Origin of the sequence: Sulfuritalea sp. (assembly GCF_017302275.1) — a bacterium.
Classification (GTDB): domain Bacteria; phylum Pseudomonadota; class Gammaproteobacteria; order Burkholderiales; family Rhodocyclaceae; genus Sulfuritalea.
In genome coordinates this window covers 113797-171467 of the sequence record NZ_JAFLDR010000002.1, presented here as the reverse complement: position 1 = coordinate 171467, position 57671 = coordinate 113797, and the positions used below count along the sequence as shown (strand labels likewise).

At 62.4% G+C, this 57671-nt stretch carries 50 protein-coding genes and 2 pseudogenes (2 of these 52 only partly in view); 36 read left to right on the top strand and 16 right to left on the bottom strand.

The genetic code is table 11. The features are described from left to right. Both J0M27_RS01820 and J0M27_RS01815 read right to left on the bottom strand, forming a co-directional pair. Positions 1-359, bottom strand: the start of a protein-coding gene (locus J0M27_RS01820; protein ID WP_294986852.1) for an HD domain-containing phosphohydrolase. 838 nt of this gene lie to the left of the window's left edge; only the first 359 of its 1197 coding nucleotides appear in the window; its start codon is at positions 357-359; its stop codon lies beyond the left edge, outside the window. A gap of 79 nt (positions 360-438) precedes the next feature. Next, on the bottom strand, positions 439-1158 hold the full coding sequence (locus J0M27_RS01815; protein WP_294986850.1) for an HAD-IA family hydrolase: 720 nt from the start codon (positions 1156-1158) through the stop codon (positions 439-441). 224 nt (positions 1159-1382) lie between these two features. Here J0M27_RS01815 and J0M27_RS01810 point away from each other — a divergent pair, with 224 nt between their 5' ends. From J0M27_RS01810 to J0M27_RS01800, 3 genes are read left to right on the top strand one after another with little or no spacing between them, the layout of a single operon-like run. After that, positions 1383-3167, top strand: coding sequence for an FAD-dependent oxidoreductase (locus tag J0M27_RS01810; protein WP_294986848.1), 1785 nt, complete (start codon positions 1383-1385; stop codon positions 3165-3167). Between the two features lie 5 nt (positions 3168-3172). After that, the gene (locus tag J0M27_RS01805) at positions 3173-5014 is read left to right on the top strand and encodes a 2-oxoacid:acceptor oxidoreductase subunit alpha (protein ID WP_294986846.1); all 1842 of its coding nucleotides are present in this window, start codon (positions 3173-3175) and stop codon (positions 5012-5014) included. Beyond that, positions 5011-6066 (top strand): 2-oxoacid:ferredoxin oxidoreductase subunit beta, encoded by a 1056-nt coding sequence (locus J0M27_RS01800; RefSeq protein WP_294986844.1) that lies wholly within the window; start codon positions 5011-5013, stop codon positions 6064-6066. Before J0M27_RS01805 ends, J0M27_RS01800 begins: the two co-directional genes overlap by 4 nt. Before the next feature lie 15 nt (positions 6067-6081). Here the strand turns inward: J0M27_RS01800 and J0M27_RS01795 are convergent, their stop codons facing one another. Beyond that, on the bottom strand, positions 6082-7245 hold the full coding sequence (locus J0M27_RS01795) for a Do family serine endopeptidase (RefSeq protein ID WP_294986843.1): 1164 nt from the start codon (positions 7243-7245) through the stop codon (positions 6082-6084). Positions 7246-7273: 28 nt separating this feature from the next. On the opposite strand from J0M27_RS01795, the gene J0M27_RS01790 reads away from it, so the two are divergent. After that, on the top strand, positions 7274-8035 hold the full coding sequence (locus J0M27_RS01790; RefSeq protein WP_294986841.1) for a Nif3-like dinuclear metal center hexameric protein: 762 nt from the start codon (positions 7274-7276) through the stop codon (positions 8033-8035). A 55-nt stretch (positions 8036-8090) separates the two neighbouring features. Here the strand turns inward: J0M27_RS01790 and J0M27_RS01785 are convergent, their stop codons facing one another. After that, entirely contained in the window at positions 8091-8567 is a 477-nt protein-coding gene (locus tag J0M27_RS01785; RefSeq protein ID WP_294986839.1) for an energy transducer TonB, read from the bottom strand. A 132-nt stretch (positions 8568-8699) separates the two neighbouring features. Here J0M27_RS01785 and J0M27_RS01780 point away from each other — a divergent pair, with 132 nt between their 5' ends. The 6 genes from J0M27_RS01780 (at position 8700) to J0M27_RS01755 (ending at position 14421) form a co-directional block, all read left to right on the top strand. Further along, positions 8700-9869, top strand: a complete 1170-nt coding sequence (locus J0M27_RS01780; protein ID WP_294986837.1) for an ankyrin repeat domain-containing protein — start codon at positions 8700-8702, stop codon at positions 9867-9869. Between the two features lie 104 nt (positions 9870-9973). Further along, a complete protein-coding gene (locus J0M27_RS01775; RefSeq protein WP_294986835.1) occupies positions 9974-10939 on the top strand; it encodes an MBL fold metallo-hydrolase in 966 nt (321 codons plus the stop codon). Between the two features lie 11 nt (positions 10940-10950). Next, positions 10951-12609 carry an FAD-dependent oxidoreductase gene (locus J0M27_RS01770; RefSeq protein WP_294986833.1) on the top strand — a complete coding sequence of 553 codons (1659 nt, stop codon included), beginning with the start codon at positions 10951-10953 and terminating at the stop codon, positions 12607-12609. An 11-nt stretch (positions 12610-12620) separates the two neighbouring features. Continuing rightward, positions 12621-12845: a DUF2783 domain-containing protein gene (locus J0M27_RS01765; protein ID WP_294986831.1), complete on the top strand. Its 225-nt coding sequence runs from the start codon at positions 12621-12623 to the stop codon at positions 12843-12845. Between the two features lie 2 nt (positions 12846-12847). Next, positions 12848-13405 carry a VOC family protein gene (locus J0M27_RS01760; protein ID WP_294986829.1) on the top strand — a complete coding sequence of 186 codons (558 nt, stop codon included), beginning with the start codon at positions 12848-12850 and terminating at the stop codon, positions 13403-13405. Further along, positions 13402-14421, top strand: a complete 1020-nt coding sequence (locus J0M27_RS01755) for a fumarylacetoacetate hydrolase family protein (protein WP_294986827.1) — start codon at positions 13402-13404, stop codon at positions 14419-14421. Before J0M27_RS01760 ends, J0M27_RS01755 begins: the two co-directional genes overlap by 4 nt. Here the strand turns inward: J0M27_RS01755 and J0M27_RS01750 are convergent. Next, complete coding sequence (locus tag J0M27_RS01750) at positions 14406-15707, bottom strand: hypothetical protein (protein ID WP_294986825.1); 1302 nt, start codon at positions 15705-15707, stop codon at positions 14406-14408. The genes J0M27_RS01755 and J0M27_RS01750 overlap by 16 nt on opposite strands. Positions 15708-15816: 109 nt before the next feature. Between J0M27_RS01750 and maiA the strand changes: the two genes are divergently transcribed. Continuing rightward, a complete protein-coding gene (gene maiA, locus J0M27_RS01745) occupies positions 15817-16464 on the top strand; it encodes a maleylacetoacetate isomerase (protein ID WP_294986823.1) in 648 nt (215 codons plus the stop codon). Between the two features lie 6 nt (positions 16465-16470). Here the strand turns inward: maiA and msrA are convergent, their stop codons facing one another. The 5 genes from msrA to paaG form a co-directional block, all read right to left on the bottom strand. Further along, positions 16471-17058: a peptide-methionine (S)-S-oxide reductase MsrA gene (gene msrA / locus J0M27_RS01740; RefSeq protein ID WP_294986821.1), complete on the bottom strand. Its 588-nt coding sequence runs from the start codon at positions 17056-17058 to the stop codon at positions 16471-16473. Continuing rightward, a complete protein-coding gene (locus J0M27_RS01735; protein WP_294986975.1) occupies positions 17055-17690 on the bottom strand; it encodes a class I SAM-dependent methyltransferase in 636 nt (211 codons plus the stop codon). Before J0M27_RS01735 ends, msrA begins: the two co-directional genes overlap by 4 nt. Before the next feature lie 112 nt (positions 17691-17802). Continuing rightward, positions 17803-19011, bottom strand: a complete 1209-nt coding sequence (gene pcaF, locus J0M27_RS01730; protein ID WP_294986819.1) for a 3-oxoadipyl-CoA thiolase — start codon at positions 19009-19011, stop codon at positions 17803-17805. Further along, positions 19008-19451, bottom strand: coding sequence for a hydroxyphenylacetyl-CoA thioesterase PaaI (gene paaI / locus J0M27_RS01725; RefSeq protein WP_294986817.1), 444 nt, complete (start codon positions 19449-19451; stop codon positions 19008-19010). The genes pcaF and paaI overlap by 4 nt, the downstream gene beginning before the upstream one ends. A 3-nt stretch (positions 19452-19454) precedes the next feature. Beyond that, positions 19455-20243: a 2-(1,2-epoxy-1,2-dihydrophenyl)acetyl-CoA isomerase PaaG gene (paaG, locus tag J0M27_RS01720; RefSeq protein WP_294986815.1), complete on the bottom strand. Its 789-nt coding sequence runs from the start codon at positions 20241-20243 to the stop codon at positions 19455-19457. Between the two features lie 198 nt (positions 20244-20441). On the opposite strand from paaG, the gene J0M27_RS01715 reads away from it, so the two are divergent. Next, positions 20442-21047 carry a phenylacetic acid degradation protein PaaY gene (locus J0M27_RS01715; protein ID WP_294986813.1) on the top strand — a complete coding sequence of 202 codons (606 nt, stop codon included), beginning with the start codon at positions 20442-20444 and terminating at the stop codon, positions 21045-21047. A gap of 31 nt (positions 21048-21078) precedes the next feature. On the opposite strand, the gene glpK is transcribed toward J0M27_RS01715, so the two are convergent. Beyond that, entirely contained in the window at positions 21079-22581 is a 1503-nt protein-coding gene (gene glpK, locus J0M27_RS01710) for a glycerol kinase GlpK (protein ID WP_294986811.1), read from the bottom strand. A gap of 303 nt (positions 22582-22884) precedes the next feature. Here glpK and sucC point away from each other — a divergent pair, with 303 nt between their 5' ends. From sucC to J0M27_RS01605, 21 genes and pseudogenes are all read left to right on the top strand, one after another. Then, positions 22885-24045, top strand: a complete 1161-nt coding sequence (sucC, locus tag J0M27_RS01705; protein ID WP_365961956.1) for an ADP-forming succinate--CoA ligase subunit beta — start codon at positions 22885-22887, stop codon at positions 24043-24045. A gap of 9 nt (positions 24046-24054) precedes the next feature. Then, the gene (gene sucD / locus J0M27_RS01700; RefSeq protein ID WP_294986809.1) at positions 24055-24951 is read left to right on the top strand and encodes a succinate--CoA ligase subunit alpha; all 897 of its coding nucleotides are present in this window, start codon (positions 24055-24057) and stop codon (positions 24949-24951) included. Between the two features lie 237 nt (positions 24952-25188). Next, on the top strand, positions 25189-27822 hold the full coding sequence (locus J0M27_RS01695; protein WP_294986808.1) for a serine/threonine-protein kinase: 2634 nt from the start codon (positions 25189-25191) through the stop codon (positions 27820-27822). A gap of 10 nt (positions 27823-27832) precedes the next feature. After that, on the top strand, positions 27833-28654 hold the full coding sequence (locus tag J0M27_RS01690; protein WP_294986806.1) for a Stp1/IreP family PP2C-type Ser/Thr phosphatase: 822 nt from the start codon (positions 27833-27835) through the stop codon (positions 28652-28654). 23 nt (positions 28655-28677) lie between these two features. Continuing rightward, positions 28678-29442 (top strand): FHA domain-containing protein, encoded by a 765-nt coding sequence (locus tag J0M27_RS01685; protein ID WP_294986804.1) that lies wholly within the window; start codon positions 28678-28680, stop codon positions 29440-29442. A 30-nt stretch (positions 29443-29472) separates the two neighbouring features. Then, entirely contained in the window at positions 29473-31698 is a 2226-nt protein-coding gene (locus J0M27_RS01680) for an adenylate/guanylate cyclase domain-containing protein (protein WP_294986802.1), read from the top strand. A 5-nt stretch (positions 31699-31703) separates the two neighbouring features. Beyond that, entirely contained in the window at positions 31704-32471 is a 768-nt protein-coding gene (locus tag J0M27_RS01675) for a 3',5'-cyclic-nucleotide phosphodiesterase (RefSeq protein ID WP_294986800.1), read from the top strand. 2 nt (positions 32472-32473) lie between these two features. Continuing rightward, positions 32474-33541, top strand: coding sequence for a cyclic nucleotide-binding domain-containing protein (locus J0M27_RS01670; RefSeq protein WP_294986798.1), 1068 nt, complete (start codon positions 32474-32476; stop codon positions 33539-33541). Beyond that, entirely contained in the window at positions 33538-35907 is a 2370-nt protein-coding gene (locus tag J0M27_RS01665) for an ATPase, T2SS/T4P/T4SS family (RefSeq protein ID WP_294986796.1), read from the top strand. The genes J0M27_RS01670 and J0M27_RS01665 overlap by 4 nt, the downstream gene beginning before the upstream one ends. A 9-nt stretch (positions 35908-35916) precedes the next feature. Then, the gene (locus tag J0M27_RS01660) at positions 35917-37542 is read left to right on the top strand and encodes an HD family phosphohydrolase (RefSeq protein WP_294986794.1); all 1626 of its coding nucleotides are present in this window, start codon (positions 35917-35919) and stop codon (positions 37540-37542) included. A 240-nt stretch (positions 37543-37782) separates the two neighbouring features. Next, a pseudogene (locus J0M27_RS01655) lies at positions 37783-37899 on the top strand (prepilin-type N-terminal cleavage/methylation domain-containing protein); the annotation flags it as partial. A 98-nt stretch (positions 37900-37997) separates the two neighbouring features. Further along, complete coding sequence (locus J0M27_RS01650; protein ID WP_294986792.1) at positions 37998-38354, top strand: hypothetical protein; 357 nt, start codon at positions 37998-38000, stop codon at positions 38352-38354. Positions 38355-38442: 88 nt separating this feature from the next. Beyond that, positions 38443-38535 (top strand): annotated as a pseudogene (locus J0M27_RS01645) (prepilin-type N-terminal cleavage/methylation domain-containing protein); the annotation flags it as partial. Positions 38536-38884: 349 nt separating this feature from the next. Further along, a complete protein-coding gene (locus tag J0M27_RS01640; protein ID WP_294986790.1) occupies positions 38885-39685 on the top strand; it encodes a hypothetical protein in 801 nt (266 codons plus the stop codon). A gap of 24 nt (positions 39686-39709) precedes the next feature. After that, positions 39710-40564 carry a hypothetical protein gene (locus J0M27_RS01635; protein ID WP_294986788.1) on the top strand — a complete coding sequence of 285 codons (855 nt, stop codon included), beginning with the start codon at positions 39710-39712 and terminating at the stop codon, positions 40562-40564. Further along, positions 40561-41454, top strand: a complete 894-nt coding sequence (locus J0M27_RS01630; protein WP_294986787.1) for an ABC transporter ATP-binding protein — start codon at positions 40561-40563, stop codon at positions 41452-41454. The genes J0M27_RS01635 and J0M27_RS01630 overlap by 4 nt, the downstream gene beginning before the upstream one ends. A gap of 37 nt (positions 41455-41491) precedes the next feature. Continuing rightward, on the top strand, positions 41492-43303 hold the full coding sequence (locus J0M27_RS01625; RefSeq protein ID WP_294986785.1) for a hypothetical protein: 1812 nt from the start codon (positions 41492-41494) through the stop codon (positions 43301-43303). Next, on the top strand, positions 43300-43701 hold the full coding sequence (locus tag J0M27_RS01620) for a GtrA family protein (protein ID WP_294986783.1): 402 nt from the start codon (positions 43300-43302) through the stop codon (positions 43699-43701). Before J0M27_RS01625 ends, J0M27_RS01620 begins: the two co-directional genes overlap by 4 nt. A gap of 3 nt (positions 43702-43704) precedes the next feature. Next, positions 43705-45300, top strand: coding sequence for an NAD(P)/FAD-dependent oxidoreductase (locus J0M27_RS01615; RefSeq protein WP_365961950.1), 1596 nt, complete (start codon positions 43705-43707; stop codon positions 45298-45300). A 136-nt stretch (positions 45301-45436) separates the two neighbouring features. Next, complete coding sequence (locus J0M27_RS01610) at positions 45437-47908, top strand: hypothetical protein (protein WP_294986781.1); 2472 nt, start codon at positions 45437-45439, stop codon at positions 47906-47908. After that, on the top strand, positions 47905-49599 hold the full coding sequence (locus J0M27_RS01605) for a hypothetical protein (RefSeq protein ID WP_294986780.1): 1695 nt from the start codon (positions 47905-47907) through the stop codon (positions 49597-49599). Before J0M27_RS01610 ends, J0M27_RS01605 begins: the two co-directional genes overlap by 4 nt. Positions 49600-49887: 288 nt before the next feature. Here J0M27_RS01605 and J0M27_RS01600 read toward each other — a convergent pair whose 3' ends face one another. The 5 genes from J0M27_RS01600 to J0M27_RS01580 are packed head-to-tail and all read right to left on the bottom strand — an operon-like array spanning position 49888 to position 54589. Next, entirely contained in the window at positions 49888-50721 is an 834-nt protein-coding gene (locus J0M27_RS01600; protein ID WP_294986778.1) for a glycosyltransferase family 2 protein, read from the bottom strand. A 60-nt stretch (positions 50722-50781) separates the two neighbouring features. After that, on the bottom strand, positions 50782-51615 hold the full coding sequence (locus J0M27_RS01595) for a sugar phosphate isomerase/epimerase family protein (protein ID WP_294986776.1): 834 nt from the start codon (positions 51613-51615) through the stop codon (positions 50782-50784). Continuing rightward, positions 51612-52406 carry a hypothetical protein gene (locus tag J0M27_RS01590; protein ID WP_294986774.1) on the bottom strand — a complete coding sequence of 265 codons (795 nt, stop codon included), beginning with the start codon at positions 52404-52406 and terminating at the stop codon, positions 51612-51614. The genes J0M27_RS01595 and J0M27_RS01590 overlap by 4 nt, the downstream gene beginning before the upstream one ends. Next, positions 52407-53600: an FAD-dependent oxidoreductase gene (locus J0M27_RS01585; protein ID WP_294986772.1), complete on the bottom strand. Its 1194-nt coding sequence runs from the start codon at positions 53598-53600 to the stop codon at positions 52407-52409. Next, positions 53546-54589 (bottom strand): glycosyltransferase, encoded by a 1044-nt coding sequence (locus J0M27_RS01580; protein WP_294986770.1) that lies wholly within the window; start codon positions 54587-54589, stop codon positions 53546-53548. Before J0M27_RS01580 ends, J0M27_RS01585 begins: the two co-directional genes overlap by 55 nt. Before the next feature lie 314 nt (positions 54590-54903). Here J0M27_RS01580 and sat point away from each other — a divergent pair, with 314 nt between their 5' ends. The 3 genes from sat to aprA all read left to right on the top strand — a co-directional run. After that, complete coding sequence (gene sat, locus J0M27_RS01575) at positions 54904-56118, top strand: sulfate adenylyltransferase (RefSeq protein ID WP_294986768.1); 1215 nt, start codon at positions 54904-54906, stop codon at positions 56116-56118. Between the two features lie 67 nt (positions 56119-56185). After that, on the top strand, positions 56186-56659 hold the full coding sequence (gene aprB / locus J0M27_RS01570) for an adenylyl-sulfate reductase subunit beta (RefSeq protein ID WP_294986766.1): 474 nt from the start codon (positions 56186-56188) through the stop codon (positions 56657-56659). 22 nt (positions 56660-56681) lie between these two features. Then, a protein-coding gene (aprA, locus tag J0M27_RS01565) for an adenylyl-sulfate reductase subunit alpha (RefSeq protein ID WP_294986764.1) crosses the window boundary here: on the top strand, positions 56682-57671 show its start. The gene runs 1038 nt beyond the window's last position; the window shows 990 of its 2028 coding nt (coding positions 1-990); it begins with the start codon at positions 56682-56684; its stop codon lies off the right edge, out of view.

Here is a 57671-nt window from a genome sequence, read left to right as displayed (position 1 = left end):
CTATCGATCGAACTACCGATCTCTACGGCTTTCGACAGCTCGGCGACGACGACGGTGGTCTTGGCAAAGGCGTTTTCCGCCTTGGGCATTTCCGCCTCGACGCTGGCGATCTCCTTGTAAACCGTCGTGCCGCGGACCTTTGCCAGATCCTCGGCGGTCACCCGGCCGACAACCTGTCGCTCTTCCTTTTCCGGGTCAATGAAAACATGCTTGCAGTATTTCTTGAGGACATCGAGCTGCTTGTCGCTTTTCAGGACGAAGCCCTGAAACACGAATGGCGTCTCTGTCCATGGCCGATCCAGCTTGGAGACGTACACCCCAAAGGTTAACTGGTCGACAGCTACTTCTCGAAGTTCCATGCGTCTAGCTCGGTGTCAGGAATAGGGTTGAATTCTGGCTTCGACGGGCCCAGGGGGCAAGCGAAGCGACGATTGAAGCTCAGGACGTGCTGGCGGTTGCATGCCACAGCCTCAGCTTGTCCAGCGTAATCTGTTCAGTTGCATGGAGGACCATGCGCGCTCCGTCGAAATTCTCGTTGATGGTGTAGTCGCTCATGGTAATCACCGTCGGGATTCCCGCCGCCAGTGTCGCTGCCAAGCCATGGGCCGAGTCTTCGACGGCGAGGCAATCGCGCGGCGGGAGATTGAGCTGTTTCAGGGTCCACAGATAGATGTCCGGCGAAGGCTTCTTGGCCGCCGCTACGCTGCCGGACGCGATCGCGTCGAACCACGTGTCGGCATTCGGTCCGAGATTGGCCCGCAACAGCCCCACCACGTTTCCCAGTTTCGAACTGGAAGCGATCGCCAGGCGCACGCCTTCTGTGCGCGCGTCGCAAATGAGTTGCCCGATGTCGGCACGCAACGGGATGGCTCCCGCCGCGAGCAGGCGTTGGTAGTTTCGCGTCTTGATGTCGTGGATGCGCTGCAGCAATTCTTCGAAGTCCGGGCGGGCGCAGGTTGCCGGATCATGCTGGCGGGCAAAGTGGCGGATTCTTTCCAGTCCGCCGGCAACATCCAGGAGGGTGCCGTAAAAGGCTTCGTCCCAGTGCCACGGCAACCCGACTTCGGCGAAGGCCGCATTGAACGCAGGGCGATGACCGTCGCGTTCGGTATTGGCCAGGGTACCGTCGACGTCGAAAATAAGTGCGCGCAGTGCCATGATGAAAAAAACTGCCAGACGTTACAGGAGGGGTAAAGACTAAACGATTTCTTGCTTGCGAGGGTAGGGCTCGGCGGTGTTTTTTTGGATGCGGCGGCGCAGCGATTTCTCTTTAGCCCTGAGAATGCTAGAGTGCACCCGACGTACCGTCGGCGATTTTTTTTATCTCCCTATATCTTCCGACGACCCCGTCGCCTTACCCCGCCATTGGAGACCGTGCGCCCGTGAAACCGACGAACATCGGCGGCCACGACTATTTTCACAAAGTCGTGGATTGCCAGTGGGCCTGTCCGGCCCACACCCCCGTTCCGGAGTACATCCGCCTCATAGCCGCAGGTCGTTATTCGGATGCCTACATGATCAATTGGCGTTCGAACGTTTTTCCGGGAGTTCTGGGTCGTGTATGCGACCGCCCCTGCGAACCCGCCTGCAGGCGCGGACGCGTCGACAAGGAACCGGTCGCGATCTGCCGCTTGAAGCGCGTAGCGGCTGACCTCAAGGAAGACATCACCGGCCGCCTGCCGCTGCCGGCAAATAGCAACGGCAAGCGCATCGCCTGCGTCGGTGCCGGTCCAGCTTCGTTGACCGTGGCGCGCGACCTGGCAGTGCTCGGTTACCAGATTACGGTATTCGACAACGGCGCAGCCCCGGGCGGCATGATGCGCAGCCAGATTCCGAAGTTCCGCCTGCCCGACGAGGTCATCGACGAGGAGTGCGGCTACATCACCGGCCTCGGTGTCGAAACGCGCTACAACCAGTGGGTCGGCAGCCTCAAGGAACTGCTGGCCGGCGACTGGGACGCGGTCTTCGTCGGCACCGGCGCGCCAAAGGGGCGCGATGCGCCGATCCCGGGCCGCCAGGAAGCCGCCAAGCACATTCACATCGGCATCGACTGGCTGGCCAATGTGGCCTTCGGCCACACCACAAAGATTGCGAAGCGCGTCATCGTCCTGGGCGGCGGCAACACCGCGATGGACTGCTGCCGCTCGGCGCGTCGGATGGGCGGTGACGACGTCAAGGTCATTGTGCGCAGCGGCTTCGAGGAAATGAAGGCCTCGCCTTGGGAGAAGGAGGAGGCCATCCACGAAGGCATCCCCATTCTCAACATGCGCGTGCCCAAGGAATTCCGTCATGACAACGGCAAGCTCAGCGGCGTGCTGTTCGAGATCGTGCGCGCCGAATACGATGCCAAGGGTCGGCGCAGCCTGATCCCGACCGGCGAGCCCGACGAATTCCACGAATGCGACGAAGTTCTGGTGGCGATCGGCCAGGAGAACGCCTTCCCCTGGATCGAAAAGGACATCGGCCTCGAGTTCGACAAGTGGGGTTTGCCGGTGCTGAACGAGAAGACCCTGCAGTCGACCCTGCCCAGGGTGTTCTTCGGCGGCGATGCGGCGCTGGGGCCAAAGAACATCATCACCGCCGCGGCCCAGGGCCACGAGGCGGCGATCTCGATCGACCTGTTCTGCCGCGGCAAGAAGCTCGACGACCGGCCGCCGCCCGAGTTCAACCTGGTCAGCCAGAAAATGGGCATCCACGAGTGGAGCTACGACAACCAGGTCTCGGAGGAAGAGCGCAAGAAGGTGCCGGTCAAGGCGCTGGCAAAGACCCTCAAGGACATCAAGCTCGAACTCGAAATGGGCTTCGACCCCTTCATGGCCTGCGCCGAGGCGGAGCGCTGCCTCAATTGCGACATCGAGACGGTGTTCACCGTCAAGACCTGCATCGAATGCGACGCCTGCGTCGATATCTGCCCGACGGAATGCATCACCTTCACCCGCAATGGCGAGGAGGACGACTTGCGCGACCGGCTCAAGGCGCCGGCACGGAATCGTGAGCAGGCCCTCTACGTCTCGGACACACTGAAGACCGGGCGGGTCATGGTCAAGGACGAGAATATTTGCCTGCACTGCGGCATGTGCGCCGAACGCTGCCCCACCGGCGCCTGGGACATGCAGAAGTTCTTCATGCAATGCGCTGAAGCAGGGACGGAAGCGAAAAGGACATGAGCGCCATGAAACCAATTCAGAGCAGCAACGATTTCGTCATCAAGTTCGCCAACGTCAACGGCTCGGGTTCGGCTTCGGCCAACGAGCTGTTCGCCCGTGCCATCATGCGCATGGGCGTGCCGGTGGCGCCGCGCAACATCTTCCCCTCCAACATCCAGGGCATGCCGACCTGGTACGAGATGCGTGTCTCGGCGGCCGGCTGGCTCGGCCGCCGTGGCGGCTGCGACCTGATGGTGGCGATGAACCCGCAGACCTGGGACCGCGATGTCGCCGAGATCGAACCCGGCGGCTATCTGTTCTACGACTCGACCAAGGCGCAGCCACGTTCGCGCTTCCGCGAGGACATCACGGTGCTGGGCATCCCCCTCACCGAAATCTGCAACCGCGAATACACGGATGCGCGGCAGCGGCAGCTGTTCAAGAACATCATGTACGTCGGCGCGCTGACGGCCCTGCTCGGCATCGATTTCAGCGTCGTCGAAAAGCTGATCGCCGACCAGTATCGCGGCAAGGACAAGCTGATCGGCGCCAACGTCAATGCCCTGAAGCTGGGCTACGACCACGCCAGGGCCAATCTGCCGTGTCCGATCGGCCTGCGCGTCGAGCGTGCCGATGGCGTCGGCGACAAGATTTTCATCAACGGCAACAATGCCTGTGGCCTCGGTGCCGTGTATGGCGGCGCCACGGTGGCCGGCTGGTACCCGATCACGCCGTCGACTTCGGTGATCGAAGCCTTCAGCAGTTATTGCCGCAAATACCGCACCGACCCCGACAACGGCATGGCGCGCTACGCCATCGTCCAGGCCGAGGATGAATTGGCCTCGATCGGCATGGTGATCGGCGCCGCCTGGAACGGCGCGCGGGCATTTACGGCGACATCCGGCCCCGGCATATCGCTGATGCAGGAATTCTTTGGCCTCGCCTATTTCGCCGAAGTGCCGGTCGTGGTCTTCAATGTCCAGCGTGGCGGTCCCTCTACCGGCATGCCGACGCGAACGCAACAGTCCGACCTGATCTCCTGCGCCTACGCCTCGCACGGCGATACCAAGCATGTGCTGCTGTTTCCCGAGGATCCCTACGAGTGCTTCACGCTCGGCGCCCAGGCCTTCGACCTTGCCGACCGGCTGCAGACCCCGGTGTTCGTCCTGCTCGACCTCGACATCGGCATGAACGACAGGTTGTGCCATCCCTTCGACTGGGATGACAGCCGGCGCTACGATCGCGGCAAGGTGATGACGGCAGAAATGCTGGATGCCGGAAGGAACTTCGGCCGCTACCTCGACGTCGATGGCGACGGCATCCCCTGGCGCACGATTCCCGGCACCCACCCGACCAAGGGCGCCTTCTTCAGCCGGGGCACCACGCGCAACGCCTACGCCAAGTACAGCGAGGCCGGCACGGACTATGTCTATAACATGGAGCGCCTGCGGCACAAGCTGGAGACGGCGAAGAAGCTGGTGCCGGCTCCGGTAATCAAGCCGGCATCGCAGCCCACCCGTTTCGGCGCGATCTACTACGGTTCGACCAGCCCGGCCATGGCCGAGGCCTCCACCTTGCTCGAAGCGCAGGACGTCCACGTCGATACCCTGCGCGTGCGCGGCTTCCCGTTCGCCGACGAGGTGATCGACTTCATCGACCAGCACGAGGTGGTGTTCGTCATCGAGCAGAACGAAAGCGGCCAGTTGCGGATGCTGCTGCTGACCGAAGGCGAAATCGATCCGAAGAAGCTGATCCGCGTCCTGCACTACGACGGCACGCCGATCACCGCCCGCTTCATTTCCGGCAGGATCGCCGATGCGCTCTCCGAGCACAAGGTGACCCCCCTTCGCAAACAGGTGGCCTCATGACCTATCTCGCCAAACCCAAACTGCTGCGCGCCGATGCGCCACGCAACGCCGTCGGCTACACCCGACGCGACTACGAGGGTGCAATCTCGACCCTGTGCGCCGGCTGTGGCCACGACTCGATCTCCGCGGCCGTGGTGCAGGCCTGCTTCGACCTCGACATCGAGCCACACAAGGTGGCCAAGCTCTCCGGCATCGGCTGCTCGTCGAAGACGCCCGACTATTTCCTCGGTGCCTCGCACGGATTCAACACCACCCACGGTCGCATGCCGTCGGTGCTGACCGGCGCCGCGCTGGCCAACCGCGACCTGATCTACCTCGGCGTCTCCGGTGATGGCGACTCCGCCTCGATCGGCATCGCCCAGTTCGCCCACGCCATGCGCCGCGGCGTGAATATGGCCTACATCTGCGAGAACAATGGGGTCTATGGCCTGACCAAGGGCCAGTTCTCGGCCACCGCCGACAAGGGCTCGAAGAACAAGCGTGGCGTGGTCAACAGCGACACGCCGATCGACCTCGTGGCACTGTCGCTGCAGCTCGGCGCGACCTTCGTCGCGCGCAGCTTTTCCGGGGACAAGGAGCAACTGGTGCCGCTGATCAAGGGAGCGCTGCGCCATCGCGGCCCGGCCTTCATCGATGTCATCAGTCCCTGCGTCACGTTCAACAACCACGCCGGGTCGACCAAGAGCTACGACTACGTGCGCGAGCACAACGAGGCGGTGAATCGGCTCGACGTGATTCTTCCGCGCGACAAGATCGAGACCAGCTATAACCCGGGCTCGCTTCGACGCGTGGTGCAGCACGACGGTTCGGTCCTGCTGTTGCGCAAGGTGGCCGTCGATTACGACCCGGCCGACCGCGTCGCCGCGATGAACTACCTGCAGGAGCGGCAGACGCTGGGCGAAATCGTCACCGGCCTGATCTACGTCGACAGCAGCGCCGAGGATATGCATCGCCACCTGAATACGGTGGAGAAGCCGCTCAACCAGCTTGGCGACGCCTATCTCTGCCCCGGCAGCAAGGCGCTCGACGCGCTCAACGCCTCCCTGCGCTAGCCAGCCGTACGAGCTTCACTCCTTCGGCGGTCGCGGGCGCTTCCCGATCGTTACATCGACAGCGACGTCACGGCCCTCGCGCTTCAGGCCGAAGCGCGCCTTACTTCCGGGTTGCAACGCGGCAATCAGTTCCAGCACCGCCTGGGCGTCCTTTACCGGCTTGCCGGTGACCTGAACCAGCACGTCGCCGGGCTTGATGCCGGACTTGTCGGCCGGACTGCCGCGCATGACACCGGCGATCAGCGCGCCGTCGGTGCCGGACAGTTTGAAGGATTCGGCCAGTTCGGGGGTGATCTCCTGCACTTCGATGCCGACCCAGCCTCGGGTGACGCTGCCGGTTCTGACGATCTGTTCCATGACGCTTTTTGCCAGTGAAACGGGAATCGCGAAGCCGATGCCCATCGATCCGCCGCTTTGCGAGTAGATGGCGGTGTTGATGCCCACCAGGTGCCCGTTGGCATCAACCAGCGCGCCGCCGGAATTGCCCGGATTGATCGCTGCATCGGTCTGGATGAAGTTCTCGAAGGTGTTGATACCCAGATGGGAGCGACCCAGCGCCGAGACGATACCCGAGGTGACGGTCTGCCCGACGCCGAAGGGATTGCCAATCGCCAACACCACATCGCCGACGCGCAGGTTGTCGCTGCTGCCGAAGGCGATCACCGGCAGCTTGTGATCGGCCGGGATGCGCAGCACCGCGAGGTCGGATTCCGGATCGGATCCCACCACGCGCGCCTTGTACTTGCGCCCGTCATTGTGGGCAACTTCGATTTCGTCAGCGCCTTCGATGACATGGAAATTGGTCAGGATGTAGCCTTCAGGCGAAACCACGACGCCGCTACCAAGGCCAGAGCGCCGCTGCGACTGTTCGCCGAATCGATCGCCGAAAAAATGTCGGAATATCGGGTCGTTGATGAAGGGGTGGCGCGCCCCCGCCACCTCCTGGCTGGTAAAAATATGCACGACGGCGGGAATGGCGCGTTTTGCCGCATCGGCGTAGGACGCGGGCCGATGCGCCTCGGCGCGGGGGACTGCTTCGAGCACCGTCGCGACTTCCGACAGGCTTGTATTGCCGCCCGGCAATTGCGCGAGCCATTCCGGCTTGAGTGTCTTGACGACGAACAGGACCGCGACGCAGATCGTCACGGTCTGGGCAAAAATCAGCCAAAGGCGGCGCATAATCGGAGCTTTTTTGGGGTGATGGACAATGGCGGGTGAGGCCGTGTTGCGCGAGGATCTTCGCCTCTGGATGGATGGCTTGTTGGACGCCGAGCGGTTTCGCGATTATTGCCCAAACGGCCTGCAAGTGGAAGGTCGCGAACGCATCCGGCGCATCGTTTGCGGCGTGACCGCCAGCCAGGCCCTGATCGAGGCCGGCATCGCGCGCGGGGCGGACGCGCTGCTGGTGCACCACGGCTGGTTCTGGAAGGCCGAAGATGGCCGCGTCACCGGTTTTCGCAAGCAACGCATGGCGCGCCTGCTTGCCCATGACATCAGCCTGTTCGCCTACCATCTGCCGCTCGACGCGCATCCGGAGCTGGGCAACAACGCGCAATTGGCGGCACGCCTGGGTTGGACGGTAACCGGGCGATTCGCGGAGCAGGACATCGGCTTTGTCGGCATACCGTCAGCGCCGACTTCCGTCGCCGGTCTGGCGGTGCGAATCGAACGGGAGTTGGGGCGGCGACCGCTGCTGGTCGGTGACCCGGATCGCGCGGTGGCGCGAATAGCCTGGTGCAGCGGTGGCGCGCAGGGCTATTTCGAGGATGCACTGGCGACGGCCGCCGACGTTTTCGTTACGGGTGAAATCTCGGAGCAGACCGTGCACCTGGCGCGGGAAACCGGCATGGCCTTCCTCAGCGCGGGCCATCATGCGACCGAGCGTCACGGGGTGATTGCTCTGGGCCAGCGCGTTCGCCAGCATTTCGGCATCGACTGCGAATTCGTCGATATCGACAATCCCGTCTGATGGAGTCCCCGCTTGGCAGGCGCGCAGCTGACGGCGGCGTCGCTGTTACGCATGGTCAATCCAGGCGGAACTTCACCGGAAACAGGGTTTGTCGGGGATTCCCGGGCAGAAAGCCGATGCGGCGGGCGGCATCCAGCGCGGCCTGGTCAAGCACGGCGTGGCCTGAACTGCGAGCGACTTCGGCTGACGTCAGTCGCCCGTTCGGCGCCAGGGTCAATAGCAGGATTACGTCGCCTTCCAGACCGTGGGCGATTGCTTCCGGCGGATAGAACAGGTGCTTTGACAAAGCGGCCTGCGCGCGGCGCAGGGACCCGCCTTCAAGCCGCGGCAGTGCGGCGTCGCGTGGCAATGTCGCGGGCTCCGGCGAGGCGTCGGTGCTGACCGCTTCCGCAATGGATTCGGGCGCGGGAACAGGAAGCAGGCGTGCTTCGATGCGGGCGCTCGGCGTCGGCGTGGTTTCCAGCCAATACGGCGCCAGGATAACAGCGGCATGCAGGCCCAGGCTCAGCAGCAGGGCAAGGGACGGGGACATCCGGCGATTGTAGAGCGTGAGCGACCAAACCCATTTCGATTCCATTCGCCAATTCACGGTGGACATATACTTCGAATCATGAGAGCAGAGTTGCAGTGGCGGTGGATTGCCGCCGGGTTGGGATCCGCTGCCTTGGCAAGCCTGAGAGTTCTTGCGGGCACAGTCGTGTTGATTGCGGCCAGCGGTTCCTTGCGCGCCGCAAGCCTGCCTGATGGGGCGCGGTTCTCCATCGCCGTCGAGCAGGGTGACATGGTGCAGGCGCGTGAATGGCTGGACAACGGGTTGCCGCCCGATTTCGAGGGAAAAGCGATTGGCACCGGGATCATGATCGGCGCCTGGGAGGGCAACATCGCGATGATGGATCTCTTCCTGTCGCGTGGCGGCGACCTCAACAGGTCCAACTCGCTCGGTGAGCAGGCACTCCAGCACGCCGCATGGCGGGGACACCTTGCCGCGGTGCGCTGGCTGGTCGAGCGCGGCGCCCGCGTCAACCGCGAAGGCAAGGAATGGGCGGCGCTGCACTACGCGGCATTCGCCGGGCATGGGGAGGTGGTGAGTTACCTGCTGGAACGCGGCGCCGACGTCAACGCGCGATCCACCAACGGTTCCACGCCCTTGATGATGGCGGCGCGGGAAGGCAAGGAGTCGATCGCGAAGACCTTGCTGGCCGCCGGCGCCCGACGCGACATCGTCAATGAACAGGGCGAGGACGCGCTGCGCTGGGCGATGCGGCACAACAACCTGTCGATCGCCCGCAGCATCGCCGGCGGCGATACCTTCGCGGCTGTGGCGGCTCGCCCGGCAACGTCCTGGGGAGCTCCGGTCCGCTCGCAAGCCGTGCCTGACCGTGCCGACTCGCTGATGGCGCAGGCGCGTCGGATGGAAGCGGAGGGGCGGCGCGACGAAGCCCTGCGCCTCTATCGGGCGGCACTCGTTACGATCCGCCAGGCGGATGCATCGCGCAAGAGCAGCCAGGTGCCGCCGCGCGTGGCGACAGGAATGGTGATCTCGGCACGACGCGGCAAACCGGACAACCAGTCGGCGAGCCTGAGTTTTGCCGCTCCGGCGCAAGTTGCCACAAGCGCGGAAGTCGGCGCTGGTGCGACGGCGGTCGAGGTCGACAGTGCCGATGGCTGGCTGCGTCGTGCCCGGGAGTTCGAGGCCGCCGGTCGTCGCAAGGAGGCGCTGGAAGCATTTCGCCACGCGTCTGCCAGCCTGCGAACCGTGGCGGCGGAGCGTGATTTGACGTTGAGCCCCGCGCTGGCTCCCGCGGCGAACGCGGAGTCGGCCCCGCCACCGTGATCTCGGGCGGGATGGGAATCATTTGACAACTAAACAAAGTACGATTACGATTAGGATAAATTAATTACGTAAAGAGAAATCACGATCATCCCCGAGGAGTTGTCATGACCGAAAAGAAATTCGCCTCCCACGCCGACCTGGAGCAAAAGCAGGTCAGCTTCGAAAAGCTCTCCGACAACGCCTACGCCTACACGGCGGAGGGCGATCCGAATACCGGCGTGATCATCGGCGACGACGCCGTGATGATCATCGACGCCACGGCGACGCCGGTGATGGCCCAGGACGTCGTGCGCCATGTCCGCGAGGTGACCGACAAGCCGATCAAATACGTAACGCTCACCCACTACCACGCGGTGCGCGTGCTCGGCGCCTCGGGGTACAAGGCTCATGGGCTTCAGGCAGTGATCGCATCGAGGCCCACATACGAACTGATCGTCGAGCGCGGCCAGCAGGACATGGACTCCGAGATCGGCCGTTTCCCGCGACTGTTCAATGCCGTCGAGAGCGTGCCCGGCCTGACTTGGCCGACCTTGGTCGTCGAGGGCGAACTGACGCTATGGATGGGTGATCTCGAAGTAAAAATCTGGCACCCGGGGCGCGGCCACACCAAGGGTGATACCGTGGTCTGGCTGCCGCAGCAGAAGATCCTGTTTTCCGGCGACCTGGTGGAGGCCGACGCCGCCTGCTACACGGGCGACGCCTATCTTGCCGACTGGCCGGCAACGTTGGATAAACTCGCGGCGCTGAAGCCCGAGAAACTGATCCCCGGCCGCGGTCCGGCGTTGGTGAATCCGGAGCAAGTGCAGCGCGGCCTGGCCTATACGCGCGACTTCGTCTCGACGCTGTATGGCAGCGCCAGGGAAGCCGTGGCGCAGGGCATGGACCTCGCCGCCTGCATGGCGCACACGCGCAAGGCGATGGACCCGAAATTCGGCCAGGTGTTCATCTACGAGCACTGTCTGCCCTTCGACGTGACCCGCGCCCACGACGAGGCCTCGGGCATCCGCGATCCGCGCATCTGGACGGCAGAGCGCGACCAGCAAATGTGGCATGCCTTGCAGGCCGTCTGAGCGGGGCGGCCATGCTGAAGACCTACACCTATCCGAGATATGACTATCGCGTTGCGCCGGAGATCGCCGGTGGCAGGTCGGCGAAGGTTCCCGTCGTCGTCGTCGGCGCCGGCCCTGTCGGCCTTGCCATGGCCCTGGATCTGGACTTGCAGGGCGTTCCGGTGCTGCTGCTGGACGAGGACGACACGGTTTCGATCGGCTCGCGCGGCGTCTGCTACGCCAAGCGCGCGCTGGAAATCCTCGATCGTTACGGCGTCGGCGACGCCGTATGCGCCAAGGGCGTTTCGTGGAACGTCGGCCGCACCTTTTTCCGCGAGAGCGAGGTCTACAACTTCAACCTCGTTCCCGAGCCCGACCACCATCGGCCGGGCATGGTGAACCTGCAACAGTACTACCTGGAGGAATACCTGGTGGCGCGTGCCGCCACGCGTCGCGGCATCGACCTGCGCTGGAAGAACAAGGTTGTTTCGGTGACGCAGTCCGCGACGGGCGTCACGCTGACAGTCGAGACCCCGGACGGTATGTATGCGGTCGAAGCGGATTGGCTGATCGCCGCCGATGGCGCGCGCAGCCCGATCCGGCGCATGCTCGGCCTGGAAGTCGAAGGCAAGATCTTCATGGATCGCTTCCTGATCGCCGACGTGGTGATGAAGGCCGACTTTCCCGCCGAGCGCTGGTTCTGGTTCGACCCGCCCTTCCACCCCAACCAGTCCGTGCTGTTGCACAAGCAGACCGACAGCGTGTTCCGCATCGATTTCCAGCTTGGTTGGGATACCGACCCGGAAGAGGAAAAGAAGCCGGAGAACGTGATACCGCGCATCAAGGCCATGCTGGGTGACGAGCGCGAGTTCGAACTGGAATGGGTCAGTGTCTATACCTTCCAGTGCCGGCGCATGGGCCGCTTCAACCACGGTCGCGTGCTATTCGTCGGCGACGCCGCCCACCAGGTTTCGCCGTTCGGCGCGCGCGGGGCCAACTCGGGCCTGCAGGATGCCGACAACCTCGGCTGGAAACTCAAACTCGTCCTCGATGGCAAGGCCACCGAACGGCTGCTCGACAGCTACAGCGAAGAGCGTGTTTACGCAGCCGACGAGAATCTGATGAACTCGACGCGCTCCACCGATTTCATCACGCCCAAGAGCCGCGCCAGCCGGGCCTTTCGCAATGCGATCCTGAGCCTCGCCAGGGACCACGTCTTCGGCCGCAGCCTGGTGAATTCGGGACGCTTGTCGGTGCCGTCCTTCCTGGTCGATTCCAGCCTGAACACGCCCGACGAGGATGCTTTCACCGGGCGGATGCTGCCGGGTGCGCCAATGGACGACGCACCGGTGGAAAAGGACGGCGCACCTGGCTGGCTGCTGCAAAGCGCCGGCAATCGCTTCCAACTGATGGTCTTCGTCGATGAGCCGGCCACCGCCGACACCACCGCCTTGTCTCAGCTCACGACCGACGGCATTCCGGTCGAGCCGCTGCTGATATCGCGAGTTGCCGCAACTGCCTGTGCCCTGCCCCTTGTGCATGACGTTCGTGGCATTGCTGCCCAACGCTATGATACCAAACCCGGCAGCGTGTACCTGATCCGCCCGGACCAGCATGTGGCAGCGCGCTGGCGCCGCTTCGATGCCGCGAAGATTCTTGCCGCCGTCGCCCGCGCGACGTGCCGACAGTGAAGGAGACTGCCATGGCCCTGAACCTGAACCCGAATTTTTCCGAAGCCGGCAAGCGCTATTTCAGCGCCTATTCACCCGGCGACGATTTCTACGAACTTCTGATCGGTGCACACCGCGATCTGTCCGACGAGCAGTCGGAACTGCTCAACGCCCGCCTGATCCTGTTGCTGGCGAATCACATCGGCGACATCGCGATGCTGCGTGAAGCCCTCGCCATTGCCCGCGAAGGAGTCTGAACTTGAGCACGAACCTGATTCGCAAGGTGCATCACGTCGCCTACCGCTGCAAGGACGCCAAGCAAACCGTGGAGTGGTACGGCAGGCATCTCGGCATGAAGTTCATCCTCGCCATCGCCGAGGACGCCGTGCCCTCGACCGGCGAGGCCGATCCCTACATGCATGTCTTCCTCGATGCCGGCGGCGGCAACATCCTCGCCTTCTTCGAGCTGCCGACGCGGCCGGAGATGGGCCGCGACCCCAACACGCCGGCCTGGACCCAGCATCTGGCGCTGGAGGTCGGCAGCATGGAAGAACTGCTGGCGGCAAAGGCGCGGCTCGAAGCCGACGGCATAGAGGTGGTCGGACCGACCGACCATGCGCTGTTCCAGTCGATCTACTTCTTCGATCCGAGCGGCCACCGGCTGGAACTGGCCTGCAACACCCATACGCCGGAAATGATGAGGCGGCTCGACGAAGCGAAATGGGACATGATCAACGAGTGGGCGGTGACGAAGAAGGCGCCGCAGCACGCGCGCTGGATGCACGACGGCAGCTACAAGACCTGGGGCCGGCAATGAAGCTGGCGACCCTCAAGCGCGGCGGACGCGACGGCACGCTGGCGGTGGTCAGCCGCGACCTGGCGCGCTGCCAGGCCGTGGCCGACATCGCGACCACGCTGCAGCAGGCACTGGACGATTGGGAGGCGACGGCGCCGCAACTGGCGGCCGTGTATGAGGCCCTCAACCACGGCGCCGCGCGCCACGCCGAGCCCTTCGACCCGCGCCAGTGCGCCAGCCCCCTGCCGCGCGCCTACCAGTGGGCCGACGGCTCGGCCTACGTCAATCACGTCGAACTGGTGCGCAAGGCGCGCGGTGCCGAATTGCCCCCCGAGTTCTGGACCGATCCGCTGATGTACCAGGGCGGCTCGGACAGCTTCGCCGGACCCTGCGATCCGATCCTGGCCCGCGACGAAGCCTGGGGCATCGATTTCGAGGCCGAGGTGGCGGTGATCAGCGGCGACGTGCCGATGGGCGCGACCGCGGAACAATGTGCCGAGCAGATACGCCTGCTGATGCTGGTAAACGATGTCAGCCTGCGCAATTTGATTCCCGGCGAACTGGCCAAGGGCTTCGGTTTCCTCCAGTCCAAACCTGCCACGGCCTTTTCGCCGGTGGCGGTGACGCCGGAAGAACTTGGGGATGCCTGGTGCGACGGGAAGGTCCATTTGCCGCTGGCCGTCGCGCTCAATAACAAGCCCTTCGGCAAACCCGATGCCGGCATGGACATGATCTTCAACTTTGCCCAATTGATGGCGCATCTGGCTAAGACGCGCGAGCTCGAAGCGGGCTCGATCGTCGGTTCCGGCACGGTGTCGAACAAGCAAGGCGGGCTTTTCGGTTCGTCGATTGCCAACGGCGGTGTCGGCTATTGCTGCTTGGCCGAGGTTCGCATGTACGAAACCATCGAAGCGGGCAAGCCGAAAACCCCTTTCATGCGCTTTGGGGACAGTGTCAGGATTGAAATGCTCGACGGCAATGGCGCCAGCATATTCGGTGCGATAGAACAGCGAGTGGAACGCTACGTGACGACCTGACCGGCGTCGTTCTTCTGGATCTCGGCCAGCAACAGGATTTCCTCGGCCACGGATTGCGGAAACCCGGCGCGGGCACCATCGCGGTTGTCCTCCAGCAGGCGCCGCAGGTAGGGGATGCATTCCTCCGGACGGGACCAGATTGATTGGATGTGCTCGGCTACCCGGGAGAAGTTCTCCAGCGTCGATACCTCGCGGCGTCCGCTGGCGCCCCAGTCTTCGGCCTGGATGTTGAAGTTCTTGCGCAGATTCTCGGCGGTCGCCATGAACTCCTCGTGCAGCCCCCGCTTGCGGTAGATGCCCAGCAGCTTGAGCATGTGGTAGACGGCATGGCGCGGGTTCGCTTCGGTGTATTCGACCAGCGCTTGCGCCGCGCCCTGTTCCAGCCCCATCGATAGCATGATTTCGGCCAGATGCAGGGTCGGTTCCAGGTTCCTGTCGGAAGCAAGCGTCGGGGTGGCCGGTGCTACCCGCCTGGCTGCGACTGGAGGCTCTTCGACGATGGTCCCCGGATCGGCTTCCTCGAGGACGAAATCGATGGTCGGCGAAGCCGTATCCGGCGTCGGCCGCCCGACGAGCGGAGCCTGTTCGTCCTTGGCAGGGTCCGAGGCACCAGGTGCCACTTCCGGCGGCGCCGAAAGTATGACCGTCGCCTCCATGTCGGTGATGGCCGGTGGCGTCTTGACTGTGACGTTCCGAGGCAAAGTCGGCGCCGGGGACGGTACTGCAACTGGCTCGGCGACCTGCCTACCGGCTTGGCCGGCCGCCGCCGTGGCAGCGCGCATCGCGGCTTCGACGCGCGCGCCATCCTCGTTTTCGGCCGCCTGTGCATTCGCATTGCGGATCCTGCGCCGACCGTACCACCAGGTCGTCACCAGCGTCAGCGCCGCGATGCCGGCTGCGACCAGGCGCCAGTCGGACTCGCTCTCAGGTTCGATGGCGGTGGCCACCACGACTGGCGGTGCTGCGCGCTTTTCTTTCGTCAGGTTGCGGACCAGATCGTTGACCGTCGCGATACTGGCCTCCATGCCGCGCAGCTTGTCGGAGATTTCCTGCAGGCGACGGGATTCGTCGACACTGCTCAATGCCGTGCGCCACTCGATGCGCAGCACCGAGCGTTCATCGTCGGATACCTTGCCCAGCCGTTCCAGTTGCAGGGTCTCGGAGCGTCTGAGTTCGGCGGGAGGGGCAGCTGCCAGCGACAGCCCCGGCGCCAGGAACAGCAGCAACGCGGCGCGGCCGATACGCCTTCCGCAAGTGGTCAAAATGGTGGACAGAGAGGTCCGCATCGGGTTCCGAAAGGCGCTGAAGTGCTGCTATTCTAGTACCAGTGATTGCGGCACGCTCGGCTGGAGAAGGCTCCGGCAACCCCTCCAATCAACTGTTCCCGGAATATCCATGAAGCTATACAGCTACTTTCGCAGCTCGGCGAGTTTCCGCGTGCGTATTGCCCTGTCATTGAAGGGACTGGACTACGACTATGTTCCCGTCCACCTCCTGAAGGATGGCGGCCAGCAGTTCGGCGACGAATACAAGGCCTTGAACCCGGCAGCGCTGGTACCCGTGTTGCGGGACGACGATGGACGCGTGCTGACGCAATCGCTGGCCATCATCGAATACCTCGAGGAAACCCGACCGCATCCCCCGCTGCTGCCGGCCGATGCCACCGGCCGTGCGCGGGTTCGTTCGATTGCCCTGTCGATCGCCTGCGAGATACACCCGCTCAACAATCTGCGCGTCCTCGGCTATCTGACCAAAACCCTGGCCGTGGCGGAGGAGCAAAAAAATTCCTGGTATCGGCACTGGGTCGAAACCGGACTGGAAGCGGTGGAGGCGATGCTGGCGGGCGATGCACGCACCGGAAGCTATTGCCATGGCGATACGCCGACCATGGCAGACGTTCTGCTGGTGCCGCAAATCTTCAATGCGCAGCGCTTCAATTGCCGGCTTGACCACGTGCCGACCGTGATGCGCATTCATCAACAGTGCCTGACACTACCGGCCTTCGCCAGTTCGGTACCGGCGGTACAGCCTGACGCGGAGTAAGGAAGCTCAGGCGTCCTTCAGTCGTCCGGAAAATACCTTGCGCAGCTTGGCGGCCTTGGGCGCGACGACGGCCTGGCAATAGCCTTGCAGAGGATTGTTGGCGTAGTAGTTCTGGTGGTAATCCTCGGCACGCCAGAAAGTCGGCGCTGGCGATACGGCGGTGACGATGGTGTTGGGCCAGATATTCTGTCCCGCCAGCTCGGAAATCAGGTCGCGGGCGATTCTTTCCTGTTCCGCGTCATGGGTAAAGATCACCGAGCGGTACTGGGTACCGACATCGTTGCCCTGGCGATCCAGGGTGGTCGGGTCGTGGATGGCGAAGAAGGCCATCAGCAGCGTGCGGTAGTCGATCACGGCGGGATCGAAGTGGACCTCGACCACCTCGGCATGCCCCGTTTCACCGCCGCAGACACTGCGATAGTCCGGGTCCGGCATGGCGCCGCCGGCGTAGCCGGAGACGACGCTTTCGACGCCCCGGAGCTGTAGTAGTGCGGCTTCCAGGCACCAGAAGCAGCCGCCGCCCAAGGTGGCAACTGAGGTGGCAACTGAGGTGGCAACGGCGGTGGCTACCGATTGGGTCTTGGGTGTGTTCATTCGAATCTCCCGCAGCGCAGCGCAACAGGCCAGATTATGGACTTCCCGTCATTCGGTCGGGGCCAAATCGCAAGCAGGCGTTCGCCAAGTTCGATGCAGGGATCGCTTCCCTTCTCCTTCATGTAGCGCTGGGTGGCCGACCAGGTGCGCAGGTAGGCGAGCAGGTCCTCCAGCGTCCATTCCAGGCGGATCTCGAAATCCGGGGTGGCGATGTCGGCAAAGGGGAACGGCATGTCGCGGTAGGCCAGGTCGACCCAGCGTCGTTCCGGCGGCCACCAGGGGCCGACCGTGTTGCGGTAGAAATCCTCGACGATCGAGTTCAACGCCGGTTCGCCGCGCAGCAAGGTGTAGGTCCAGGCGGCGAATACCCCGCCCGGCTTGAGCACCCGGCGGACTTCGGCATAGAACGGGTCGCCGCAGAACCAGTGCAAGGCTTGCGCCACGGTGACCAGGTCGCAACTGCGCTCGGGCAGGCCGCTGACCTCGGCCGGCGCCGCACGGTAGTCGATGCGCGGATCCGGCGCGGCCTGGGCGATCTGCTGGGCCGACAGGTCCGTGGCATGGATGTGGCGGAAGTGTTCCGCCAGTGCCCGCGCGGCCTGGCCGTTGCCGGTGCCGCAATCCCAGGCCAGGTCTGTCTTCGCGCACTGCCGCGCCAGCCAGACGAAGAGTTCCGGGGGATAGAAGGGGCGGGCCTTGGCGTAACCCGCAGCGTGGCCGGAAAAATGGTCCGCGGCCAGAGCCTCAGACCCTTTCGATGATCATCGCGATGCCCTGGCCGACGCCGATGCACATGGTGCACAGCGCATAGCGGCCGCCCGTTCGCTGCAACTGATAGGTGGCGGTGGTCACCAGGCGCGCGCCGCTCATTCCCAGCGGATGGCCGATGGCGATGGCGCCGCCGTTGGGATTGACGCGGGCATCATCGTCGGCCAGGCCCAGGTCGCGGGTGACAGCGAGGCCTTGCGCGGCAAAAGCCTCGTTGAGTTCGATGACGTCCATCTGGTCGAGTCGGAGTCCGGTCTGTGCCAGCAGCTTCCTGACCGCCGGCGCCGGGCCGAAGCCCATGATGCGCGGTGCCACGCCGGCCGTGGCCATCGCCACGACGCGCGCCCGCGGCGTCAGGCCGTGGATCTTCGCGGCGGCTTCGGAAGCGATCAGCAGCGCGCAGGCGCCGTCGTTGACACCCGAGGCGTTGCCGGCCGTGACCGTCAGTTCGGGACCGTTGATGCCCTTCAGCTTGGCCAGTTGTTCCAGCGTGGTGTCGGTGCGCGGATGCTCGTCGGTATCGAATATCCTCGGGTCGCCTTTCTTCTGCGCGATTTCGACAGGCTCGATTTCGCTCTTGAACAATCCGGCGGCGTTGGCCGCTCCCCAGCGTTGCTGCGAACGCAAGGCGAAGGCATCCTGCGCGGCGCGACCGATCTTGAATTCGGCGGCGACATTGTCGGCGGTCTCGGGCATCGAATCGATGCCGTACTGCGCCTTCATCAGCTTGTTCACGAAACGCCAGCCGATGGTCGTGTCGTACACGGCGTTGCTGCGCGAGAAGGCGCTCTCGGCCTTGGGCATGACGAAGGGCGCGCGGCTCATGCTCTCTACTCCGCCGGCGATCATCAGCGCCGTTTCGCCCGCCTTGATCGCGCGGGCCGCCGTGCCGACGGCATCCATGCCGGAGCCGCACAAGCGATTGACGGTCGAACCGGGAACCGCCACCGGCAGTCCGCCAAGAAGTGCCGCCATGCGCGCGACGTTGCGGTTGTCCTCGCCGGCCTGGTTGGCGCAGCCGTAGATCACGTCCTCCACCTGTTCCCAGTCGACAGCGGGATTGCGTTTCATCAGCGCCTTGATCGGCAGGGCCGCCAGGTCATCGGTGCGGATGCCGGCGAGCGTGCCGCCATAACGGCCGATGGGGGTGCGGATCGCGTCGCAGATGAATGCCTGTTCACTCATGTCGTGGTGCCCTCTTCAAAAAAATGCCCCTTGATGCGGGTGGAGCGGCCGCGGAAGATGGCAATCGTCTTGCCGACCTGGTTCGTGACCTCGATGTCGTAGATGCCGCTGCGGCCGCCCTGGTGGCGCGCGCTGCCGACGGCCGTCAGTGTATCGCCGAGATGGGCGGGCGCCACGAAATTGATGTCCACGCCCGCGGCTACCGCCTTGTGGTTGAAACTGTTGCAGGCGTATGCGAAATTGGTATCGGCGAGGGCGAAAATGAATCCGCCGTGACAGATGCCGTGGCCGTTGACCATGTCCTGGCGCACCCTCATCGTGACGGTGGCGCCGCCCGGTGTGGTGCTCGTGATGACGATGCCCAGTCCCTGGGCGGCATGGTCGTCCGGCCACATGATGGCGGTGCAGCGCTCGGCGACTTGCTGGGGTGTCAGTGTCATTGATTACTTTCCGGTGAATGAGGGGCTGCGCTTTTCCATGAAGGCGGCGACGCCTTCGCGATAGTCGGGCCCGAAGCCCAGTTCGCGCTGGCAGTCGCGTTCGAGGTCGAGCTGTTGTTCCAGCGTGTTGCCGCCGCTGGCGTAGATGGCCTGCTTGGTGCGCGCCAGGCCTTTGGTCGGCGCGGTGCTGAAATGCACTGCGAGCCGCTCTGCGTCGGCCATCAGCTTGTCGTCATCTAGGCACTTCCAGATCAGGCCCCAGCTTTCAGCCTGCTCGGCGGAGAGCTTGTCGCCGAGCATGGCCAAGCCCATGGCACGCGCGTTGCCGACCAAGCGCGGCAGCGCCCAGGTGCCGCCGGCGTCGGGCACCAGGCCCAGCTTGCAGAAAGCCTGGATGAAGCTCGCCGAACGTGCCGCCAGTACGATGTCGCAGGCCAGCGCAATGCTCGCGCCGGCGCCAGCGGCGACGCCATTCACGGCGCAGATGACCGGCATCTCGAGCGCACGCAGGCTGAGGATCAGCGGCCGGTAGTAGGTCTCTATCGTGTAGCCAAGATCGACCGGAGCGGCATCCGCCGACACATTGCGGTCGGCCAGATCCTGTCCGGCGCAGAAGCCGCGCCCGGCCCCGGTCAGCAGCAGGGCGCGGGCGCCGCCCTCGCGGGTACGCGCGATGGCCTCGCGCAGCTCCATGTGCATGTCGACGTTGAAGCTGTTGAGCCGGTCGGGGCGGTTCAGGGTGATGCGCGCGATGCCGGACTCGAGCGAAAACAGGATGTGCTGGTAGGTCATGGTCTGGGCTCCGGGGGAAGGACTATGGCTTCGACTATTCTTGTCGGCGTCGTATCGTTGGCGCAAGGCCTGTTGCCGCGCTAACCTAACACGACTAAGGATGGCAGAAACGGCTGTGGATCGATTGCGACACAGAAGCGTGGATTATTTTAGAACGAAAATGTATCATATCGCACTGTCCCTGCGGAGCATTCACCCATGAAAGTCTATGCAATCGACGGCATCGTGCCGGTGGTCGATCCGTCGGCCTATGTGCATCCGTCCGCGGTGCTGATCGGCGACGTGCACATTGGTCCGCGCGCCTACATCGGTCCCTGTGCCAGCCTGCGCGGCGACTTCGGTCGCCTGTTCATCGGTCCCGGCGCCAATGTGCAGGACTGCTGTGTAATGCACGGCTTTCCCGGCAGCGATACCATCATCGAGGAGGACGGCCACATCGGTCATGGCGCCATCCTGCATGGCTGCATCGTGCGCAAGAACGGCATGGTTGGCATGAACGCCGTGGTGATGGACAAGGCCGTCGTCGGCGAATCGGCGATCGTCGCGGCGCAGAGCTTCGTCAAGGCGGGTCTCGAAATTCCCCCGCGCATGCTGGCCGGAGGAGTGCCGGCCAAGGTGATGCGCGAACTCACCGATGTCGAAATGAACTGGAAGGTCGATGGCACCAGCGTTTACCACGATCTCGTCCGGCGCTGCCACGGCACGATGCAGCAAGTCGAAGCCCTAGCGGTCGCGGAACCCGACCGCAAGCGCCTGCAACTGCCGGACCTCAAGACCCTGCAGGAGACCCGGCGCGGCGGCTGAGCCGAAGGCAATACAAGAGTCGGCGCTGGCGCTACGGCGACTTCAGCGTCGTTTGCGCCACCGCGTACTCCCAGCGCTGCATCAACTCGTCGGCGCGATCGCGCGACAGGGTCGGATGGAAGGTCCGGTCCACCTGCCAGTGCGCCGCCAGTTCGTCGAGCCCGGAAAAAATCCCGCAGGCCAGTCCGGCCAGGTAGGCGGCCCCCAGCGCCGTGGTTTCGATGACTTTCGGTCGCACCACCGGAATACCCAGCAAGTCCGCCTGAAACTGCATCAGCAGGTTGTTCACGCAGGCGCCGCCATCGACGCGAAGTTCGGCGACGCTGCCAGTGCCATTCATGTCGCGGCGCATTGCCTGCAGCAGGGAGGCACTCTGGAAAGCGATGCTTTCAAGCGCCGCGCGGGCGATGTGCGCAACGCTGCTGCCCCGGCTCAGGCCGAGGATGGCGCCGCGTGCATCCGGCTGCCAGTACGGCGCGCCGAGGCCCGTGAACGCCGGCACGAAAATAATGCCGCCGCTGTCGGGCACGCTGCTCGCCAGCGCCTCGATGTCGCCGCTGCTGCGGATCGCCTGCAGGCCGTCGCGCAGCCATTGCACCACCGCTCCGCCGATGAAGACGCTGCCTTCGAGGGCGAACTGCGGCGTCGTCGAAACCTGCGCGGCGCTGGTCGATATCAGGCCGTTGCTGCTGGTCAGGCACCGGTCACCCGTGTGCATCAGCATGAAACAGCCGGTGCCGTAGGTGTTCTTGGCCAGTCCCGGGGCATGGCAGGCCTGTCCGAACAGCGCGCTTTGCTGGTCGCCGGCGATTCCACCGATCGGTATGGCCGAGCCGAACGCGGCGTTCGTGGTGTGGCCAAAGCGGTGGCTGGAGGGATGCACCGCGGGCAGCAGGGCGCGCGGGATATCGAACAGTTCCAGCAGCTCGTCGTCCCAGCAATTGCGGTGGATGTCGAACAGCATGGTGCGCCCGGCGTTGCTGACATCCGTGGCGTGGACGGCGCCGCCCGTCAGTTGCCACAGCAGCCAGGTGTCGATGGTGCCGAAGGCAAGTTCGCCGCGGCGCGCCGCAGCCCGTGCACCGGAGATGTTGTCCAGCATCCAGGCCAGCTTGGTCGCGGAAAAATAGGCATCGATCACCAGTCCGGTCGTTGCACGCAGCTTTTCCGCCAGGCCGCGCGCGACAAGCTCGGCACAGGCCGGCGCGGTGCGACGATCCTGCCAGACGATGGCGTTGCCCAGTGGGGCACCACTGCGGCGATTCCAGACTACGGTAGTTTCGCGCTGGTTGGTGATGCCGATGGCGGCGACCTCGGCTGCATTGATGCCTGCACTGGCCAGGGCCTCGTGCGCCGTCGCCAATTGTGTTTTCCAGATATCCAGCGGATCGTGTTCGACCCAACCGGGCTGGGGAAATATCTGGCGGAACTCCCGTTGCGACTGGACGACGACCCGGCCGCGGGTATCGAACACGATGCTGCGCGAACTGGACGTGCCCTGATCAAGGGCGAGGAGGTAGCGGGAACGGTTCATCGCGGATGGGGACGGGCAGGAAGCGGATGTCCGACATTAAACCCGGGGCCGTTACCGCGTCAATTTTCGGGCGTCGGCACGGTGAGTAGCAGTCTTTTGTAAGCTTCGATTAAGTGTGCTTATGTTAGTATTCCGCGCCGCAACAATGGCGCCATGGCACGTCCCGATGCCCTTGCGACGACATCAGGCTTTTGAGTCCCCCCACCGGCGATACTGCCGACCCTGCGACAACAAGATCGGCAACCGCAACGGCCGCTTGATGCCGGCTTCAGATCAACGCAGCACCTACAACGAGGAAGACGCATGAAGATCCACGAATATCAGGGCAAGGAAATCCTGAAAAAATTCGGCGTGACGGTTCCGCGCGGCATCCCCTGCTTTTCCGTCGACGAGGCGGTCAAGGCAGCGGAAACGCTGGGCGGCAAGGTCTGGGTAGTCAAAGCCCAGATCCACGCCGGCGGGCGCGGCAAGGGCGGTGGCGTGAAAGTGGCCAAGTCGATGGACGACGTGAAGACCTGCGCCGGCCAGATCCTCGGCATGCAGTTGAAGACGCACCAGACCGGTCCGGAAGGCCAGAAGGTGAATCGTCTCCTGGTCGAGGAAGGCGCCGACATCAAGAAGGAGTACTACGTTGCTGCCCTGACCGACCGCGCCACGCAGAAGGTGGCCATGATGGCGTCCTCGGAAGGTGGCATGGACATCGAGGAAGTGGCGCACAAGACGCCCGAGAAGATCATCAAGGTGTTCGTGGACCCCGCCGCCGGCCTCACCGACGCGCAAGCGAACGAACTGGCCAACGGCATCGGGGTTCCTGCCGGTTCGATGGCACAGGCCGTGGATACGCTGAAAAAGCTCTACACCTGCTACATGGAAACCGATGCCTCGCTTGCGGAAATCAACCCGCTGATCCTCGAAGGCAATGGCAACATCAAGGCGCTTGACGCCAAGTTCAACTTCGATTCCAACGCGCTGTATCGCCACCCCGAGATCGTCGCTTATCGCGACCTCGACGAAGAGGATGCCGACGAGATCGAGGCCTCCAAATTCGACCTCGCCTATATCAGCCTCGACGGCAACATCGGCTGCCTGGTGAATGGCGCCGGCCTGGCCATGGCGACCATGGACACCATCAAGCTGTTCGGCGCCGAGCCGGCCAACTTCCTCGACGTCGGTGGCGGTGCGACGACCGAGAAGGTCACCGAAGCCTTCAAGATCATGCTCAAGAACCCGAAAGTCAAAGGCATTTTGGTTAACATTTTCGGCGGCATCATGAAGTGCGACACCATCGCCGAAGGCGTCGTCGCTGCGGCCAGGGAAACCCACCTCAGCGTGCCGCTGGTGGTGCGCATGAAGGGCACCAACGAAGACCTCGGCAAGAAGATCCTCAAGGAATCCGGCCTGCCGATCATTTCCGCCGACTCCATGGCCGAGGCCGCGACGAAGATCGTCGCCGCCGTCAAGTAAGGAACCACCATGTCCATCTTCATCAACAAAGACACCAAGGTCATTACCCAGGGCATCACCGGCAAGACCGGTCAGTTCCACACGGAAAAGTGCCAGGAATACGCCAACGGCAAGAACTGCTTCGTTGCCGGCGTCAATCCGAAGAAGGCTGGCGAGAAGATTTTCGACATCCCGATCTTCGGTTCGGTCAAGGAAGCCAGGGCCCAGACCGGCGCCACGGTTTCCGTGATCTACGTGCCGCCGGCGGGCGCCGCCGACGCGATCTGGGAAGCCTGCGAGGCCGACCTCGACCTGGCCATCTGCATCACCGAAGGCATCCCCGTGCGTGACATGCTGGTGGTGCGCAACAAGATGAAGGCCAAGGAGGCGGCCGGCGGCAAGAAAACCCTGCTGCTCGGCCCCAACTGCCCCGGCCTGATCACGCCGGACGAAATCAAGATCGGCATCATGCCCGGCCACATCCACCGCAAGGGCCGCATCGGCGTCGTGTCGCGTTCCGGAACGCTGACCTATGAAGCCGTGGCGCAGTTGACCGAAATCGGCCTCGGCCAATCGTCCGCGGTGGGAATCGGCGGCGATCCGATCAACGGCCTCAAGCACATCGACGTCATGCGTGCCTTCAACGACGACCCCGACACCGACGCGGTGATCATGATCGGCGAAATCGGCGGTCCCGACGAAGCCGAAGCGGCGGTCTGGTGCAAGGCCAATATGAAGAAGCCCATCGTCGGCTTCATTGCCGGCGTCACCGCCCCGGCCGGAAAGCGCATGGGCCACGCCGGCGCGCTGATCTCCGGCGGCGCCGACACGGCCGATGCAAAGCTTGCGATCATGGAAGAGTGCGGTTTCACCGTGACGCGCAATCCTTCGGAAATGGCCAAGCTGCTCAAGGCATTGCTGAAATAGGAAAGTCGGTGCCGGCGACACGGCGACCGCTGGATATCCCGTTCCCGATTCACGGGTAACGGGAAAGAAAAGCCGCTCCGGCTCGAACCGGAGCGGCTTTTTTACGCATACAATCGATACAAAACCTGCCTGAAATGTACGAATGTCATGAAATCGATTGACGTACTTGATGCGGGACTGTAAGAATTCGACTTATTGTCCTGTTTTAATAAGGGCTCTTGCACAGGGTAACGACCGATGAAGAAGGCAGACTTCTGGAAGAGTGACTGGTTCTTCGGTGTGGTGGTCAGCATCGTCGTGCTGATCTTCGGGAATGGGGATCTCCTGCAGGGTCTGGAACGAAAAGCCTATGACATGGGTGTCGCGGCGGCCTCGCGCACGCCCTCGGACAAGGTGGCAATCATTGCCATCGACAAGCCCAGCCTCGACAACATCGGCCGCTGGCCGTGGTCGCGGGAAATCATGGCGGACATGGTGGACAAGCTAGCCGCCGCCAAGGCCAAGGTAATCGCCACCACGGTGTTCTACTCCGAACCGCAGCGCGACCAGGGCTTGGGATATATCAACAAGTTGATCGAAACCTGCGGCGTGACCATCCCGATGCAGGGCGCCGCGCCCGTTGCGACGCCAGCAAGCGGTCAGGCGCCGACGCCCGCACCCGAACCGGCGGCTGCACCGGCTCCCTCGTCCTGTCCGCAGATTGAATCGATATTGCTCGAAGCCGACCAGAAGCTGAATACCGATCGCCGTTTGGCGGACGCCTTCGCCAAGTCCGGCAACGTGGCGGTGCCGATGCTGTTCGTGCTGGGCGAACCGCGTGGCCGGCCGGACAAGGATCTGCCCGACTACATCAAGAAGAACGCGGTAAAGCTTTCCGGTGCCGGCGAAGCGCCACCGTATCCGACGCTCGGCCTTGACGCTGGGGTGATCGAACCGCTGGGCAAGGTCGCGACGGCGATCGGCCACCTCAACGTGACGCCCGACGTGGATGGTGCGATCCGGACCGAGCCGCTGGTCCTGTCGTATTTCGACCAGGCCTATCCGTCCCTCTCGCTGCTCGTCGCGGCGCGCAGCCACAATCTCAACGTAGCTGACATTCAGGTCACGGCGGGCGACTCGGTCAAGCTGGGCAAGCTCAAGATCGGCACCGACATCGACTCGCGCATGCTTACCTTCTTCTACAAGGATCGCGAGGGCGGACAGCCGGCCTTCCAGGTCGATTCCTTCTTCGACGTCAAGAGCGGCAAGATTCCCTACGACAAGTACCGCGACAAGATCGTTCTGATCGGGCCGACCTCGTCGTCGGTGGGCAGCGTATTCGTGACCCCGATCAACCCGACCATGCCGGCGGTGCTGATGCAGGCCCATGCGGTGTCCAGCCTGCTGTCGGAACATTTCTTCGTCGCGCCGACCTGGGGCTTCTGGGTGGAAAAGCTGGTGTTCCTCCTCATTGCTGCCTACCTGATCGCCCTGCTGCCCAAGATCAAGGCCGGACTGGCAGCTGGAATCACCGTCGGCTTGCTGGTAACGCTGGTCGCCCTTCATTTCGCCCTGATGACGACGCAATTGATGTGGTTGCAACTGATGGTTCCGGCCGCACTGCTACTGGTCGGGCACCTGTTGCTGACCGTCAAGCGCTTCGTCGTGACGGAGCGAGGCAAGGAAAAGTCCGATGCCGACTCCGCCGAGTCCAACCGCATGCTTGGCCTGGCCTTTCAGGGGCAGGGGCAACTGGACATGGCGTTCGACAAGTTCCGCAAGTGCCCGAAAGATGACCAAGTCATGGAGAACATCTATAACCTGGCGCTCGATTTCGAACGCAAGCGGCAGTTCAACAAAGCCGAGGCGGCATTCCGCTACATCTTCGATTTCAACCCGAAGTTCCGTGACATCGAATCCCGCGTGAATCGTGCCAAACAGCTCTCCGAGACGGTGATTCTCGGTGGCGGCGGCGGCGGGCGCAGCAACGCGAGCCTGATCGATACCGCCGGCAACGTCGAGAAGCCGATGCTCGGTCGCTACGAGATCGAGAAGGAACTGGGCAAGGGCGCCATGGGCGTTGTCTATCTCGGCCGCGACCCGAAGATCAATCGCGTGGTCGCGATCAAGACCATGGCCCTGTCCCAGGAGTTCGAGGCCGATGAACTGGTCGAGGTCAAGGAGCGCTTCTTCCGCGAAGCGGAAACTGCCGGACGCCTTAACCACGCCAATATCGTCACCATGTTCGATGCCGGCGAAGAGCATGATTTGGCCTACATCGCGATGGAGTTTCTCAAGGGCAAGGACCTGGTGCCCTACTCCAAGGCCGGTAACCTGATGCCGCTGCCCAAGGTCATGAGCATCGTGGCGCGGGTCGCCGATGCCCTCTCCTATGCGCACGAGAACAACGTCGTGCACCGCGACATCAAGCCGGCCAACATCATGTACGAGCCTGAATCGGATCAGGTCAAGGTGACCGACTTCGGCATCGCGCGGATTACCGATTCGTCGAAAACGAAGACCGGCATGGTGCTTGGCACGCCGAGCTACATGTCGCCGGAACAACTGGCGGGCAAGAAGATCGACGGCCGGTCGGACCTGTTCTCGCTCGGCGTGATGCTCTATCAGATGAGTTGCGGCAAGCTGCCGTTCGAAGGCGATTCGATGGCACAACTGATGTTCAGGATCGCAAACGAACCGCATCCCGACGTTCGGACGGTAAGTCCGGATCTTCCGGATTGCGTGGTCGCCATCATCGACAAGGCCCTGACCAAGGATGCCGATGCCCGCTACCAAACGGGTGCAGAGTTTGCGCGCGACATTCGAACCTGCATGGCAATGACCGGCGGCGCGGCGGCGGCGGACGGTTCCGGCGTCGATATCAGTATTTGAGGGCGTGACCATGGACATGAGCACCGTTCTGGAAATTGTCGCCAGCAGCAATCCGGGCATGGTGCGGACCAATAACGAGGATGCCGTCCTCGCCAATCCAGTGCGGGGATTTGCCGTGCTGGCCGATGGCATGGGCGGTTATAACGCGGGCGAGGTGGCCAGCGGCATGGCGACAGCTTTGCTCGGCTCCGAACTGGATAGAGCGTTCCTTGAACGGGAACCCAGCAGCGAGGACGCATCCGGAAAGTCTTGGGCGCAGACCACGCTGGTGGCGGAAATGGCCCGTGTCAATGGCGCCATCTACCAGGCATCGCAAAGCCAGCCGCAGTATGCCGGCATGGGGACCACGCTGGTCGTTGCCGTATTTCACGACAACAAGGTGACGGTTGGCCACATCGGCGACTCGCGCATGTATCGGTTGCGTGGCGAAGATTTCCAGCAGATCACGCGCGACCATTCGCTGCTGCAGGAGCAGATCGATGCCGGCCTGATTACCGCAGAGCAGGCGCGCCATTCGCAAAACAAGAATCTGGTGACGCGCGCCGTCGGTATCGATCCGGAGGTGGCCGCCGAAATCCACGACCATCCGGTGTTGCCGGGCGATGTTTATCTGCTCTGCTCGGACGGCCTCAATGACATGGTTGAGGATGACGAAATCGCGATGACCCTGGGCGCCCTTTCGGCCAACCTGGAGTTGTGCGCGATGCAGTTGATTCAAATGGCCAACGACAATGGTGGCCGTGACAACGTTTCGGTAATACTGGTCAAGGTGAAGGGCGACTATCCGGCGAAGCGAGGCTGGTTGTCCCGTTTCCTGGCCTGGTTCAAGTGACGTGACCTCGAAGGACGAAAACAATGGCTAAGCTCATACTCAGCATGGAAACCACGATGCTCAAGGAAATTCCCTTGAACAAGGAGCGGACCACGATCGGCCGCAAGCCGCACAACGATATCCAGATCGACAATCTGGCGATCTCCGGTGAGCACGCGGTGGTGATTACCATACTCAACGATTCCTTTCTTGAGGATCTGGGCAGCACCAATGGCACCTTCGTCAATGGCCAATCGGTCAAAAAGCATTTCCTGAAGAACGGCGACACCATCGAACTCGGCAAGTACCGCCTCAAGTATGTCGCAGAGTTGCCGCAGCAAACAGGGTCGGCGGATTTCGAGAAGACCATGATCCTGCGACCAGGCGCCACGACTTCGGCTCCGCCCGCGCCTGCTCCGCAGGCGGCACCGCCGGCGGCCCCGACACCCGCCGCCGCGCCGCCCGCCGCTCATACCGCAACTTCGCCTGGCATGGCGCCGCATGTCGCGCCGACGTCGACTCCGGCTCCGGCAGCCGCGGCGATGCCGCTGGGTGCGATCCAGATCCTTTCTGGCGGCAATGCAGGAAAGGAGATGGAGTTGGTAAAGACGCTTACCACGCTGGGCAAGCCGGGCGTCCAGGTCGCGGTCATCGCGCGCCGGCCTCATGGCTATTTCATCACCCATGTTGAAGGAGCGACCTTCCCCGTGGTCAATGGGGCGGCGCTGGGCACCCAGGCGCACCAGCTTGGCGATCATGACGTGATCGAACTGGCGGGTACGAAAATGGAGTTTTTCCTCAAGGGCTGATGCAACAGTCGCGCGGTCGCCGGTGATCTCTTGAAACAGTACCTTCCCCGCTACGGACTGGGTCTCCTGATCCTTCTGGTTTTGCTCGGCCATTCGGCGCGGGTGTACCAGATCCCGTTCATCAATCACATGGACTCGCTCATCTATGACGTCAAGGTGCGCCTGACCATGCCCAAGACCCTTGATCCGAGGGTCGTAATTCTGGACATCGACGAGAAATCGCTGGCAGAGCAGGGGCGCTGGCCCTGGGGGCGCGACAAGCTCGCTACGCTGATGGACAAGCTCTTTGATCGCTACGGCATACGGCTGATCGGATTCGACGTGGTCTTTGCCGAGCCGGACGACAGTTCCGGACTCAAGTCGCTGGAGTCCCTCGCCGTCAAGGAACTAAAGGATGTCCCGGGTTTCCAGGCGACTTTGCGCGAATTGCGGCCACAACTCGACAACGATGCCCGTTTTGCGGCAGCCCTGAAGAATCGCCCCGCCATTCTGGGCTACTACTTTTCCAGCAAGGAAGGTGGCGTCAGCTCCGGTGCGGCGCCGCACGCGACCTTTCCTGCCGGTACATTCGCCGGTCGTCGCGTCGCTTTCACCCAATGGGTGAGCTATGGCGGCAACCTGCCGGAGTTTCAGAAGGTGGCTGCGGGTGCCGGGCATTTCAATCCCTTGGTCGATATCGATGGAACCTCGCGTCGGGTACCGTTGTTGGTCGAGCACAATGGCCAATACTACGAGGCGCTGGCCCTTGCGATGGTGCGCAACCTGCTGGGAAATCCGACCGTGGCGCCGGGCTACCCGGAGAAGACACCGAGTTCCTATGCCGCGATGGAATGGCTTGCGCTGAAGACCCCCGATGGTGCTGAAATCCGCATCCCGGTCGATGAAAACGCCGCGACCTTGATTCCGTATCGCGGTTACCAAGGAAGTTTTCCGTATATCCCGATCACCGATGTACTCAACGATCGGGTTGCCAAGGATCAGCTTGAAGGGCGAGTCGTGTTGGTCGGCACCACCGCGCCCGGACTGATGGACCTGCGGGCGACCCCGGTCGGCGCCGCCTACGCCGGAGTCGAAGTCCACGCCAACCTGATTGCGGGGATGCTGTCGGGTACCATCAAGCACAAGCCGCCCTACATTCTTGGCGCCGACGTGCTGCTGGTTCTGATTGCTGGTGGCGTCATGGTGTTCCTGCTGCCGATGCTGTCGCCCTTCCGGGCCACGGTGGTGGGCGGGATAGTGCTGCTGCTGCTGCTCAGCGTCAATTTTGGATTCTGGCATGTTTCCAACGTGGTATTGCCCCTTGCAAATGGCATGATCGCGGTGGCCCTGCTCTACGCGATGAACATGTCGTGGGGCTATTTCGTCGAATCGCGCACCAAGCGCCAGCTTACCGGGCTGTTCGGCCAGTACGTGCCGCCGGAGTTGGTCGAGGAAATGAGTCGCGACCCCGAGAACTACAGCATGGCCGGGCGCAAGGCGGAACTCACGGTGCTGTTCTCGGATGTGCGCGGATTCACCACGATTTCCGAAGGCCTGGAACCGGAAGAACTGGCGACCCTGATGAACCAGTATCTCGGCGCCATGACCGTGGTGGTGCGCAAGCACCGCGGTACCCTTGACAAGTATATCGGCGACGCGATCATGGCCTTCTGGGGCGCGCCGGTTGACGATCCCCAGCACGCGAGAAATGCGGTGCTGACCGGCCTCGAGATGCATGTTGCGCTGCATGAACTGAACAAGGACTTGATGGCGCGCGGCTGGCCCGAACTCAAAATTGGCGTCGGCGTCAATACCGGTCCGATGACCGTCGGCGACATGGGATCCCCCGTGCGCCAGTCCTACACTGTAATGGGCGACGCGGTAAATCTTGGTTCCAGGCTTGAAGGCATCACGAAGCAGTATGGCGTCGGCTTCATAGTCGGCGAAGGAACGCGCGATTTGCTGAAGAAGGAATTCGTGTTTCGCGAGCTGGATCGCGTTCGAGTGAAGGGCAAGGAAGATCCGGTCGGCATTTATGAACCGGTGGGCGAGGATGGCAAAGTGTCCCGCGAGGACATGGAAGAGATAAAGTTGTGGAATCAGGCTCTTCGCGCGTATCGTTCGCAGGACTGGGATCAGGCGGAGCTTACGCTGATGAATCTGCAGCGCATGAAACCCCGTTACCTTTATGAACTGTACATCAAGCGCGTGGAGCATTTGCGCAAGGAACCGCCCGGCGAGAACTGGGACGGCGTAACCATTTTCGAAACAAAGTAGAAACTATGAAGGTACGCATCCTCGGCTGTAGCGGCGGAATTGGCGGACGTCATCTGCGTACCACCTCATTGCTTGTCGACAATGACATCCTGATCGATGCCGGTACCGGGGTAGGCGACCTTGCTATCGCGGAACTTGCCCAGATCGATCACGTGTTTATTACGCACTCTCACCTTGATCACCTGGCGTCGCTGCCTTTCATGGTCGATACGGTAGGTGACATGCGCAATCGTCCGGTCACCGTGCATGCCACGGAGGCGACGCTGGAAATCATACGTGCCCATGTTTTCAACTGGGCGATCTGGCCGGATTTCAGCGAGATACCGACCCCGGAAAAGCCGTTCATGCGCTTTTCGCCCATCCGTGTCGGCGAATCGATCGACCTGGATGGACGCAAGGTCATACCGCTGCCGGCAAACCATACCGTGCCCGCGGTAGGTTACCAACTCGATTCGGGCAATGCGAGCCTTGTCTTCACCGGGGACACCGGTCCCTGCCCGGAACTCTGGCAGCAGGTGAATCAGATGCGCAACCTGCGCTACCTGATCATCGAGTGCGCATTCTCCAACAGCGAAAAGCGCCTTGCCGTGGCCTCCCTGCACCTTTGTCCGAGCATGCTGCTGGAGGAGTTGACCAACCTGCAGCGTGATGCAGAGGTTTTCATCACCCATCTGAAGCCGGGCCAGATCGAATTGACCATGCAGGAGATCGAGGACTGCATCGGCGAATTTCGCCCCGGCATGCTGCAAAACAACCAGTTGTTCGAGTTCTGACCATGTCCATCACGGTGACCACTGAACTTCTGGGTCGTCTGCAACCTCTGATGTCGTTGCGCAGTGAAGGTTTGCACGAGTTGTTGCCGCGCTGTTCCACCCATCCGTTCCCGCGCGAATCCGATCCGTTCCGTGCCGCCGACTGGAGCGGACAGGTGGTGTACCTGGTCGGTGGCCAATTGCTTGCCAGCTTGCCGGACGCTACCACGCGCGTCCTGGTCGCGGGCCAGGACCTCGCGGCGGCGCCGCTCGCTCGCAGCGGAAAGGTGCCGCGCAAGAGCAAGGCAATCACCGATGTGGTGCTGCTGACCCTTGAAGAAGATACCCTGGACATCGTCTTGACCTGGAACCAACTCGCGGTGCCTGCCTCCAGCGCACCGGCGGGAGGAGAACCGACCGACTGGCGGATGATGTCGGGAATGTTCGCCCTGGACAATCTTACGGTCGGTGCGTTTGCGTCCTTGCCCCCCGCAAACATCCAGTCCCTGCTAGGCAAGTTCAAACGGGTCAACGTCAAACGCGGAGAAACGATACTCGAGCAGGGTGCGCCGGGCGACTATTACTACCTGATCGAAAGCGGGCGTTGCAAGGTTTCCCGACTCGTTGCGGGATCCTCCATGGAATTGGCGGAATTGAAGGCGGGCAATGCCTTCGGCGAAGAGGCGCTGGTTGCGGACACGGTGCGCAATGCGACGGTCGTGATGAAAACCGACGGTGTGCTGCTGCGCCTCTCCAAGAACGACTTCAACGAACTGCTGCGCGCGCCATTGTTGCAGAAAGTCTCCGGCGAGGAAGCGGAGCGCAAGGTGGCAGCGGGCGCGACATGGATCGACGTTCGATTTGCGGCCGAGTATCGTAACGACGGGTTTCCGGGGGCCATCAACATCCCCCTGGACGACATACGCCAGGCATCGACGGCCCTGGACCCTTCACGTGAATACATTGTCTATTGCCAGACCGGGCGCCGCAGTTCCGCCGCCGCATTTCTGCTTTCTCAGCGCGGGTTCAATGCGCTGTTGCTCGATGGCGGCATGCGGGCGCACACTGGCGTCATGGAGTCACCCGCATGAGTGCCGTTCCCGCTACCGCCGGTTCATCCGATGTGGATACCCGACTTGCATTCTTCACGAACCTGCAAGTCGTCACGAACAAGATCCACGCCACGGCCAACATCGACGAGATCATGCTGGAGCTGTCGGGCGAGATCTGCAGCCTGTTCAACGCCGATCGACTGACGATCTACACCGTCGGCGAGGACAAGGCGTCGATCGTTTCCAAGGTCAAGACCGGCCTGAACTCGTTCAAGGACCTGCGCTTGCCGATCGCCGACCAGAGCATCGCCGGCCATGTCGCGCTGTCCAAGAAAACCGTGAACATTCGCGACGTCTACGACGAAGCGGAGTTGAAGGCGATCAATCCATCCTTGCGTTTCCTGCAGGAAGTGGACAAGCGTACCGGCTACCGTACCAAGCAGATGCTGGTGGCGCCCGTAGCCGATGCGCAGAGCGCGGAACTGCTCGGAGTCGTGCAGATCATCAACAACAAGGCCGGCACGCCATTCGCTGCGGTCGCCATGGATGGCGTCAAGGGCCTGTGCGAGACGCTGGCGATTGCCTTCACCCAGCGCAGCAAGCCGGCGCAGGCTGTCAAGACGAAATATGACTTCCTGGTTTCGGATGCCGTGATTTCGGCCCAGGAACTGGAATTGGCGACGCGCACCGCGCGCCGCAAGAATCTCGACATCGAGGAAGTCCTGGTCAATGAGTTCCAGGTCAAGCACGCGGCGCTGGGTGCGGCGCTGGCCAAATTCTTCAATGTGCCCTATGAGCCGTTCCGCTCGGATCGCGTAAAGCCCGCCGATCTGCTGAAGAACCTGAAACGGGACTTTCTGGAACAGAGCAAGTGGGCGCCTGTGGAGGAGAGTTCCGAAGGCATCATGGTGGTCTGCCTCGATCCCGAACAGGTCAAGGGTTCCCGCATCGTCAACAACGTCTTCCCTCGCGGGAAGATAGTGTATCGGGTGACAACCAACCACGAGTATGTGCAGACGCTTGATCTGCTGTTCGGCGCGTCGGGGGTTCCAGGTTACACGGATGACAGTTCCGTCGGTGACCTGCTGTCGACCCTCGACGAGGGGGACATGGATGGCGAAGGCAATACCGGCGACGACATTTCCGCCGCCGCCGACAATGAACTGGTAAAGCTGGTCAACAAGATCATCGTCGACGCCTATCAGATGGGGGCGTCGGACATCCATATCGAGCCCGGCCTGGGCAAGGACAAGGTGCTGATCCGCTTCCGCCGCGATGGTTCGCTGCAGAAGTACATCGAAGTTCCGGCCAGCTACCGCAATGCCATGGTGGCCCGCCTCAAGATCATGTGCGACCTCGACATCGCCGAGCGTCGCAAGCCGCAGGACGGGAAGATCAAGTTCAAGAAGTACGGTCCTCTCGACATCGAACTGCGCGTGGCGACGATTCCGTCGACCGGAGGTGTCGAAGACGTCGTGATGCGGATTCTTGCCGGCGGCGAGCCGATTCCGCTGGACAAGCTGGGCGTGCTGCCGACCAACCTGGTCAAGCTCAAAGCGACGATTTCCAAGCCCTATGGACTGTTTTTCGTCTGCGGCCCGACTGGTTCCGGCAAGACCACCACGCTGCACTCGGTCCTGGGCTATCTGAATACCGTAGACACCAAGATATGGACCGCCGAGGATCCTGTCGAAATCACCCAGAAGGGTTTGCGCCAGGTCCAGGTGAACAAGAAGGTGATGGACTTTCCGATGGTGATGAAAGCCTTCCTGCGCGCCGATCCGGACATCATCATGGTGGGCGAGATGCGCGACGCCGAAACCACGGGCATCGGCATCGAGGCCTCGCTCACCGGCCACCTGGTGTTTGCCACGCTGCACACCAACAGCGCGCCGGAATCCATCATCCGCCTGCTCGACATGGGCATGGACCCCTTCAACTTTTCCGACGCGCTGCTCGGGATTCTCGCCCAGCGCCTGGCCAAGCGCCTGTGCAAGTGCAAGGAGTCCTATACGCCGGATGCCGACGAAGTCCGCTTGTTCATGAAAGAGTACTGCAGCGAACTGGAGAATACCGAGACCTTCAAGAAGGACATGAAGGCGGCCTACGCGGCCACCGAAGAGCGGCTGATCAAGGACTATGGCAAGGACGGCCACCTCGTATTCACCCGGGCCAAGGGTTGCGACACCTGTGGCGGCAGCGGCTACAAGGGCCGGGTCGGCCTGCACGAGTTGATGATCGGCTCGGAGCCGATCAAGAAGCTGATCCAGGAACACGCCCGTGTCGCCCAGTTGTTCGCGCAGGCACTGGAGGACGGCATGCTGACGCTGAAGATGGACGGGCTGGAGAAGGCGTTGCAGGGCGTCACCGACCTCAAGCAGGTACGAGCCGTCTGCATCAAGTAAGGAACTGAAATGGATAGCTCCAGCGATCTGTTTCGCCGCCTCGAACAGCTCAACGCCGTCGGTGCCGCTCTCTCCAAGGAGCGCGACATCAACCGGCTGCTGGAATCGATCCTGATCGCGGCCAAGACCATCACCCACGCCGATGGCGGAACCCTCTACCGCATGACCGAAGACGGGCGCGCCCTGCGTTTCGAGATACTGCGTACCGACTCGTTGCATATCGCGATGGGCGGCACCACCGGCAATGCGATCAACTTCCCGAATCTTCCGCTGCAAAACGCCGAGGGCAAGTCGAACGACTCGATGGTGGCGGCCTACGCGGCCATCCACGACAAGACGGTCAATATCGCCGACGCGTATACGGAAGCCGGATTCGACTTTTCCGGAACCCGCAGCTTCGACGAACGAACCGGTTATCGCTCGCAGTCCTTCCTCACCGTGCCGATGAAGAACCACGAGGGCGAGATCATTGGCGTCCTGCAACTGATCAATGCCCAGGATCCGGTCACCCGCGAGGTCAAGGCTTTTTCTTCGGCCGATCAGAGCCTGGCCGAATCGCTTGCCTCGCAGGCGGCGATCGCGCTGACCAATCGCCTGCTGATCAGCCAGCTGGAAGAGCTTTTCGAATCCTTCATCAACCTGATCAACCTCGCCATCGACGAAAAGTCGCCCTATACCGGTGGCCATTGCCAGCGCGTGCCGGCGCTGACCATGATGCTGGCCGAAGGGGCGGACGCCATCCAGGACGGGCCGCTGGCATCGTTCAGGATGGACGAGCGCGATCGCTACGAACTCAAGATCGCCGGCCTGCTGCACGATTGCGGAAAGGTCACTACGCCGGTCCATGTGGTCGACAAGGCGACCAAGCTGCAAACCATTTTCGATCGCATCCACCTCATCGACACGCGTTTCGAAGTGCTCAAGCGCGATGCGGAAATCCATGCGTTGCGCAAGCAGCTTGAATTGCGCGGCGACATGGACACTCCCGCCGATGCCAGGATCTGGGCCGCCTATCACGATGAGGTGAAGGTGCTCGATGACGATCGGGAGTTCCTGCGCAAGGCCAACGTCGGCGGCGAGGCGATGCAGGAAGCCGACCTGGAGCGCGTCCGGAAAATTGGAAGCAGCCGCAAGTGGCGCAACGTCGATGCGATCGAGACCGAATTCCTGACTGCCGACGAGGTCGTCAACCTGACCATCCGTGCCGGGACGCTGACGCTGAAGGAACGCGACATCATCAACCACCACATCGTCGCCACCATCAAGATGCTGGAGCAACTGCCCTGGCCGAAGCATCTGACCCGGGTGCCCGAGTACGCGGGCGGGCATCACGAGCGCATGGACGGCAAGGGCTATCCGAAGGGGCTGACGCGCGAACAGATGTCGCTGCAGGCAAGGATGATGGGCATTGCCGACATCTTCGAGGCGCTGACCGCCCGCGACCGTCCGTACAAGCCGGGCATGAAGCTGTCGCAGGCGATGGGCATCATGGCCAAGTTCCGCTCCAACGGCCATATCGATCCCGACCTGTTCGAGGTATTCGTCAGGCAGGGCGTATATCGGCGCTACGCCGAGCAGTTCCTCGATCCCGCACAGATCGACCAGGTCGACGAAGCGGCCCTGCGTCAGGGCTGATCCGCGCAAAAGCCGGCACCCCACGGGGACCCCCTTCGGTCGCTCGCAAAACGGCCCTCCCCGGACAACCCTTGGGCAGAAGTGACGCTCAGGGTATCGGACTGACAATTTGCGTCACCGTGCGGCCTGCCGACACCCGCCCTCGAAGGCAGGCAGGCGATCTGCCCGGCGGTTTCATTGGCATGTTGATTGCTTTATGGCTTTCAGCGACGACCGTCGCGCTTGAATAGGAGAAACGGTATGAACAAGCTGCAAAAGGGCTTTACCCTGATCGAGCTGATGATCGTTGTCGCGATCATCGGTATCCTGGCCGCCATCGCCATCCCGCAGTTCAGCGAATACACCAAGAAGGCCGAGAACAAGTCTGCCCAGTCGGATGCGAAGAACATCCTGACCCAAGCCGTCGCCGGTACGACCTGATCCCACCCATTCCCATATTTAGAGAGGTATTACCTATGAAAAAGCTAATCATTGCCTTGTGTCTGGGTGTGGCGTCGTCGGCTTCGATGGCCGCTACGGTTTGTGCCGCCGGAACCGCAACCGCCGTGGCAAGTTCCACCACCGACTTCGTGCGGACCGGCTTCACGCCGCGCTGCTCGGCCAACACGCAGGCTGATTTCCAGCAAAACGCGAACTCCGCTGCGGTCGGTGCCGCGTCGGCCAAGGGCAACCAGTCGTTCGGGGGCCATTCCAATGGTGGCGCGGTGGAGAAGGTAGCCGATTCCGCCTCCGGTTACGCAGATGTGGCCGCCGCCCTGACTGCCGCCGCAGCGGCAGCCACAGCCAAGCTGGCCGCCGCCGGATCGTCCTGATCGGCGACACGTCCGGGCCAGGAAAAGCGCGCTTGCTGCGCGCTTTTTTTGGCCCTGCGCCTGTCTGTTCGTCGCTGGAAAGGGCGCCATGAAGCAAAAAGCGCAGGGCTTCACCCTGATCGAACTGATGGTTGTCGTGGCCATCATCGGCATTCTCGCGGCGATCGCCATTCCGCAATTCAGCGAAAACACCAAGAGGGTGGAAAACAGGGCAGCACAGACCGACGCCAAGAACATCCTGACCAGTGCGGTGGCGAGCTCGCGTTGAGTCACGCAAAGCGGCCGTTCCCGCCCGGGAACCGCTGCGGCAACGGCCTCAAGAGTCGGCGCTGGCGGGACGGCGGTTTGCGCCGCGAACTGGTGAAGATGGAACACTCGGAGAATCGTAGGGGTCATCCGCGCCATTTCGGCCTTGAATGTCCCGAGCAGTCGTTCCCCAGGGCCCCGAACGCGGGATTTCGCCCCAGGGATACCTTGGCCTGTTGCAGAATGCGGGTCCATTGACCTCGCCGGATCGCCGGAGGAATTCGATGCAATCATTTCTGCTCTCTGCGTGGCGTGCCGGCATGCGCAGCCGCAGCATCCAGGCGGTCCTAGTGCTCGGACTGCTGCTGGTCGGCGTCGCCTACCTTTCCGCCGCTTTTTCGCCCCGGCAACCGAAGACCGTCGCGCTCGACGTCGGACTCTCGGGAATTCGTGTGTCCCTGGTCCTGTTCGCCCTGTTCTGGGTCCAGGAACTGGTGGGGCGCGAGATAGAGCGGCGCACCGTCCTGTTTGCGCTGACCTACCCCGTGCCGCGCGGCCATTACCTAGTCGGCCGCTATCTAGGCGTTCTGGGCCTGCTCGCCCTGGCGTCGGTGCTGCTTGGCTTGTTGTTGTGGCTGGTGGTGCTGAATTCGGGCGGCACCTACACGCAGGGGTTTCCGGTTGCGCCCGGCGGGCCGTACTGGCTGACCATCGTCGGACTGTGGCTGGATGCGGCCGTGGTCGCCGGCTTCGCCCTGTGGATCGCTAGCTTGTCCACGGTACCGATGCTGCCGCTGGCGCTCGGCCTGGCGTTTGCGGCGGGCGGGAAAAGCCTCGGCGCGGTGGCGGAATACCTATCGAAAGGCGCCGAAGGCGATGCGGATATCATGCGCCTGGCGCCGATCGTGGATGTGATCCAGTGGGTGCTGCCCGATCTGTCGCGCCTCGACTGGCGTGCATGGCCGATGTACGGCGTCGCGCCAGATGCCACGGCGATGGCGGGTGGCATCGTGCTGGCGGCCAGCTACGCCACCCTGCTGGTGACGCTGGCGGCGATAACCTTCACCCGCCGCGAGTTCCAGTAGGAAGTCGGCGCTGGCGCCACGGCGATGATGCTCTCGCGCAACTGGAAAATGGGCCTGGTGGCGCTGCTGGCGGCGACGTTGTTCGTTGCCACGGCCCAGCGCTTGAAGAGCGTGCCGCGTCAGATCGTGTTGGTGGAAATGCAGGTGGTGCTGCCGCTGTTCGTGCAGGTGTTCATGGCCGCCGGAGATCGCCATCTGGCCGCCAATATCGCGGCGATTCGCGCCCTGGTGGTCAATACCTTCAAGATGCAGGGCGAGGAGTTCGCGATTCTGGCCAAGCTTCAGGAGGACGTGTCCTGGCTCAATCCCGGGCACGAAGACAACTACTACACCGCAACGGCGATCCTGCCCTGGCAGGGCGAACTGGAGGCCACGCAGCGAATTCTGGCGCGCGCCACCAAGGCACGGTTCTACGATTACCAGCCGGCGTTCTATTACGCCTTCAACCTGTTGCATTTCAAGGGCGATGCCGTCGGCGCGTCGGAGTGGATGCGCGCGGCTGCGGAACACCTTCCCGAAGGCGACGAGCGCCTGCAGATGCAGAACCTGGCGGCGATCTGGCTGGACAAGGCGCAGGATGTCGATCTGGCGATTCGGGTGGTTGCGGCAATGGCCCAGCAGGCCAAGCGCCGGGATTTCCAGCGCTATCTTGAGCAGCGCGTCGATCGCCTGCGCGCACTGAAGGACCTGCGGTCCGCCGCCGAGGCGTATCGGCGGCGATTCGATCGCCCCCTGGCGTCCCTGCAGGATCTCATCGATGCGGGCATCATCACGGCATTGCCGGCGGATCCGTTTGGTTTCGGCTTCGCGCTGGATGGCCAGGGCCGCATCGTATTGAGCAAGATCCCCCCTCCACCTCCCGCTCCCCCAAACAAATGACTGCAGCGATTTCCATTGCCGGTTTGCGCAAGACCTATCCCCGCAGTTGGGCGTCGCCGCCCTTCGAAGCACTCAAGGGCATATCCCTTTCCGTCGACGAGGGGGAAGTGTTTGGCTTCATCGGGCCCAATGGCGCCGGCAAGAGCACGGCGATCAAGATCCTCACCGGTGTCATGTATCCCAACGCCGGCTCGGCGACGCTGTTCGGCGTCGATGTGGTGCAGCCGGAAGCCCGTCGCGGGCTGGGTTATGTGCCGGAGAATCCCAGCCTGCCCGACTACCTGACTCCCCTCGAAATTCTTGGCATGGGCCTCAATCTGCATGGCCGCAAACCCGCCAGTCCGGGTGCGCACTGCCTGCGCTGGCTGGAACGTTTCGGCCTGGGCGAGGTGGCGAACAAGGTCGTCCGCGGCTTTTCCAAGGGAATGGCCCAGCGCACCGCATTGGCCCATGCGCTGGCCGTGGAGCCGCGACTGCTGATTCTCGATGAGCCGTTGTCCGGGCTCGATCCGATCGGGCGTCGCGATGTCATCGACATTCTTTCCGAGTATCACCGGCAGGGCGGGACGATATTCCTGACTTCGCATGTGCTGCACGACGTCGAGCGCCTAGCCGACCGTTTCGGCCTGATCCACAAAGGCGAGCTCCGTGCGGTGCGGGCGCCGGCCGAACTGGTCGGGGGCGAGGAAAAAGTCCTGGTACGCAGCCAGGGCGAGGTAGCCATTGCCGGGATGATCGCGGAATCCGGCGGACGCTGGGTGGTCGAGGTGACCCGCACGCATCTGTGGCCGACGCTGCGCGCGTTGGATCAGGCAGGCCATGTGCTGATCGAGATCAAGCCGGCCCTGTCGCTGGAAACGGCCTTTCTCCAAGTCGTAAAGGGCGACTGAGTTGCATCCATGGGCCCGCCGGGCCGAGGTCGGGCTGGTGTTCCTGTTTGCATTCCTGGTCTGGTTGCTGAACCATCCCTATCAGGGGGTCTGGCACGACGCCCGCATCTATGGCCTGCTGGCGGCGCAGTGGCTGAATCCCGGACCCTACGCCAGCGATCTGTTTTTCAGTTTCGGATCGCAAGCGCCTTTCAGCCTGTTTACACCGTTTTATGGCGTAATGGTTGCCGGCATGGGCCTCGACCGGGCGGCTTGGTGGATCACGATGAGTGGTGGCTTTTTGTGGGTCGGGGCCTGTCTGGCCCTGGCGCGAACGATGCTTGGCAGTGGATTTGCGGCACGCTTTGCCGTCTTCGTCGGCGCGCTGGTCGTGGTGAGCTATTCGCCCAACCAGAGTACCTTCATCATCGGCGAGAACTTCGCCACGGCGCGATCATTCGCGATTCCCCTGGGTCTCCTGAGCGTGGCGGCGCTTGCCGCGACGCGACGTGGCTGGGCGCTGGGTTTCGGCCTCGCGGCGGCAGCCCTGCACCCGCTGCATGGCGTCTGGCCGCTGGCATTGTGGCTGCTTGCGCGCCTGGGAACGCCGGCCGCCTTGTTGGCGGCATTCCTTCCTGCCGCGGTGGCGCTATTGCTTGGCGCGATGAACCCGGACCTGCCCCATGTCCGCCTGATGACCGGCGAATGGCTGGATTTCGCCTGGCACTCGGCCCCCGACATTTCATTCAAGGAGCCTGCGCAGACGAGGCTACCCTACTATGCCGTAGCAATGACGATCCTGTGGCTGGCGGCAAGGATGGGGAGCGCGGAATGGCGTGGGTTGTATTCCCGCCTGCTGATGCTTGGCGGTGGCGGACTGGCTCTTGCGGTGCTTGCGAGCTATTTTCTTCCGGTCGAGATCGTTCTGCAGGGACAGCCCTGGCGGGTGATGGCATTGCTGCTTCCGATGGCGGCAGTGGCGTTACTTGACCTCGGCCGATGCGCCTGGCGTTCCTCGGCCGCCGGGCGACTGCTGGTTGGCGTCGGCGCCGTGCTTGCGACCATGGGAACCAATTGGTTGCTGGGGGCGGTGGCCACGATGGCTTTGGCTAGCCTGATGCCAAGGACATGGCTGCTGCGGACCGAGGGCTGGATTGAAGACCGGTGGCGCTGGTTCGCTGCGGCCGTGGCCGCATTCGCGCTGTCGACCATACCCAACATCCTGGCGACCTGGGAAATCGCCGGCGGGCAACTCCTGAATCCCTGGTGGATCGGTGCCGAGTCGCTGCATGGCCTGGTCGCTGGCAACAACTGGCATCTGGCGGCACTTGCGGCATTGTTGCTTGGCTTGCCGTTCGGGTGCGGCTGGCCGAAACCGGGACGGGCATGGCCGGCCATCGTCGCTGTCCTGCTTTTTGCGGTGGGCGTGGTGGCCACGTCCGCGACGCTTCCGGCCTGGGACCGTCGTTCGGAACAGTTGCGTGCGCAGCAGGCCTGCTATCTCAATGCCGAGTGCACGCCGCATCCCTTTCTAGCCTGGATATTGCCGGGAAGCGTTGTGTTCTGGCCACAGCGGGAACTGACGGTCTGGTTCGAGATCGGTACCGCCAATTACTTTGGCCCGGTTCAGGCGACGGGCCGGCTGTTTTCCGCCGCAAAGTTTTATGAAGGCCAGCGACGCGAGAATTGGGTCGCGGCCGGGACCGATCCGCGTCGGCTTTGTGCCGATCCGCTCCTCGATTGGGTAGTGCTGCCACAGCCGGCACCGGTGCTGACGATGCAGGCAAGTCTTCCTTACGCGCATCTTTATCGCTGCGCGGTGTTGCGCGCGGTCGCGCCGAGGATGAGCGTTTCGGAGCCCGCTTCGTGAACGCGATTTTCCGATGGAGCGGCACGCCCGCGGAACTGCTGCGCTACCTGGCCGTCAGCGTGGTGGCGCTGGCCGTCGATACGGCGAGTTTGTTGCTGGCCGCGAATGTCGTCCATTACCTCTGGGCGGCGACCTTCGGCTTTCTGCTCGGCGCGGCAACCAGCTACCTGCTTTCCGTGCGATGGGTCTTCCGCCATCGGCGACTGGCAGCATTCCCCAAAACCGAGTTTGCGGCGTTCGCCGCTGTCGGCGTGGCGGGCCTGGGGTTGAACAATCTGGCGATCTATGCGGCGGTCGACCATGCCGGACTTGGCTTGTTGGCGGCGAAGGCGGTCGCGGCGATGCTTACGTTTTCGTTCAATTTCGGCTTGCGCAAATGGGGCCTGTTCCGGCCATAATCGATGATGCAAAAACCCCTGGTAATCATTATCGGTGCCGGGCCCGCCGGCCTGACGGCTGCCCTGGAACTGGTGCGTGATGGCCGTATGCGGCCCCTGGTGCTCGAGGCATCGAATGACGTCGGCGGCATCTCGCGCACCGTCGAGTACAAGGGCAACCGCATGGACATCGGCGGCCACCGCTTCTTTTCCAAGTCCGACTGGGTGATGAACTGGTGGCGCGGGATTCTGCCGATCGCGGCGACCGGCGCGACGGTTGAGATTGCCTATCAGGGGCAACGCAGGGAAGTTTTGCGAAGCGATATCCCCGGGGACGGCGCCGACGGGACGGCGCCGATTCGCGACGGCCTCGTGATGCTCGTCCGCGACCGTCTTTCGCGCATCTATTTTCTGCGAAAGTACTTTGACTATCCGATCAAGTTGAACGCCACCACGCTTACGAACCTGGGTCCGGCGCGGTTGCTCAAAATCGGCGTCAGTTATGTGTGGGCGATGCTGTTTCCCCGGCGACCTGAACGTTCGCTCGAAGATTTTCTTTTCAACCGCTTTGGCGGCGAGTTGTATCGCACGTTCTTCAAGGACTACACGGAAAAGGTTTGGGGCGTTCCTTGCGATCGCATCAGCGCGGATTGGGGGGCGCAGCGAATCAAGGGGCTTTCCGTAGTGGAAGCCCTTCGCCATGCGCTGCGCCAACGCTTCGGCGGAGCCAGGCAGGCGACCAAGACCAGCCTGATCGAGCACTTCCTTTATCCGCGCCTGGGGCCAGGTCAAATGTGGCAGGAGGTGGCCCGGCGCGTGATCGAGGGCGGTGGCGAGATCCGCCACGACCAGACGGTGCAGGGCTTGCGCCACGAGGGTGGACGCGTCACGGCCGTCGTCACGACGGATGGCGCGGGTGCGCTGATCGAACTTAGTGCCGACCATGTGATATCGACGATGCCGGTCAAGGACCTGGTCGCAGGCCTGAAACCGCCCGCGCCGGCTGACGTGCAGGCTATCGCAGCGTCCCTGCCGTACCGCGACTTCATTACCGTCGGCCTGCTGGTTTCGCGCATGCGGGCCAACTCCCAGTCCCGCAGTAGCCATGCCAGCAACATGCCGCCGGACAGCTGGATCTACATCCAGGAACGCGACGTGCGCGTCGGGCGCTTGCAGGTATTCAACAACTGGAGCCCGGACCTGGTTGCGGACCAGGGCCAAGTCTGGCTCGGGCTCGAATACTTCTGCCAGGAGGGCGATGACCTGTGGCAGCGGGCGGATCAGGCGATGATCGAATTCGCCGCCGGCGAACTGGAGCAGATCGGCATGATCGACCGTGCCGATGTGCTGGACGGCACGGTTATTCGCGTGCCCAAGACCTATCCCGCCTATTTCGGCGCCTATGAACAGTTTCCCTTGGTGCAAGCCTGGTTGGACCAGCTCGCGAATCTGTATCTGGTGGGCCGCAACGGCATGCACCGCTATAACAACCAGGACCATTCAATGATCACCGCAAAACTGGCGGTGGATGCGATCCTCAATGGCACTTCCGACAAAGCGGCGATCTGGGCCGTGAATATCGATGACGATTACCATGAAGAGACCGATTCCAAAGCTTGACGTCGCTCGGGATTCCAGCCGGACAGGCATGACGGGGTGGCGGGCCGTTCGATGTCGGTCCGCGCTTGGCAGCCTGACCGCCAATCAACCGATGGAATCGTCTTGAAGGGCATGCGCGCGCAACATTTCGCTGTCGATGCATAGGGAATTCGACCAAACCGTTTCCGAAGACGGCGCCGCGCCGCCTGCCGGCCATGCCCAGCAGAGGATGACGGTCGTCATGCTCGGCGCGACCGTCGCCACGTTGCTGCTGGCAGCCGTGGGGCTGGCGCTGGAAGTCGCCATCGATATCCCGGTGGCGCACCTCGACGGCGCCTATCAGACCGCATCCGGCCTGTTTCGCTTGCACGCGGGCCACCTGCCCGGCAGGGACTTCTTTCCGTATCTCGGCGTTGGGGTTCTTTATGCGATCTACCCCTTGTTCGAAATGGCGGGTGCTCATCTGGCTGCCAGCGTATTTGCCGCGCAACTTGCCGTATCGTTGGCTTGCGCCCTGGCTGTGGCGTTGGTGTGGCATCTGGTATGGCGTCCTTCGTCATTCCTCGTGTCCCTGGTCTGCGGCGCGTTCCTGACGTTCGGCCTCGGCTCCATTGCGCTTTATCCTGACATCGTGGATCTAAAGATCCTCGAGCGGTCGCTGAGCGTGGACGAATTCATGCTGGTCTATGCAACCACCATGGTTTTCGTCCTGGTCGCGGTCAGAGTCGTGTGGCCGCTTCGCACCGTCCGCCAGAGCCTGGTGGCGGCAGCGACGATCTTTTTTCTCGGTTGCGCCTATTACGCCGCTTCGAGCGCGCAGGCGGGAACATTCGCGGTGCTATTTTTGGGAGTGCTCTGGTTCAGGTTCGTCTGGCCGGCACAATGGATGTGGCGGACACTCGCCGCGGCGACGATCACCACCGTGCTGCTGGCAAGTCTGGCCGACCTGGCGCGCGACACCAATATCGTGCGCTGGGCGTTCATCCCGGGCAATTCGCTGCGGCCGCTGCGGGCATGGCTGCCCTATGTTGCCGCGTTCTGGTTGTTCGTGATCCTGGGCAAAAGCCGACGCCCCGCGAACACTTACCTGTCCGCGGGGGCGCTTACCGGCAGCCTGCTGCTCTGGGCAAACGATTTTGCCTGGTCGACAGCCGCGATGGTCGCCGCGTGCTTTCTCTTCTGTGGATACAGATCGCGAACCCTTGGCGCGATCAACTCTGCGCTGTTTCTGACGGCCGCGCTGCTGACCGCAGGCGTGCTGTTCTTCGTGGCCAGCGGCGGCTATCCGAATCGAATATTTGCCTACAACTTTCTCGATGTCGCGCGGGATCAGTGGTGGTATTTCCCGGCGTGGGTGGAACGGTACCGGGTTTTTTCCCACGAGGATCTCGTCAAGCTGATCTTGCCACGCAATGTAGTGGCGGCGCTGGTGCTTGCCGTCGTGGCGATACATGCCATGCGGAAGCGTTCACTCGCCGGTGCGTTGTTGCTTCTGGTGGGGGCGGCGCTGGCGGCGGGTGGAGCCGTCGCCTCGATTGGCGGGCAACTTGGCCGCTACTTTGGCGGGCTGCATTTTTGGGCATATACCGTGGCGGTGGTGGCCACGCTTCGCCTTTTCTGGAAAACCTCGTGGCGGTATTCGGATCGCCGGCAATTACCGTTAAACGCGGCGAGTCGTGCTGCCTGGATTCCACGAATCCTGATGCTTGCAGCCCTGGCGATCCTCACCAACTCCGTCGTGGGTCTGCTGGCCGCCAGGCAGAATGCCGCGGCCGCGACCGAACGATTTTTCGTGCCCGAATTGGGTGGATACCTGAAGTCATCCTGGAAACCCTATGTTGAAACCGCGCGCAGTCTCACGGGTTCGGTGGTGTTCGAAGAGTACTGGGGGGTGCTGAGCGCGATACAGAAGCGGACTCCGCTTTGGCCGGTGGACTCGGTGATCCATGCCCTCGGGTCGAAACGTGAACTTCTTGCATCGAGTGTTTTCAGTCAGGCCGATATCATCGTGACCACTCGAAATACGTATACGCAGCTCTGGCATCCGTGGTTGATCAGCCAGAACTACTGGCTCTACTCGAGACTTTTTCGCGAGTTCGACGCGGTGGACTTCGGACCGAACACCGTCATATGGCGACGTGGTGCGAAGCACGTCTTTCAACCCATGGAATGCCGTGTCGCTGACGACGGCGCGGGCATGGTGGTCAGCGCGATGACATCGGGCTATGCCGAAGTCGAGGTGGTCTATCGGGTCGCCGGCGGACCCCGGCGGAAACTCGTGATGCTGAGGAACAACATCAATATCGTTGGCGGAATTCGAGGCTATTTTTCGGTCGATCCCGCGAAAACCTCGCTGGTGTTTCCGGCATATCTCAAGGAGAAGGGGCAGCAGGTCCTGGATTTTCGCGTGGTACCGGCGCAATCGTCGGCCGTGGTCAGCGTGGAATCCTGCCAGGCCGGAATGATTCAGCGCGTGATTCCGGACGTGCTCGAAGGCGTCCCCAGGGCTGTGGCGGAATGCCTGCGCAAGTGGTGGCCACCGGATCCGGAAACGCTCTGGCCGTGGGAACGCGGAGAGCCACAACTGGACCCCGACGCGATCGGGGATTGCGATGGACGCTCGCCATGATCACCGGTGGCGTGCGGGCCTATCTATGGGGCGGAATTTGCGCCACGGGACTCTGCTTCGCATTCATAGAGCTGAATGGATACGAGGACGGGCGGATATTCTGGCATCTGCTGAAGATCCACGACCAGGTCGCCGCCGGATTGATGATGTGCATTTTGCTTTCTGCATTGATCGCGGCGCGATTCAAATGGCTGGAACGGGTTCCCGTCGATGAGTTCCTGGGTCTGCTGGAGCGTCAGAAACACTTGATTGCGCTGATCCTGTGGATCGCTCTTTCCATTGGAACCAAGGTGATCTACAGGGACCATCCCCTGGCAATGGATGAGTATGCCGCGTTGTTTCAGGCGAAGATTTTTGCCGCGGGATCGATACACGGCCAATTCCCGCCCGACCTGATCGACGTGTTGATTCCGCCGGGGTTTCAAGGCCAGTTCCTGGTCGCGGACAAGCTTACCGGCGAGGTGTATTCGGCATACTGGCCGGGTTTTTCATTGCTGCTGGCGCCTTTCGTTGCGCTCGGGGCGCCGTGGGCGTGCAATCCGACGATCGTGGCGCTAAGCGTTTTGCTGATTGCGCGCATCGCGCGCGACACTGTCGACGTGCCGCACGCCGCCGGTTGGGCCTTGTTGTTTGCCCTGGCGTCGCCGGTACTCCTGATCAACGGCTTGAGCTATTACTCCATGCCGGCCCATCTGTTGCTGAATCTCGCATTCGCCTGGCTCTTGCTGGTTCCGACCAACTTGCGCATCGGCTGCGCCGGCCTCGTCGGTGGACTCGCACTATGCCTTCACAATCCATTGCCGCACATGGCTTTCGCCCTTCCATGGCTGGTGTGGCTGGCAAGGCATCGCGGCGGCAGGGCCTTGATGGTGATCGCGGGCGGCTACCTGCCACTATTCCTGTTGCTGGGAGTCGCCTGGGTTCTCGGTCATGCCGGCACGCCACTTGCCGGGATAGTTTCCGCGAGCGGACCAGGCACCACGGCCTCGGATCGCGCATTGACGTCGATCCAGGCCATCGCCACATTTCTGCGATTTCCTGACGGAGACATCCTGCTTGTCCGAGCGGGGGGCTTTGTAAAACTGTGGCTCTGGGCATCGCCGCTCATGCTCATACTGGCTTATCTGGGATTCCGACAGTCCGACCGCCCCGGCATTCGGCTATTTGGCTACTCTGCATTGTCGACGGCGATTGCCTATTTCGCGATCCGCTTCGATCAGGGTCACGGTTGGGGCTATCGGTATTTTCATGGTGCATGGGGTGTCCTGCCCGTGCTGGCGGCATTGGGAGTGCGGCGTCTGACGGAGCGACTGGAAGGCGGGGTCCGAATTGAAGCTCTCATTCTGGTCGTTACGCTGATGGGCCTGATCTTCCTCGGCGCACTTCGTACGATCCAGGTGGGCGACTTTGTTGCCACGCATCTGGAACAACGTCCACCCATTCAATCCGAGGGACGACAGATCCTGGTCTACAAAGGTGCCGGCTATTTCGGACTGGATCTGATCCAGAACGATCCATGGTTGCGCGACCCGACAATTTCATTGCTGCGACCGCCCCGAGATGCAGAGGACGCGGTTGTCCGCGCCACGCTGCCAGGCGGGTACGTGGTCAGGCAGAACGGCTTCGGTCGCAGCTATTGGTCGCGCGATCATGCTGAGAAGGGCGGATCGGCAGGCATCTCCGCGCAATAGCCGGAGGATCGGCATAGACGGGTGCCTCAAGCCTTGCCGACCGGCCGCCTCTTGGCAAACGCATTGAACGATACCGTACTGGCGCGAGGCGGCTTGCATTTCCTGCCGTCCGTGGCAGCAAGCCGCTTCGAATGCGCGCCTTGATGGTCCTGACCCCTGCTTCGAGGTTCTTGGTTGAACTCGGAACCTGTCCTAAGGTGCGCCAACAGGGATGAACTGATGTCGACGGTGACCAAGGACCGACTTGTGAACGGATAGGGTCGGGAGTCCCGCAAACCTGCCAGGACGCTACGGCGCATGGTCGTCGCGGTCATACGCGCCGAAGCAGGCGCGGAAAAGCACCTGCAGCACCCGCAGGTTCCCCGCGATGCCGCTGATCTTGGTCGGCACTTGCCCTTTCGGGTACCTTCGAATGGTCGGGATTTCGAGGCATCGGTACCCGAGTTTCGGCACCCGAAAGGACAAGTAGGCAAGCAGTTCGTATGTCTGGAATACCTCGCGGAACGGAGCGATCCTCGGGTCGAGCAGCATCTTTCGGCTGTAGGCGCGAAATCCCTGGGTGGTATCCGTCCATCTGAAGCCAGAAAACAGGCTCAGCATCGGCGCATGAACCAGCCGGATCGCCAGGTCCCTCAATCGCGGGGTGTTTTCGGCCACTCCTCCTGCGATGAAACGCGAAGCCTGGGCGAAATCCGCGCCTTGGCTCAATGCCGAGATGAAGCGCGGTATGGCTTCCGGATCATCCTTGTCGTTACCGTCAATGCTGATGATTCCTTCGTATCCCTGATCGAGCGCGAACGCATAGGCGCAACGCAACTGCGCGCTCAATTTTCCAGGGCCGGTCTTGACCAGCAGACCGTGCACGCCCAGCTGCCGCAGCGCCGGGATTTCCAGCGAGCCATCGGTGCTGCCGCCATCCACGATGATGATGTCCGCAAGTTCGCCTACATTGAGCGAGGCCATCCGTGACAGCAGGTTCCTGATGCGGACCCCTTCATTGATGACCGGAATAACGATGCACCACGGGTGTCGACGGCCAAGCCAGAGAAGGGTCTCGAAGCTTGGAACCTCCCAGGTTGCGCGAGCGGCGGGGTCAATACCCTGAGTACTGGCCATTTCCATGGGTATCGGATCGGTTGCGCAGGTAGCAATCTGTGTCGCGAAACGGCACAAAAGAGTATTTCACGCGATGGTCCCGGTTCCACTGCGGTAATGTCGGGTCGCGACTTTCAGCGCCCGCTCGATCGACACCGGGTGCGGCTCATCCTTGGTCGCCACCATCTCGATGGAAACCATGTGGCCTGGCAAGTGCTTCTCCAAGATGGCTGCGACCTTGGCGTGGTCGGTTCCCCCATCGCCCAGCGGCCTCAAATCCGGCTCGCTGGCGTGAATGTGTCCGATGAACGATGCGCAGTGTCGTACTGCCGCCGCAACGTCTTCGCCATTGATGGTGAGCGCTCCCGTGTCCAGTTGCATTCTGATGCCGGGATGGGCCACCTCTTGCACCACCTGCAAGGTTTCGGCCCAGGTGGTCATGAAATTCGCGCCATAGCACGGCGGGTTGGGCTCGAGGCAGATCGCTACGCCCGACGCCCTCGCTATGTCTCCCAGCCGTCGAAAGAAGGAAACCGCCCCATCCGCGGCTTCCCGATCAGTCAGACCGCTGCGATCCCGATTCCGTGGCGAGCCGAATACCAGTTTTCTGGCGCCGAGACCTGCGCCGATGCGGCATACGGCGGAGAGATGCTGCAGCATCCCGTCCCGCACGCCGGGTGGCCCGAAAAGGTTGAGGCCGGTCGTACCGAAGAGCAGCGCCTGCATCCCGAAGATCTCTATACCGCGATCCCGCCACCAGTTCCGCACCCGCGCGATGTCCTCATCCAGTGCCTTGGCCGGATCGGGAAAATATTTTCCGGGTGCGATGTCGATCGCATCGATGCCATGGCGATGAAGTAACGACGCGACTGCATCGTCCTCGGCGGCGTCCCAGGCGATATTGGAAATGGCCAGCCTCATGGTCCGGCCTCCGGCCGGGGCTTGACGGTGAGCGGCTCGGACTGGGCATAGGCCCTGATTGCTTGAACGGTTTCCCGCAAGCCGTATTGGTAATGGCCCGAACCGCCGAATTTCCGAGCATGGCGGGTCCTCATGTCGTACCTCGCCGGCGACTTGGCCGGCGCCTGCTCGAAGCGCCGGCCAAAGCATTCGCGTGCGATATCCGCCACGCTGATCGGCTCCGCTGCAAGGTGCACCAATTTCAGACCGGCATCGAGCGCAATACCAATGTCGTACCAAAGGTTGACCATGGGATAGAACTGGAAGATGCCCCGACTATCGACGGTATCCAGGTTGTTGTCATTCAGGAGATCAAAAATTACGTTCTTTCGAAGTCCGGGACCTACCAGTCCCGGCAGGCGCACGATCAAGTGCCTGGGGAACTGCTCCTCAACGAGCCGCTCGAGCATGCGTCGATGCAGGCCATAGGCGTGAAGTCCGCTCTCGTCCACCGGTGTCGCCTCATCGACGCCGACAGGGTCCTTGAACACATCGACCGTGCTGATCAACACGAAGTTATTGCAATCGACGGTCCTCAAGTGCCCGATCAAGGAATCGATATGGCGACGGTCTGTTCCGGGATCCTGGTTGGCAATCCATTTCTGGGCGGGCGCCCCGGCGCATACGACAACGTCAAACGAATGGCCGTCGATGTCGCCTATGTTCGTGGACCGGAACTGCTCATCGAAGGTCGCCTGCCTGAGCAGCGTACCTCCGACAAAGCCTGAATATCCAATCAGTGCATTGGCCATTTACTGCTCCCGGCCAGGGGAGCTCGTCGAAACCTCGAACTGCTCCGCATCCAGCTTTTCGAAAATGTCATAGATATTGTCGATCTTGCCGCCAAGTATCGAGTAACAGCCTGGCAAACCGGGGTGTTTCTCGAAAAGTATCGGCCTGCCGTCGTCACCTTCGTTTTTGACCAGGACAGTCTTGACTTCAAACAGCGAGTCAAGATGCTCGGCATCAAGCAGTGCGGGAACATAGCGTCCGGCATCCCGTACCATGCGATCGACGCGCGTCGTCCGCGGGTACCGGCCGAGCTTGTCGTAGGGGTCGCTGCCGCTCTGGTCATTCCAGTGCAGATGCGGGGTATAGCGGACGTGGGAAAGCGTATGCAGTCCGCGGGCAGGAAACGGCATCATGGAAAAGAACGGGCCATCCATCACCGTGATGCCAAGGTTCTCGAGTGAGCGCGGGACTTTCATCAATGCGATTTCGGTGATTTCCTGCTTGAGTGCTGTCTGGGTACCCGGAAAATCGCCTTTGAGCTGGTTCAGCCCGCTATAGGTGCAATTGAATGCATAACGGCAGGATGTCCTTTCGTTGTCGCCTGCTCGAGATTGCATGGCTACGCTCAATGTTCCATTGGGTCCCCGCGAGATGCCAGTGACGTGGGTATCGAGGCGGACCAGGACGTGGTGTTCATGCAGTTCCCGTTCGGCCCAGCGTGCCAGCTTCGTGGCGTCGAAGGCATACTCCTCGACCCGAAAGACATTCTCGACCAGGCGTGGTTCAAATAGGGCCCGGAGCGCCGGTTCGGCCGGTTGGATCCTGGCACCAATCTCTCTGCAGAAGCGTTCAAACTGCTTGGCGGTGACCTTGGAGTTACGGCGGGCGATTGCATACAGTTTGGTAAAGTCCCGCGCGACCGCCTCCGGCCAATCGCTGACGAACTTGGGTAGATTGACGCGGCTACGGTGTGCGGTCGTAAAACTGCGTGGATAGTGATAGCCGTTATGCACTCGTGCCTGATTGTTATACGAGGCACGGGTAAGAAGTGCCGCCTCGCGTTCTGCCAGTACGATGCGTTTGATGCCGCGCCGTTTGGCCAGATAGATGGCGATCGCAGCGCCGTAAAACCCGCCGCCGACAATGACTGCATCCTGGTCTACGTTTGGACTTGGCATGCCGCGAGTTGCCCGGAACTGATTTCCGGCGCGCACGGTGCTCTCGATGCCGCTTCCTCGACATTCAGTTTTTCGCGGCGACTCATGCGGGCACTGGTGAACTCCTGTCCAACGTGATAGAGGGGCCCCTCATTCGAGAGGCTAACCATGTGCAGGATGTATTCGCCAAGAACCAGCAGTACCAGTGAGAGCAAAAAAAACATGCCCGATTGCTGGAGGGAAAGGCTGATCCAGCCGGGCGCCACGTCGGCCTTAAGGATTCCGACGGCAACCACATAGACGGAGTAGACCAGGTTTGCAACGGCGCCGAACAGCGAAAGGGAAGTAACCAGTCGCATCGGCAAGCGGGTGGTTGACACCAGTAGTCGCATTCCCCGATCGATGCTTTCACCCAGTCGTTTGGTCCGGGGGAGCTTTGGTTCTGCACTGTAGCTGAGGTTCGCCCGTGCAAATCCGCCCAAAGCCGGTAGATGCCGATAGGTCAGGGCCGGTTGGGGGTGTTGAAGTATGAAGTTGACAACCCGCTTGCTCAAAATCCGATATTGGGGTGCTTCTTTCGCAAGGTGCACGCCGTAGACTCGCTCGTAAAGGGCATTGAATATGGTGGCGCAAGCGACATAAACCAGACTTTGGGCGGCTTTTTGCTGGTTGCTGGCAAATACCACGTCGCTGCCACGGACGGCGACGTCGAGCATTTTTGGCAGGAAGCCAATATCGTCCGCAAAAGGATCGACGAAGGCGACAAAGTCGCCCAGGGCGTTGTCCAATCCGACCCAGGACGCCGTATCTATGTCGACCTCGCTGGTCAGGGCAAAGATCTGCAGATTGGGGAGCCCGCTTTCACCTGTCAGCGCTCTTAGTACGTCGACGCTGTCGTCGTCCGAGGCGTTGTCGACAACTATGAGTTCATAGTCGCTGGCCAGCGCCGCAACACAGGTGCTTGCGTCGGACAGCATTGCCCCGAGGTGGGTTGCCTGGTTGCGCACGACAAACACAACCGAAAGAAGAACCGGTAAAGACGCCATTCAAACTCCCCGCAAATGCCGATCACCGAATCGGCGATCCCGCCGCTTCACCATTTTTCCGGGATTTCGGCACCTGACGGTGCGCCCCGACCGCGTTTGGGTCGGCAACCACAATACGGCGTTCGGGACATGGAGAAGACGCGGAGCCTTTGGCCAAATCAGTCCGGCAAATGGTACCAGAACGTTGATTTGCCCTCATTATCGAGTCGAAAAACAATCGCCTTATCGCCAAATAGAAATAATCGCATCGGTAGCCATGGGGGATTTGTTAACCTTCGACCTTCGCGAAAAACCATATTCTGAGGAGGCTCGGCATGGCGTTGGTGAATCCGCACGGTGGCGGCAGTCTGCGACCCCTGTTGCTCGAGGGCGAGGCATTGATCGCCGAACTCGCGCGCGCCGCATCGCTGCCCAAGGTCAAGGTGAGTTCCCGCGAGAAGGGCGACATCGTCATGATGGGCCAGGGCGGCTTCACCCCGCTCGACGGCTTCATGACCCACACCGATTGGCAGGGCGTCTGCGACGGCATGAAGACCGCCTCCGGCCTGTTCTGGCCGATCCCGATCACGCTGTCCACCGACAAGGCCGCGGCCGAGGGCATCAAGGTTGCCGGCGATGTCGCGCTGATCGATCCCGACGACGGTTCGATCCTGGCCACCATGAAGGTGACTGAAAAGTACGCGATCGACAAGGCGCACGAATGCGCCACGGTGTTCAAGACCACCGACCTGGAGCATCCGGGCGTCAAGATGGTCATGGAGCAGGGCGAGATCAATCTCGCCGGTCCGATCAAGGTGCTGTCGCTGGGCGGCTTCCCCGAGACCTACGGCGAACTGCTGATGTCGCCCAAGCAAACCCGGGCGCTGTTTGAATCCTACGGCTGGAGCAAGGTCGCGGCCTTCCAGACGCGCAACCCGATGCACCGCTCGCATGAATACCTGGCCAAGGTGGCGATCGAGACCTGCGACGGCGTGCTGATCCATTCCCTGCTCGGCAACCTGAAGCCGGGCGACATTCCCGCCGACGTGCGCTCCGAAGCCATCGGCACCCTGATCGAAAACTACTTCGTCAAGAAGACCGTGATCCAGGCCGGCTACCCGCTCGACATGCGCTATGCCGGCCCGCGCGAGGCGCTGCTGCATGCGCTGTTCCGCCAGAACTACGGCTGCTCGCACCTGATCGTCGGCCGCGACCACGCCGGCGTCGGCAGCTATTACGGTCCCTTCGATGCCCACCACATCTTCGACGAACTGCCCAGGGGCTCGCTGGAGACCCAGGCGCTCAAGATCGACTGGACCTTCTGGTGCTACCAGTGCGGCGGCATGGCCTCGGCACGCACCTGCCCGCACGCCGAGGACAAGCGCCTGCTGCTCTCCGGCACCAAGCTGCGCAAGATGCTGTCCGAAGGCGGCGAGGTGCCCGCCGAGTTTTCGCGTCCCGAAGTGCTGGAAGTGCTGCGCAAGTATTACGGCAGCCTTGCCGAACACGAAAAAGTTGAAGTCAAGCTGTCCGGGCATTCCGCCCGCTAATTTTTACCAAGTTTCGCCGTACCGAGTTTTTTTACGAACCACACCGCAACCAAGGAGTAGAAAACAAATGCCAACCTTTGTTCGTACCGAGAAGTGCGACGGCTGCAAGGGGCAGGACAAGACCGCCTGCATGTACATCTGCCCGCACAACCTGATGAAGCTGGACAAGGACGGTTCCGAAACCGGCCACGCCATGAAGGCATTCAACCAGGAGCCCGAGCAGTGCTGGGAGTGCTACTCCTGCGTCAAGATCTGCCCGCAGGGCGCCATCGAAGCCCGCCACTACGCCGACATCGTGCCGCTGGGCGGCTCGGTGCAGCCGATGCGCGGATCGGACTCCATCATGTGGACCATCAAGTTCCGCAATGGCACGCTGAAGCGCTTCAAGTTCCCGATCCGCACGACGGCCGAAGGTTCGATCGATCCCTACGGCGGCAAGCCGATGCCCAAGATGTCCGAGATCACCGCCGATGGCGTGTTCACGCGTGGCGTCATGGGCGGTTTCCGTGCCGGCAACCCCGCCGAGCTGATCCGCAAGTAATCGTAAATTCGAGGACAAGAAAATGGCTGGAACATTCGAAGCACCCGAAGTCGTCCAGGAAGAACTGGACATTCTGCTGATCGGCGGCGGCATGGCCTGCTGCGGCACGGCATACGAAATGATGCGCTGGGCCGAGGCCGTCAAGGCCGAAACCGGCAAGGAGCTCAAGATCAAGCTGGTGGACAAGGCCGCCATGGACCGCTCCGGCGCCGTGGCCCAGGGCCTCTCCGCGATCAACACCTACATCGGCGACAAGCAGGACCCGGCCGATTACGCGCGCATGGTCAGCAACGACCTGATGGGCATCACCCGCGACGACCTGGCCTATGACCTGGGCCGCAACGTCGATGACTCCGTGCACCTGTTCGAGGAGTGGGGCCTGCCGATCTGGAAGACCGACGCCGAAGGTGTCCGTCACGATGGCGCCGAAGCGCTGAAGGAAGGCCTGCCGGCCCTGAAGGACGGCGGCCAGCCGGTGCGTTCGGGCAAGTGGCAGATCATGATCAACGGCGAATCCTACAAGTGGATCGTCGCCGAAGCCGCGAAGAAGGCGCTGGGCCTGGACCGCATCCAGGAGCGGGTGTTCATCGTCAAGCTGGTCAATGACAAGAACGATCCGTCGCGTGTTGCCGGCGCCGTCGGCTTCTCGGTTCGCGAAAACAAGCTCTACGTTTACAAGGCCAAGGCCATCATGCTCGCCGCTGGCGGCTGCGTGAACCTGTTCCGTCCGCGTTCGGTGGGCGAAGGTTCGGGCCGTGCCTGGTACCCGGTGTGGAATGCCGGTTCGACCTACGCCATGGCTGCCGAAGCCGGCGCCGAGATGACCATGATGGAAAACCGCTTCGTGCCGGCCCGCTTCAAGGACGGTTACGGCCCGGTCGGTGCCTGGTTCCTGCTGTTCAAGGCCAAGGCCACCAACGCCTACGGCGAAGACTACATGGTCAAGAACAAGGAAATGCTGAACGACTACCCGCCCTACGGGCAGGCCGCCGTTCCCGCTTCCTGCCTGCGC

Excerpts from the sequence above, each read along its gene's own strand:
- J0M27_RS01765 (WP_294986831.1), top strand. The coding sequence starts at position 12,621 with ATGGCCCTGAACCTGAACCCGAATTTTTCCGAAGCCGGCAAGCGCTAT.
- J0M27_RS01580 (WP_294986770.1), bottom strand. The coding sequence starts at position 54,589 with ATGGCGTCTTTACCGGTTCTTCTTTCGGTTGTGTTTGTCGTGCGCAAC.
- paaI (WP_294986817.1), bottom strand. The coding sequence starts at position 19,451 with ATGACACTGACACCCCAGCAAGTCGCCGAGCGCTGCACCGCCATCATG.
- J0M27_RS01685 (WP_294986804.1), top strand. The coding sequence starts at position 28,678 with ATGGCTAAGCTCATACTCAGCATGGAAACCACGATGCTCAAGGAAATT.
- paaG (WP_294986815.1), bottom strand. The coding sequence starts at position 20,243 with ATGACCTACCAGCACATCCTGTTTTCGCTCGAGTCCGGCATCGCGCGC.
- J0M27_RS01650 (WP_294986792.1), top strand. The coding sequence starts at position 37,998 with ATGAAAAAGCTAATCATTGCCTTGTGTCTGGGTGTGGCGTCGTCGGCT.
- J0M27_RS01660 (WP_294986794.1), top strand. The coding sequence starts at position 35,917 with ATGGATAGCTCCAGCGATCTGTTTCGCCGCCTCGAACAGCTCAACGCC.
- glpK (WP_294986811.1), bottom strand. The coding sequence starts at position 22,581 with ATGAACCGTTCCCGCTACCTCCTCGCCCTTGATCAGGGCACGTCCAGT.
- J0M27_RS01790 (WP_294986841.1), top strand. The coding sequence starts at position 7,274 with ATGGCGGGTGAGGCCGTGTTGCGCGAGGATCTTCGCCTCTGGATGGAT.
- J0M27_RS01595 (WP_294986776.1), bottom strand. The coding sequence starts at position 51,615 with ATGAGGCTGGCCATTTCCAATATCGCCTGGGACGCCGCCGAGGACGAT.
- J0M27_RS01785 (WP_294986839.1), bottom strand. The coding sequence starts at position 8,567 with ATGTCCCCGTCCCTTGCCCTGCTGCTGAGCCTGGGCCTGCATGCCGCT.
- J0M27_RS01815 (WP_294986850.1), bottom strand. The coding sequence starts at position 1,158 with ATGGCACTGCGCGCACTTATTTTCGACGTCGACGGTACCCTGGCCAAT.
- sucC (WP_365961956.1), top strand. The coding sequence starts at position 22,885 with ATGAAGATCCACGAATATCAGGGCAAGGAAATCCTGAAAAAATTCGGC.
- J0M27_RS01690 (WP_294986806.1), top strand. The coding sequence starts at position 27,833 with ATGGACATGAGCACCGTTCTGGAAATTGTCGCCAGCAGCAATCCGGGC.
- J0M27_RS01615 (WP_365961950.1), top strand. The coding sequence starts at position 43,705 with ATGATGCAAAAACCCCTGGTAATCATTATCGGTGCCGGGCCCGCCGGC.
- J0M27_RS01805 (WP_294986846.1), top strand. The coding sequence starts at position 3,173 with ATGAAACCAATTCAGAGCAGCAACGATTTCGTCATCAAGTTCGCCAAC.
- J0M27_RS01640 (WP_294986790.1), top strand. The coding sequence starts at position 38,885 with ATGCAATCATTTCTGCTCTCTGCGTGGCGTGCCGGCATGCGCAGCCGC.
- J0M27_RS01755 (WP_294986827.1), top strand. The coding sequence starts at position 13,402 with ATGAAGCTGGCGACCCTCAAGCGCGGCGGACGCGACGGCACGCTGGCG.
- J0M27_RS01610 (WP_294986781.1), top strand. The coding sequence starts at position 45,437 with ATGCATAGGGAATTCGACCAAACCGTTTCCGAAGACGGCGCCGCGCCG.
- J0M27_RS01795 (WP_294986843.1), bottom strand. The coding sequence starts at position 7,245 with ATGCGCCGCCTTTGGCTGATTTTTGCCCAGACCGTGACGATCTGCGTC.
- J0M27_RS01635 (WP_294986788.1), top strand. The coding sequence starts at position 39,710 with ATGATGCTCTCGCGCAACTGGAAAATGGGCCTGGTGGCGCTGCTGGCG.
- J0M27_RS01600 (WP_294986778.1), bottom strand. The coding sequence starts at position 50,721 with ATGGAAATGGCCAGTACTCAGGGTATTGACCCCGCCGCTCGCGCAACC.
- maiA (WP_294986823.1), top strand. The coding sequence starts at position 15,817 with ATGAAGCTATACAGCTACTTTCGCAGCTCGGCGAGTTTCCGCGTGCGT.
- pcaF (WP_294986819.1), bottom strand. The coding sequence starts at position 19,011 with ATGAGTGAACAGGCATTCATCTGCGACGCGATCCGCACCCCCATCGGC.
- J0M27_RS01675 (WP_294986800.1), top strand. The coding sequence starts at position 31,704 with ATGAAGGTACGCATCCTCGGCTGTAGCGGCGGAATTGGCGGACGTCAT.
- J0M27_RS01670 (WP_294986798.1), top strand. The coding sequence starts at position 32,474 with ATGTCCATCACGGTGACCACTGAACTTCTGGGTCGTCTGCAACCTCTG.
- J0M27_RS01630 (WP_294986787.1), top strand. The coding sequence starts at position 40,561 with ATGACTGCAGCGATTTCCATTGCCGGTTTGCGCAAGACCTATCCCCGC.
- aprB (WP_294986766.1), top strand. The coding sequence starts at position 56,186 with ATGCCAACCTTTGTTCGTACCGAGAAGTGCGACGGCTGCAAGGGGCAG.
- J0M27_RS01605 (WP_294986780.1), top strand. The coding sequence starts at position 47,905 with ATGATCACCGGTGGCGTGCGGGCCTATCTATGGGGCGGAATTTGCGCC.
- sucD (WP_294986809.1), top strand. The coding sequence starts at position 24,055 with ATGTCCATCTTCATCAACAAAGACACCAAGGTCATTACCCAGGGCATC.
- J0M27_RS01695 (WP_294986808.1), top strand. The coding sequence starts at position 25,189 with ATGAAGAAGGCAGACTTCTGGAAGAGTGACTGGTTCTTCGGTGTGGTG.
- J0M27_RS01775 (WP_294986835.1), top strand. The coding sequence starts at position 9,974 with ATGACCGAAAAGAAATTCGCCTCCCACGCCGACCTGGAGCAAAAGCAG.
- sat (WP_294986768.1), top strand. The coding sequence starts at position 54,904 with ATGGCGTTGGTGAATCCGCACGGTGGCGGCAGTCTGCGACCCCTGTTG.
- J0M27_RS01800 (WP_294986844.1), top strand. The coding sequence starts at position 5,011 with ATGACCTATCTCGCCAAACCCAAACTGCTGCGCGCCGATGCGCCACGC.
- J0M27_RS01590 (WP_294986774.1), bottom strand. The coding sequence starts at position 52,406 with ATGGCCAATGCACTGATTGGATATTCAGGCTTTGTCGGAGGTACGCTG.
- J0M27_RS01750 (WP_294986825.1), bottom strand. The coding sequence starts at position 15,707 with ATGCGGACCTCTCTGTCCACCATTTTGACCACTTGCGGAAGGCGTATC.
- J0M27_RS01715 (WP_294986813.1), top strand. The coding sequence starts at position 20,442 with ATGAAAGTCTATGCAATCGACGGCATCGTGCCGGTGGTCGATCCGTCG.
- J0M27_RS01770 (WP_294986833.1), top strand. The coding sequence starts at position 10,951 with ATGCTGAAGACCTACACCTATCCGAGATATGACTATCGCGTTGCGCCG.
- J0M27_RS01665 (WP_294986796.1), top strand. The coding sequence starts at position 33,538 with ATGAGTGCCGTTCCCGCTACCGCCGGTTCATCCGATGTGGATACCCGA.
- msrA (WP_294986821.1), bottom strand. The coding sequence starts at position 17,058 with ATGAACACACCCAAGACCCAATCGGTAGCCACCGCCGTTGCCACCTCA.